This is a genomic window from uncultured Novosphingobium sp. (assembly GCF_964277725.1).
GTDB classification, from domain to species: Bacteria; Pseudomonadota; Alphaproteobacteria; order Sphingomonadales; family Sphingomonadaceae; genus Novosphingobium; species Novosphingobium fluoreni.
In genome coordinates this window covers 1-52,067 of sequence record NZ_CAXYKL010000007.1, presented here as the reverse complement: position 1 = coordinate 52,067, position 52,067 = coordinate 1, and the positions used below count along the sequence as shown (strand labels likewise).

Annotated in this window: 51 protein-coding genes and 1 pseudogene; 31 read left to right on the top strand and 21 right to left on the bottom strand. The window is 61.4% G+C overall.

Annotation, left to right across the window (positions count from 1 at the left end):
• Positions 1 to 33: 33 nt before the first annotated feature.
• Both tnpC and ACHWRX_RS00710 read left to right on the top strand, forming a co-directional pair.
• Positions 34 to 1,642: pseudogene (gene tnpC / locus ACHWRX_RS00715) on the top strand (IS66 family transposase).
• Between the two features lie 70 nt (positions 1,643 to 1,712).
• Positions 1,713 to 2,129 (top strand): DUF4279 domain-containing protein, encoded by a 417-nt coding sequence (locus ACHWRX_RS00710; RefSeq protein WP_394657724.1) that lies wholly within the window; start codon positions 1,713 to 1,715, stop codon positions 2,127 to 2,129.
• A gap of 284 nt (positions 2,130 to 2,413) precedes the next feature.
• On the opposite strand, the gene ACHWRX_RS00705 is transcribed toward ACHWRX_RS00710, so the two are convergent.
• The 3 genes from ACHWRX_RS00705 to ACHWRX_RS00695 are packed head-to-tail and all read right to left on the bottom strand — an operon-like array spanning position 2,414 to position 5,527.
• On the bottom strand, positions 2,414 to 3,166 hold the full coding sequence (locus ACHWRX_RS00705) for an enoyl-CoA hydratase/isomerase family protein (RefSeq protein ID WP_394657723.1): 753 nt from the start codon (positions 3,164 to 3,166) through the stop codon (positions 2,414 to 2,416).
• Between the two features lie 4 nt (positions 3,167 to 3,170).
• Positions 3,171 to 4,295 carry an acyl-CoA dehydrogenase family protein gene (locus ACHWRX_RS00700; RefSeq protein ID WP_394657722.1) on the bottom strand — a complete coding sequence of 375 codons (1,125 nt, stop codon included), beginning with the start codon at positions 4,293 to 4,295 and terminating at the stop codon, positions 3,171 to 3,173.
• A 17-nt stretch (positions 4,296 to 4,312) separates the two neighbouring features.
• Complete coding sequence (locus ACHWRX_RS00695) at positions 4,313 to 5,527, bottom strand: acyl-CoA dehydrogenase family protein (protein ID WP_394657721.1); 1,215 nt, start codon at positions 5,525 to 5,527, stop codon at positions 4,313 to 4,315.
• 280 nt (positions 5,528 to 5,807) lie between these two features.
• On the opposite strand from ACHWRX_RS00695, the gene ACHWRX_RS00690 reads away from it, so the two are divergent.
• The 10 genes from ACHWRX_RS00690 (at position 5,808) to ACHWRX_RS00645 (ending at position 14,197) form a co-directional block, all read left to right on the top strand.
• Positions 5,808 to 6,872, top strand: a complete 1,065-nt coding sequence (locus ACHWRX_RS00690; protein ID WP_394657720.1) for a glycerol dehydrogenase — start codon at positions 5,808 to 5,810, stop codon at positions 6,870 to 6,872.
• A 57-nt stretch (positions 6,873 to 6,929) separates the two neighbouring features.
• A complete protein-coding gene (locus ACHWRX_RS00685; protein ID WP_394657719.1) occupies positions 6,930 to 7,694 on the top strand; it encodes an SDR family NAD(P)-dependent oxidoreductase in 765 nt (254 codons plus the stop codon).
• Positions 7,695 to 7,806: 112 nt separating this feature from the next.
• Entirely contained in the window at positions 7,807 to 8,673 is an 867-nt protein-coding gene (locus ACHWRX_RS00680; protein ID WP_394657718.1) for a MaoC/PaaZ C-terminal domain-containing protein, read from the top strand.
• Between the two features lie 28 nt (positions 8,674 to 8,701).
• The gene (locus tag ACHWRX_RS00675) at positions 8,702 to 9,079 is read left to right on the top strand and encodes a Zn-ribbon domain-containing OB-fold protein (protein ID WP_394657717.1); all 378 of its coding nucleotides are present in this window, start codon (positions 8,702 to 8,704) and stop codon (positions 9,077 to 9,079) included.
• Positions 9,076 to 10,230 carry a thiolase gene (locus ACHWRX_RS00670; protein WP_394657716.1) on the top strand — a complete coding sequence of 385 codons (1,155 nt, stop codon included), beginning with the start codon at positions 9,076 to 9,078 and terminating at the stop codon, positions 10,228 to 10,230. Before ACHWRX_RS00675 ends, ACHWRX_RS00670 begins: the two co-directional genes overlap by 4 nt.
• A gap of 15 nt (positions 10,231 to 10,245) precedes the next feature.
• Positions 10,246 to 11,016 carry an enoyl-CoA hydratase/isomerase family protein gene (locus ACHWRX_RS00665; RefSeq protein WP_394657715.1) on the top strand — a complete coding sequence of 257 codons (771 nt, stop codon included), beginning with the start codon at positions 10,246 to 10,248 and terminating at the stop codon, positions 11,014 to 11,016.
• A complete protein-coding gene (locus tag ACHWRX_RS00660; protein ID WP_394657714.1) occupies positions 11,016 to 11,390 on the top strand; it encodes a Zn-ribbon domain-containing OB-fold protein in 375 nt (124 codons plus the stop codon). The genes ACHWRX_RS00665 and ACHWRX_RS00660 overlap by 1 nt, the downstream gene beginning before the upstream one ends.
• Complete coding sequence (locus ACHWRX_RS00655; protein ID WP_394657713.1) at positions 11,387 to 12,544, top strand: thiolase; 1,158 nt, start codon at positions 11,387 to 11,389, stop codon at positions 12,542 to 12,544. Before ACHWRX_RS00660 ends, ACHWRX_RS00655 begins: the two co-directional genes overlap by 4 nt.
• Before the next feature lie 57 nt (positions 12,545 to 12,601).
• Positions 12,602 to 13,429, top strand: a complete 828-nt coding sequence (locus ACHWRX_RS00650) for an enoyl-CoA hydratase/isomerase family protein (RefSeq protein WP_394657712.1) — start codon at positions 12,602 to 12,604, stop codon at positions 13,427 to 13,429.
• A 6-nt stretch (positions 13,430 to 13,435) separates the two neighbouring features.
• Positions 13,436 to 14,197, top strand: a complete 762-nt coding sequence (locus ACHWRX_RS00645) for an SDR family NAD(P)-dependent oxidoreductase (RefSeq protein ID WP_394657711.1) — start codon at positions 13,436 to 13,438, stop codon at positions 14,195 to 14,197.
• 148 nt (positions 14,198 to 14,345) lie between these two features.
• Here ACHWRX_RS00645 and ACHWRX_RS00640 read toward each other — a convergent pair whose 3' ends face one another.
• On the bottom strand, positions 14,346 to 15,191 hold the full coding sequence (locus ACHWRX_RS00640) for a metal-dependent hydrolase (RefSeq protein ID WP_394657710.1): 846 nt from the start codon (positions 15,189 to 15,191) through the stop codon (positions 14,346 to 14,348).
• 199 nt (positions 15,192 to 15,390) lie between these two features.
• On the opposite strand from ACHWRX_RS00640, the gene ACHWRX_RS00635 reads away from it, so the two are divergent.
• Positions 15,391 to 16,545, top strand: a complete 1,155-nt coding sequence (locus ACHWRX_RS00635) for an epoxide hydrolase family protein (RefSeq protein WP_394657709.1) — start codon at positions 15,391 to 15,393, stop codon at positions 16,543 to 16,545.
• A 181-nt stretch (positions 16,546 to 16,726) separates the two neighbouring features.
• Positions 16,727 to 17,818, top strand: a complete 1,092-nt coding sequence (locus tag ACHWRX_RS00630) for a sulfotransferase family protein (RefSeq protein ID WP_394657708.1) — start codon at positions 16,727 to 16,729, stop codon at positions 17,816 to 17,818.
• Between the two features lie 494 nt (positions 17,819 to 18,312).
• On the opposite strand, the gene ACHWRX_RS00625 is transcribed toward ACHWRX_RS00630, so the two are convergent.
• Genes ACHWRX_RS00625 through ACHWRX_RS00615 form a run of 3 tightly spaced genes read right to left on the bottom strand, consistent with a single transcriptional unit; the run spans position 18,313 to position 21,353 of the window.
• Positions 18,313 to 19,470 (bottom strand): acyl-CoA dehydrogenase family protein, encoded by a 1,158-nt coding sequence (locus ACHWRX_RS00625; RefSeq protein ID WP_394657707.1) that lies wholly within the window; start codon positions 19,468 to 19,470, stop codon positions 18,313 to 18,315.
• Entirely contained in the window at positions 19,463 to 20,572 is a 1,110-nt protein-coding gene (locus ACHWRX_RS00620; RefSeq protein WP_394657706.1) for an acyl-CoA dehydrogenase family protein, read from the bottom strand. The genes ACHWRX_RS00625 and ACHWRX_RS00620 overlap by 8 nt, the downstream gene beginning before the upstream one ends.
• A 16-nt stretch (positions 20,573 to 20,588) precedes the next feature.
• Entirely contained in the window at positions 20,589 to 21,353 is a 765-nt protein-coding gene (locus tag ACHWRX_RS00615) for an SDR family NAD(P)-dependent oxidoreductase (protein WP_394657726.1), read from the bottom strand.
• A gap of 256 nt (positions 21,354 to 21,609) precedes the next feature.
• Here ACHWRX_RS00615 and ACHWRX_RS00610 point away from each other — a divergent pair, with 256 nt between their 5' ends.
• Together ACHWRX_RS00610 and ACHWRX_RS00605 are read left to right on the top strand one after the other, a co-directional pair.
• Entirely contained in the window at positions 21,610 to 21,831 is a 222-nt protein-coding gene (locus ACHWRX_RS00610; RefSeq protein ID WP_394657705.1) for a hypothetical protein, read from the top strand.
• Between the two features lie 262 nt (positions 21,832 to 22,093).
• Positions 22,094 to 22,546 (top strand): PaaI family thioesterase, encoded by a 453-nt coding sequence (locus ACHWRX_RS00605; RefSeq protein ID WP_394657704.1) that lies wholly within the window; start codon positions 22,094 to 22,096, stop codon positions 22,544 to 22,546.
• Between the two features lie 164 nt (positions 22,547 to 22,710).
• Here ACHWRX_RS00605 and ACHWRX_RS00600 read toward each other — a convergent pair whose 3' ends face one another.
• The 5 genes from ACHWRX_RS00600 to ACHWRX_RS00580 are packed head-to-tail and all read right to left on the bottom strand — an operon-like array spanning position 22,711 to position 27,814.
• On the bottom strand, positions 22,711 to 23,589 hold the full coding sequence (locus ACHWRX_RS00600) for an LLM class F420-dependent oxidoreductase (RefSeq protein WP_394657703.1): 879 nt from the start codon (positions 23,587 to 23,589) through the stop codon (positions 22,711 to 22,713).
• Between the two features lie 37 nt (positions 23,590 to 23,626).
• Complete coding sequence (locus ACHWRX_RS00595; protein ID WP_394657702.1) at positions 23,627 to 24,874, bottom strand: hypothetical protein; 1,248 nt, start codon at positions 24,872 to 24,874, stop codon at positions 23,627 to 23,629.
• Positions 24,875 to 24,927: 53 nt separating this feature from the next.
• The gene (locus ACHWRX_RS00590) at positions 24,928 to 25,641 is read right to left on the bottom strand and encodes a glutathione S-transferase N-terminal domain-containing protein (protein ID WP_394657701.1); all 714 of its coding nucleotides are present in this window, start codon (positions 25,639 to 25,641) and stop codon (positions 24,928 to 24,930) included.
• Positions 25,642 to 25,670: 29 nt separating this feature from the next.
• Entirely contained in the window at positions 25,671 to 26,861 is a 1,191-nt protein-coding gene (locus ACHWRX_RS00585) for a sulfotransferase family protein (protein ID WP_394657700.1), read from the bottom strand.
• The gene (locus tag ACHWRX_RS00580; RefSeq protein WP_394657699.1) at positions 26,858 to 27,814 is read right to left on the bottom strand and encodes an alpha/beta fold hydrolase; all 957 of its coding nucleotides are present in this window, start codon (positions 27,812 to 27,814) and stop codon (positions 26,858 to 26,860) included. Before ACHWRX_RS00580 ends, ACHWRX_RS00585 begins: the two co-directional genes overlap by 4 nt.
• Positions 27,815 to 28,128: 314 nt before the next feature.
• Between ACHWRX_RS00580 and ACHWRX_RS00575 the strand changes: the two genes are divergently transcribed.
• The 8 genes from ACHWRX_RS00575 to ACHWRX_RS00540 all read left to right on the top strand — a co-directional run bounded on the left by ACHWRX_RS00575 (position 28,129) and on the right by ACHWRX_RS00540 (position 36,833).
• Positions 28,129 to 28,329, top strand: a complete 201-nt coding sequence (locus tag ACHWRX_RS00575) for an LLM class flavin-dependent oxidoreductase (RefSeq protein ID WP_394657698.1) — start codon at positions 28,129 to 28,131, stop codon at positions 28,327 to 28,329.
• A 17-nt stretch (positions 28,330 to 28,346) separates the two neighbouring features.
• Entirely contained in the window at positions 28,347 to 29,135 is a 789-nt protein-coding gene (locus ACHWRX_RS00570) for an enoyl-CoA hydratase/isomerase family protein (RefSeq protein WP_394657697.1), read from the top strand.
• 60 nt (positions 29,136 to 29,195) lie between these two features.
• Positions 29,196 to 30,329 (top strand): phosphotransferase, encoded by a 1,134-nt coding sequence (locus tag ACHWRX_RS00565; protein WP_394657696.1) that lies wholly within the window; start codon positions 29,196 to 29,198, stop codon positions 30,327 to 30,329.
• A 158-nt stretch (positions 30,330 to 30,487) separates the two neighbouring features.
• Entirely contained in the window at positions 30,488 to 32,569 is a 2,082-nt protein-coding gene (locus ACHWRX_RS00560; protein WP_394657695.1) for an acetate--CoA ligase family protein, read from the top strand.
• A 122-nt stretch (positions 32,570 to 32,691) separates the two neighbouring features.
• A complete protein-coding gene (locus tag ACHWRX_RS00555; RefSeq protein ID WP_394657694.1) occupies positions 32,692 to 33,525 on the top strand; it encodes an oxidoreductase in 834 nt (277 codons plus the stop codon).
• The gene (locus ACHWRX_RS00550) at positions 33,522 to 35,099 is read left to right on the top strand and encodes an AMP-binding protein (RefSeq protein ID WP_394657693.1); all 1,578 of its coding nucleotides are present in this window, start codon (positions 33,522 to 33,524) and stop codon (positions 35,097 to 35,099) included. Before ACHWRX_RS00555 ends, ACHWRX_RS00550 begins: the two co-directional genes overlap by 4 nt.
• Positions 35,096 to 35,878, top strand: coding sequence for an enoyl-CoA hydratase/isomerase family protein (locus ACHWRX_RS00545; protein ID WP_394657692.1), 783 nt, complete (start codon positions 35,096 to 35,098; stop codon positions 35,876 to 35,878). Before ACHWRX_RS00550 ends, ACHWRX_RS00545 begins: the two co-directional genes overlap by 4 nt.
• Positions 35,879 to 36,035: 157 nt before the next feature.
• Positions 36,036 to 36,833: an IclR family transcriptional regulator gene (locus ACHWRX_RS00540; RefSeq protein WP_394657691.1), complete on the top strand. Its 798-nt coding sequence runs from the start codon at positions 36,036 to 36,038 to the stop codon at positions 36,831 to 36,833.
• A 106-nt stretch (positions 36,834 to 36,939) separates the two neighbouring features.
• Here the strand turns inward: ACHWRX_RS00540 and ACHWRX_RS00535 are convergent, their stop codons facing one another.
• From ACHWRX_RS00535 to ACHWRX_RS00520, 4 genes are all read right to left on the bottom strand, one after another.
• Complete coding sequence (locus tag ACHWRX_RS00535; RefSeq protein ID WP_394657690.1) at positions 36,940 to 37,323, bottom strand: carboxymuconolactone decarboxylase family protein; 384 nt, start codon at positions 37,321 to 37,323, stop codon at positions 36,940 to 36,942.
• On the bottom strand, positions 37,320 to 38,243 hold the full coding sequence (locus tag ACHWRX_RS00530) for an NAD(P)-dependent oxidoreductase (RefSeq protein ID WP_394657725.1): 924 nt from the start codon (positions 38,241 to 38,243) through the stop codon (positions 37,320 to 37,322). The genes ACHWRX_RS00535 and ACHWRX_RS00530 overlap by 4 nt, the downstream gene beginning before the upstream one ends.
• Before the next feature lie 196 nt (positions 38,244 to 38,439).
• Positions 38,440 to 38,760 carry a 2Fe-2S iron-sulfur cluster-binding protein gene (locus tag ACHWRX_RS00525; protein WP_394657689.1) on the bottom strand — a complete coding sequence of 107 codons (321 nt, stop codon included), beginning with the start codon at positions 38,758 to 38,760 and terminating at the stop codon, positions 38,440 to 38,442.
• A 128-nt stretch (positions 38,761 to 38,888) separates the two neighbouring features.
• Positions 38,889 to 40,061, bottom strand: a complete 1,173-nt coding sequence (locus tag ACHWRX_RS00520) for a 12-oxophytodienoate reductase (RefSeq protein WP_394657688.1) — start codon at positions 40,059 to 40,061, stop codon at positions 38,889 to 38,891.
• 365 nt (positions 40,062 to 40,426) lie between these two features.
• On the opposite strand from ACHWRX_RS00520, the gene ACHWRX_RS00515 reads away from it, so the two are divergent.
• Positions 40,427 to 41,167, top strand: a complete 741-nt coding sequence (locus ACHWRX_RS00515; protein ID WP_394657687.1) for an alpha/beta fold hydrolase — start codon at positions 40,427 to 40,429, stop codon at positions 41,165 to 41,167.
• 18 nt (positions 41,168 to 41,185) lie between these two features.
• Here the strand turns inward: ACHWRX_RS00515 and ACHWRX_RS00510 are convergent, their stop codons facing one another.
• A complete protein-coding gene (locus tag ACHWRX_RS00510; protein ID WP_394657686.1) occupies positions 41,186 to 42,412 on the bottom strand; it encodes a CaiB/BaiF CoA transferase family protein in 1,227 nt (408 codons plus the stop codon).
• Between the two features lie 362 nt (positions 42,413 to 42,774).
• Between ACHWRX_RS00510 and ACHWRX_RS00505 the strand changes: the two genes are divergently transcribed.
• The 6 genes from ACHWRX_RS00505 to ACHWRX_RS00480 all read left to right on the top strand — a co-directional run bounded on the left by ACHWRX_RS00505 (position 42,775) and on the right by ACHWRX_RS00480 (position 48,123).
• Positions 42,775 to 43,863 (top strand): acyl-CoA dehydrogenase family protein, encoded by a 1,089-nt coding sequence (locus ACHWRX_RS00505; protein WP_394657685.1) that lies wholly within the window; start codon positions 42,775 to 42,777, stop codon positions 43,861 to 43,863.
• Positions 43,860 to 44,828: an acyl-CoA dehydrogenase family protein gene (locus tag ACHWRX_RS00500; RefSeq protein WP_394657684.1), complete on the top strand. Its 969-nt coding sequence runs from the start codon at positions 43,860 to 43,862 to the stop codon at positions 44,826 to 44,828. The genes ACHWRX_RS00505 and ACHWRX_RS00500 overlap by 4 nt, the downstream gene beginning before the upstream one ends.
• 21 nt (positions 44,829 to 44,849) lie before the next feature.
• The gene (locus tag ACHWRX_RS00495) at positions 44,850 to 46,028 is read left to right on the top strand and encodes an acetyl-CoA C-acyltransferase (RefSeq protein WP_394657683.1); all 1,179 of its coding nucleotides are present in this window, start codon (positions 44,850 to 44,852) and stop codon (positions 46,026 to 46,028) included.
• A 224-nt stretch (positions 46,029 to 46,252) separates the two neighbouring features.
• Complete coding sequence (locus ACHWRX_RS00490) at positions 46,253 to 46,684, top strand: acyl-CoA thioesterase (RefSeq protein ID WP_394657682.1); 432 nt, start codon at positions 46,253 to 46,255, stop codon at positions 46,682 to 46,684.
• A 15-nt stretch (positions 46,685 to 46,699) separates the two neighbouring features.
• Positions 46,700 to 47,677 (top strand): SDR family NAD(P)-dependent oxidoreductase, encoded by a 978-nt coding sequence (locus ACHWRX_RS00485; protein WP_394657681.1) that lies wholly within the window; start codon positions 46,700 to 46,702, stop codon positions 47,675 to 47,677.
• Positions 47,677 to 48,123 carry a nuclear transport factor 2 family protein gene (locus ACHWRX_RS00480; protein ID WP_183617033.1) on the top strand — a complete coding sequence of 149 codons (447 nt, stop codon included), beginning with the start codon at positions 47,677 to 47,679 and terminating at the stop codon, positions 48,121 to 48,123. The genes ACHWRX_RS00485 and ACHWRX_RS00480 overlap by 1 nt, the downstream gene beginning before the upstream one ends.
• A gap of 20 nt (positions 48,124 to 48,143) precedes the next feature.
• Here the strand turns inward: ACHWRX_RS00480 and ACHWRX_RS00475 are convergent, their stop codons facing one another.
• The 4 genes from ACHWRX_RS00475 to ACHWRX_RS00460 all read right to left on the bottom strand — a co-directional run.
• Positions 48,144 to 48,947, bottom strand: a complete 804-nt coding sequence (locus tag ACHWRX_RS00475; RefSeq protein ID WP_394657680.1) for a crotonase/enoyl-CoA hydratase family protein — start codon at positions 48,945 to 48,947, stop codon at positions 48,144 to 48,146.
• A 135-nt stretch (positions 48,948 to 49,082) separates the two neighbouring features.
• Positions 49,083 to 50,135 (bottom strand): NAD(P)-dependent alcohol dehydrogenase, encoded by a 1,053-nt coding sequence (locus ACHWRX_RS00470; protein WP_288414781.1) that lies wholly within the window; start codon positions 50,133 to 50,135, stop codon positions 49,083 to 49,085.
• 130 nt (positions 50,136 to 50,265) lie between these two features.
• Positions 50,266 to 50,469 carry a hypothetical protein gene (locus ACHWRX_RS00465; protein ID WP_394657679.1) on the bottom strand — a complete coding sequence of 68 codons (204 nt, stop codon included), beginning with the start codon at positions 50,467 to 50,469 and terminating at the stop codon, positions 50,266 to 50,268.
• Positions 50,470 to 50,545: 76 nt separating this feature from the next.
• Positions 50,546 to 52,067 (bottom strand): AMP-binding protein (locus ACHWRX_RS00460; RefSeq protein ID WP_394657678.1); only part of this gene is annotated, 1,522 nt, incomplete at its 5' end.

Below are 52,067 nucleotides of genomic sequence, written 5' to 3'. Positions count from 1 at the left end.
TGGTCGGCACAGGCCATTTTGCTATGGGGAACCGTGTCCGCCGACGAGATAAATCTCCCTGCCGATCCCGATGCATTGCGCGCGCTTTTCGCCGATATGCAGGCGCGTATTGCGGCCTCGGAACAGGCGCTTGAAGCCGAGCGGGCGGCTCATGAGGCGACCCGCAACGCGGTCAAGCTGACCACGCTCCAGATCGAGAAGCTCAAGGTTCAGTTGTCCCGCTTGCGGCGGATGAAGTTCGGCCAGTCGTCCGAGCGGATCACCGAGATGGCGGATCAGCTGGAACTGACGCTGGAGGATCTCGAAGCCGAACAGGCCCATACCACTTGTGCCATCGGCGAACCGGCACCTGCCGAAGAACGTCCATCGACGGCTCGCAAGCCCAAGCGTCTGCCATTGCCCGATCATCTGCCGCGCGACGAGACGGTGCATGCCGCTCCCGATGCCGATGGCTGCTCCGCATGCGGCGGCACCATGGGCAAGCTGGGCGAGGATGTGACCGAGGTGCTGGAGTATGTGCCGGGCCGTTTCCGCGTCGTACGCCACGTCCGCCCCAAGCTGGCCTGTGGTCGCTGCGACGCGATCAGCCAGGCACCGTCGCCATCCTTGCCCATCCCGCGTGGTCGGGCCGGTCCCAACCTGCTGGCGCATGTCGTTGTGTCGAAGTTCGCCGACCATCTTCCACTATATCGACAGTCTCGTATCTATGCCCGCGAGGGCGTCGATCTCAGCCGCTCGACCTTGGCGGACTGGATGGGACAGGTCAGCTGGCTGTTGCAGCCGCTGGTCGACCGCATCGCCGATCATGTTATGGCCAGTACTAAGCTCCATGCCGATGATACACCTGTGCCGGTTCTGGCGCCGGGCACCGGCAAGACCGCGACGGGCAGATTATGGGTCTATCTGCGCGATAACCGACGATGGCGACCGAGCGACAGACCAGCGGCGCTGTTTCGCTACAGCTCCGATCGCAAGGGCGAGCGTCCGCGCGAACATCTCAGGACATTTGCGGGATTCCTGCAGGCCGATGCCTATGCCGGGTTTGAGCGCCTCTATGCGCCCGACCGTCAGCCGGGGCTGATAACGCCTGTCGCGTGCTGGGCGCATGCACGGCGCAAGCTGCATGACGTCTACAAGGCCGACCCGCATTCCGTCGCGGCCGAAGGGCTGAAGCTCATTTGCGAGCTTTACCATGTCGAGCGCGGCATCGCCTGCGATCCTGCCGATGACCGTCGCAAGGCGCGCAAGCTTTCCAGGCTGCGGGCGCTGGATTTCTTCGCATGGGCAGACGGAGTGCTGGCGCAGATTTCCGCGCGGTCGTCGCTGGCCGAAGCGCTGCGTTATGCCGTGAAGCTCAAGCCCCAACTGCTCGCCTATACCGAGGATGGTCGGCTTGAGATCGACAACAACCTCGCGGGAGAACGCCCTGCGCGGCATCGCCGTGGGCCGGAAGAACTGGCTTTTCGCGGGTGCTGATTGTGGCGGAGAGCGCGCCGCTGCGATCTACTCCCTGCTGGAGACCGCCAAGCTGAACGATGTGAACCCGCAGGCTTGGTTGGCCGACGTTCTCGACCGGATCGGCAAGGGACATCCCGTCAACCGGATCGACGAGCTACTACCGTGGAACTGGTCAGCTTCATGATGGCTGAAAGGGGTGTTGAGCTGAACTTAGCCCGCTTCCCTCTGCAAGCGATGCGAAGTACACCGGGGCTATGGACAATCTGAAGCGTGCCACCGTATCCGTATTGATTGACGGCGACGACCTTGTTCCTGCGGAAATCACGACGCTCCTTGGCGCAAATCCGCGCTTGGGCGTACGTAAGGACGAGGTGTTCCTCGGAAGCCATGGCAAGCATATCAAGGCTAAAACAGGCAAATGGAAATTCGGCGATGATTGGGTAAGTCCGCCCGATTTAGACGGCCAAATAGCCGGCGTTTTGGCTCTCCTGACTAAAGACATGTCCGCGTGGCACGAGGTGACGAGTCGTTTTCACTGCTATCTAAGCGTTGGCGGTTACTTCAATGATTGGACCGGCGGAATTACACTGCAGCCAATCACCATGAAGTCTTTAGCCGACCGCAATCTCCCAATCGATTTCGATCTCTATGCACCTGCGTCATCCGATTGACCGTTTGCCCACTGTTTTGGCTCACTCGGTAGCTGCGGAACAATAGCCCCTTCCATCACGGCTCTGCTCGGACGCTTACGAACGCTCCAGGTCTTTCTGGGACGCATCGCACTGTGAAAACCGACTCTTCGAGCTAAGTCCCGTTAGGTGTGGGCTCGTGCCTGCCCTTTCTCCGACCGGCAATCCAAATCCACTGGGGGACGATTATCGGGTGGCAGCGTATGCTATCTGGTCACATTCGCATCCGCTGCCCGCAAAGCGGGGCGGACGCAACCCAGGACAGATCAGCGCGCGCGCTGCGTGAATGCCGCGATCCGGTCGAGATAATCGGGAGCGCGGCCAGGATAGTGGGCAAGCTCGTAATTCAGCCCAGCTTCGAGCGACAAGCCATCGGTGGCGAAAAGCATCCGCTTCATCTCCCGATTTGTGTGCGCGCTGTTGCCGGCAATCGTATTAGCGAGATCAGCAACGCCGGCGTCCAGCGTGTCATCCTCGAACAAGAGATCTGCAAGCCCGATCCGATGCGCCTCGTTGGCATCGATCCGACGGGCTGTTGCCGTCATCAGCTTGGCCTGGGAGAGGCCGATCCGCCGCGGCAACCGCTGACTCATCCCCCACAACGCGACCAGGCCAAACCGCCCATGTGTGTCGGCGAAGGACGCCTTTTTGCCGGCAGCGATGATGTCCGCCGCCAAGGCCAGTTCGAGCCCCCCGGTAACACATAACCCCTGCACTTGCGCCACGACGATCTGTGGCAGCGCTGCGAGACGATTGACGATACGGGGTCGTGATGCCGTATCGACCGCTGCAACCTGCTCAATTTCTTCGAGGTCCGCGCCGGCACAAAACGACCGCCCATCAGCACGTAGCACAACGCAACCCACGTGATCCGCGGCTTCTTCCAACATCGCGCATGCGGCGTCTATTTCCGCGAACAGAGCGCTGTTCAGCGCATTGTGGCGGGCCGGTCGATTCAACGTTAATGTGACGACACCGCCGCTTTGCGCGCGGAGGAGAACGGGGGCGTCGTCACTCATAGGATCAGGCGGCCCAATTCAGGTCGCCGTAACGGACGACGTGCGTGTCGGTATTGCCGAACAGGCCCGCGATCACGAACAATCGGCGATAATAATGACCAATCGCGTATTCCTCGGTCATGCCGATACCGCCGTGAAGCTGGATCGATTGGCGGCCAACAAAAAGGCCGGCTTCACTCACCATCGCCTTGGTGGCGGAGACGCCGCGACGGCGCTCATCGCCATCGTCGCTGGCCAGAGCGGCGAGGCCTTGGAACACCATGGACCGCGCCAGTTCCAACTCGATCAGCATGTCCGCCATTCGGTGCTGGAGAGCCTGGAAGTCACCGATCGGCTGCCCGAATTGCTGGCGGGTCTTCAAATAATCGCGGGTCATGAACAGCGCCGTATCCATCGCGCCCACGGCCTCGGCACAGATGGCCACCGTGGCATGATCGATGCCTGTCTCGATCGCGGGAAGCGCCCCGCCTTCGGGACCGATTAGCGTCCCGGCAACGCCCTCGAGATGAAGGTCCGACACGCGGCTGTTATCGAGAAGTCGATAGACGTTCGCGGACAAGCCGGCAGCAGCCGGATCGACCAGGAACAACGAGATATCGCTCTCACCCGCACCGGTCCGGGCAGACACGATCAGCTTGTCAGCCGAAGGTGCACCCAGCACCAGAGACTTCGTCCCGCTCAGTCGCCAACCTTGACCATCGCGCTGGGCCGTGGTGGCGATGATGCGAGGATTGCCTCTGCCATCCGCTTCCCCATGCGCGAGAACCGCCTTGTGGGTGCCGGCTACAATGCCCTCGACCAGGGTATCGCTATCCTCGAACGAGCCGAGCGCGGCCAGCGTCTGGAGCGTCAGCACCGCGTTGGCGATGAACGGCTCGACGACCAGGCCCCTGCCCAGCCCCTCGGCAATCAAGGCGTTTTCTACAGCGCCGCCGCCAAAGCCGCCGCCGTCCTCGGAAAGGCCGGCGCCGAACCAGCCCAGTTCGGCCATCGCGTTCCAGATATCGGCGCTGATGCCATCGGCGCTATCCATGATCGCGCGGCGGCTATCGAAGATATATTCCCGCTCGACGAAGCGGCGGACGCTATCGGACAGGGCTTCCTGTTCGGTGGTGAGATTGAAGTCCATCTGGCTTGCCTGCCCCTTCAGAGTCCGAGGATCGCCTTGGCGATGATATTGCGCTGGATCTCGTTGCTGCCGCCGTAGATCGTGGTCGTGCGCCGATACATGCACTTGTGAGTGATGCCGTACCCGTCCTCGATGATATCCGGCGCCAATCCGTCATTCTTGACATGATCGTGATTGTCCGGATCGTGCACGACGGCCAAACCGTGATCGCCCAGTGCTTCCGCGGCAAGCTCGGCCGTGCGTTGGCGCAGTTCCGCCCCGCGGATCTTTAGTACCGAAGCAACTGCATCCAACCGAGTGTCGCCATGCTTGGCGTAAAGAACACGCATCACCGCCCACTTCAGCGCGGTGAGATCGATAGAAAGCCGTGCCAGCTTTGCACGGAAAAGCGGGTCCTCGATCACTGGCCGGCCGTTCTTGGTCGTCTGCCGCGCAATGCGCTCCAACTGGATCATGTCACGCTCGGAATGCGGCACTTCAGCCGACATCGTCCGCTCGTTGGTCAGCAGGAACTTGGCGTAAGTCCAACCCCTGCCCGGTTCTCCGATCAGATTGTTCGCGGGTACCCGCACATCATCGAAGAAGAACTGATTGACGGTAAGCCCCTCATCGATCGTGTAGATCGGTCGACGCTCAACACCCGGTGCTTTCAGATCAATCATCAGGAAGGAAATGCCGCGCTGCGGCTTGGCCTCCTGATCGGTGCGCACCAGCGTGAACATCATGTCGGCATGCTGAGCATCCGACGTCCAGATCTTGGTTCCGTTGACGACATATTCATCGGTGGCAGCGTCATAATCGGCGCGGGTCTTAAGCGAAACGAGGTCGGAACCCGAACCGGGCTCGGAGAAGCCCTGCCCCCACCAGACGTCTCCCGAAAGAATATCCGGGAGGAAGCGCGCCTTCTGCTCTTCATCGCCAAAGGTGTAGATGACCGGGCCGACAAGCTCCAACGCCCCCCGATCCAGCACGGGAGCACCCGCCGCCCGCAGTTCCTCATGGAAGATGAAGTTCTGCACCTGGCTCCAACCCGGGCCGCCGTACTCCTTCGGCCAATGAGGCGCAGACCAACCCTTTGCGTGAAGGACCTTCATCCATTCACGGATGCCTTCCCGATCAACGTGATAATCCCGCCAGGCCCGTTTCCGGATATGTTCGGGCAAATTCTCGCGAATCCAAGTGCGCACTTCTTCACGAAACTGCTGCAATTCCGGATCGGGTTGAAAATCCATTCGGCACTTTCCTCGGGTGGGATCTCGCATGCGCATCTATCGGCCAAAGCGGTATCTTGCCAGTCCGGCGATCTGAAATCATATGCGGAATTAGTCTCGTATCTCTCAAGGCGCGGCTGGTACTCCTTCCGCGATGCGCCGTATGAACCCGTCCCAAAGAGCTGGTGCCCGCGCTGCTCGCAATTGCGTTGGCGCGGATGATTTGACCGGACGATTATCGCGTCATGTCGCCCCAGCTATATAGTGGCCGCGCTCAGGCGCTTTGGGATTGCAGACGATAATGCGGATATTCGCTTCCACGCCGTTCTATCTCCAGGGGCCGGGTGCCATGGCGAAAGTCGGCGAGGTCGCCGGACGCACCGGCACCAAATCCTTGATCGTGATAGACGCTCTGGTGCGACCACTCGTCGGCGCCGCTTTGGAAGCGAGCTTCGCCGGCCCCGTCTCGATCGTCGAATTCGCTGGCGAGGTTACAGACGCCAACGTGGCCAATGTCGTATCGCAAACGCCGGATGCCGATGTTATCGTGGCGGTGGGCGGTGGCAAGGCCCTGGACGCGGGCAAGGCAGTGGCACTCAAGCTGGGCGTCCCGGTCATCTCGGTTCCCACCATCGCTTCCACTGATGGTCCAGCAAGCCGGGGCATCGCGATGTACGATGACGCACACCGGCTGACCCGGGTCGACCAGATGCTGGCCAATCCCGCGGCGGTGATCGTAGATACGGCCGTGATCGCCGGCGCGCCCGTGCGGTTCCTGCGGGCTGGCGTAGGCGATGCGATAGCAAAGAAGTTCGAGGGGGAGGGATGCTGGGCAGGCGGAGGCCACACCAAGCACGGCACAAGGCCAACCCACTCCGCGCGCGCCATCGCCGATGCCGCTTACAGAATGCTGCGGGCTCATGCCGTCGAGGGTGTGGCTGCGGCGGCGCGACACGAGGTGACGGAAGACTTGGAAGCGACGATCGAAGCCTCGGTCTTGCTCAGCGCCATGGGCTTTGAAAACGGGGGCCTCTCCATCGCTCATTCCACGACGCGCGGGCTGATGACGCTGCGGGCGGCGAAGGATCGGTTGCATGGCGAGCATGTCGCCTACGGGACCCTCGTCCAGCTGGCGGTTGATAGACGCCCGCGTACCGAAATCATCGATCTCGCCGAATTTCTCCGCGCGGTAGGACTGCCGGCCACGCTGCGCGATCTGGGCGTGGACGATCTGAACGACAACGATTTGGACGGGATCGCGGCGGCGATCATGGCAAGCCCGCATATCGGCAATGTCGCAAATGCCCTGACCCACGCAGACGTAGTCGCGGCATTGCGTACCGTCGAGACGCTGACCCCGGCTTGAACGAAAGACCATTAGCTTCGCACGCAAGTGCGACGGCACACGAGAAGGAAGTCGAATATGGACCTTGGCCTGACCGGAAAGATCGCAGTCGTCACCGGAGCCAGCAATGGCATCGGCCGGGCAACCGCCCGTCTGCTGGCGCAAGAAGGCGCGCATGTCGTGATGATGGCGCGCCGTCCTGATGTGCTGGAGCAGGCCCGAGCCGACGTTGCAACGACTGGATCTGTCGAGACGATGGCCGTCGATGTGTGTGACAGCGCAGCCTACACTGCTGCTTTGGAAGATATCGCCACGCGACACGGCAGGATCGATATCCTCGTCAACAACGCGGGTGCCGGGCAATTTGGCCCTATCGAGGCTTTGGGCGATGACGCCTTCGCCGAGGCATTCCGGCTGAACGTGTTTGCGCCTTTCGCATCGATGCGGACGGTTTTCCCGATCATGGAACGTCAAGGCGGCGGCGCGATCGTCAACGTTACGTCCATCATGGGTGCGCGGGCGCAGGCATTGTCGAGCAGCTATGCCTCGTCCAAGGCCGCGCTCAATCATCTCAACGCGGTCGCTGCCGTCGAGGGCGCTCCCAAGGGTATCCGCGTCAACACGCTTCAGGTCGGATCGATCGCGACAGAGGGCACTCAGGCCTATCGCGAACAGTATCCCGAGCTGGCGGCCAAGGTCACCGGTGCGATCCCGATGGGCCGCTGGGGTAAACCCGAGGAAATCGCGGCCGGCATCGCCTTTCTCGTATCCGCTCCGGCCAGCTTCGTCGCAGGTGCCGTTCTTGCCGTCGATGGTGCTTTGGGAGTGCAATTTCCCTACTAGGGCGCTCGCCCTAGATCCGGCGCATATATGTGATTTGAAAGCGGCCTGCTTGCACAAGTCCCGCTGCGTCCTAGAGCGGCGGGGAGGACTGGCCGGGGGCGGGAGAGGTGTTTTGGCGATCGACTACGACCGGCTGATGGCCCGTGCGTTTCCCGAAATCACGTGCAGTTACGGGTGGCGGGATAGCGCGCTTTATGCGCTGGGCCTCGGTATCGGCAGCGACCCGTTGGCGGCTGACGAACTGCGCTTTGTTTACGAGAAAGAAATTCAGGCCATGCCCAGCATGGCGGTCGTGCTCGGCCATCCTGGCTTCTGGGTCAGCGATCCGGATGCAGGTATCGATTATCGCAAAGTCGTGCATGGCGAGCAGTCTTTAGTGATCCATGCCCCCCTCGCCCCGGAGGCAAAGCTGATCGCCCGGAACTCGATCGACGAAATCATCGACAAGGGCGAGGGACGCGGTGCCATTCTGCGCGTGCGCCGCGATCTTCATGATGCCGAGACTGGCACGTTGCAGTCGAGCCAAGTCATGTCGATGTTCTGTCGCGGCGATGGCGGCTTTGGTGGCCCTTCGACCGGCCGTCCAGTTCCGGCCGTGACGATACCGGACCGCGCACCCGATCGCACGATGATCAGGTCGACTTTGCCACAGGCGGCATTGATCTACAGGCTCAGCGCCGATTTGAACCCCCTGCATGCAGATCCGGAAGTCGCCCGTGGGGCAGGTTTCGATCGGCCGATTTTCCATGGCCTGGGTACGTATGGCGTCGCCTGCCACTCTCTGATCGTCGCTTGTGCGGATGGTCAGGCTGCGGGTCTCACGTCGATGGATTGCCGCTTTACCGCACCATTCTTCCCTGGCGAAACGCTGCGCACCGACATTTGGCAGGAGGATGGCGCTGCCCTTTTCCGGTGTACCGCGGTCGAGCGCGACAAAGTCGTCCTAGATCGAGGTCGCGCAGAATTCACGCAGGCATGACCCTTCAATTTTCAGCAGGAGACGGGGCTTGACCCAGGCACCACCGACCGCAACGTACTTCAATCACCTGGCAGAGGGGCGCTTCATGATCCAGCGCTCGCCCAGCACTGGCGAATGGGTGTTCTATCCTCGCATGGTAGCCCCGGTAAGCGGCGCGACTGACCTGGAATGGGCGGAACCGAGCGGCCTTGGCACGGTCTATGCCGCCACCGTGAAACGGGTGAAGCCGCCGGCGCCCAACATCAGCATCGCCATCGTCGAACTGGATGAAGGCCCACGCCTGATGACCCATGTCCAAGGTATAGAGGCCGATCAGGTCAAGATCGGCATGCGGGTGCGCGCCAAGATCGTTGACGGCCTCGATGGCAACAAAATTGTCGTATTCGAACCGGAGATCGCCGCATGAGCGCCGCCCAACTGCGCGGTAAAGCCGCTTTCATCGGCGCGGCCACTTTCGGTTGTGGCGAGGCTCCAGGCTATACCGCGATGGAACTGGCCGCGGAGGCTGGCCGGCTCGCTGTCGAGGATGCAGCTCTCAAGCTTTCGGACATCGACGGGCTGTTCATCTGCCTGCCCAACGATTTTCTTTCAGGCCTGACGATCGCCGAGTATTACGGCATCCACCCGAAGATGACGAATAACAGCCGCACGGGCGGCTCGGCTTTTCTCACTCATGCAGAATGGGCGATGCTGGCGCTGGACGCCGGGCTGATCGACTATGCGCTGATCTGCTATGGCTCAAATCAGCGCACCGGCGCCGGCAAGCTGGTGAGCGCACAGGCGCCATCGCCGTTCGAGTTTCCCTATCGGCCTAACAATCCGGTCGCCTCTTATGCTCTTGCAGCCTCACGGCACATGCATGAATACGGCACCACGTCCGAGGACCTTGCCTCCGTCGCGGTGGCAGCGCGGCAATGGGCCAACCTCAATCCCGAAGCGTTCAAGCAGGGGCCGCTGTCGGTTGAGGATGTCCTTGCCACCCGGCTTGTCGCCGACCCGCTTCATGTCGCCGATTGCTGCTTGGTCACCGACGGTGCCGCGGCAGTTGTGCTCACGCGAGCTGATCGCGCAAAAGACGCCAAAAAGACCCCGATATCGCTCTTGGGCGCAGCGTCGGCGACATGGCATACCGAGATTGCGCAGCTGGCTGATCTCAGTGTGTCGGCGGCAAAGGAATCCGGCGAGCGCGCGTTCGCGCAGGCGGGGCTGACCCCGTCGGATATCGATGTCGTGAACCTCTATGATGCGTTCACGATCAATACGATCCTCTTCCTTGAAGATCTGGGCTTCTGTCCCAAGGGTGAAGGCGGTCGCTTCGTCGCCAGTGGCGCGATTTCGCCGGGGGGTAGCCTGCCGGTCAATCCGAACGGCGGCGGTCTTTCGTTCTGCCATCCGGGGATGTACGGCCTGTTCACCCTGGTGGAATCGATCCGTCAATTGCGTGGTGAAGCCGGGGAGCGGCAAATCGCCGGCGCGAAGCTGGCGCTCGCCCACGGGAACGGCGGCACCCTCTCCAACCAGGCCACCTGCATTCTCGGCCTGCCCGAGACGGTCTGAACGAAGGAAAAGACTGTGCCGATCACGCTGCATATCAACGAAAACGTCGCCACGGTCACGCTTGACCGTCCCGAGAAGAAAAACGCCCTCGATAAGGCCATGCGCGTCGAACTGCCCCGCGTTTTCGAGCGTATCCAGGACGACGTATCTATCCGTGCGGTCGTTCTGGCCGGGGGTGGCATGGACTTCTGCGCCGGGGCCGACGTCGGTGAGATGGGCGGCGGCGGCATTGCCGATGGCATGGCGCGTGTGGAAATCCTCCACCGCATGATGCGCGGGATCATCCATACCGACATCCCGATCATCGCGGCGGTGCGCGGCGTGTGCGTGGGCGTGGGGTGGTCGATGGCGCTGGCTTGCGACTATGTCATCGCTGCGCCGGACGCTCGCTTTCAATTCGCATTTCGCCACATCGGTCTTGCCCCTGACGGCGGGGCGATCCATCTTCTTTCGCGCAATTTGGGGCCGATTAGGGCGAAGGCGCTGGTTTATTCAGGCCGGTTCGTTTCAGGCCAAGAGGCAGCAGCCTTGGGCCTGGCAAGCGAGGTTGTACCTGCCGCTGAGGTGGTGACGCGGGCGCAGTCCCTGGCTGCTGAATGGTCACGTGCAGCCACACTGTCCCTGAAGATGTCGAAGCGCCAATTCGCAGCGGCGGAAACACAGACTTACGAGGAGGCATTGGCCGCAGAAATGGTGATGCAGCCTCTGATGGTCCGTTCCGAGGACTTTCGCGAGGGAACGACGGCGTTCAAGGAAAAGCGCAAGGCGCAATTCAGGGGGCAATGATGGCAGAGGTTCAACCCGACGTCGAATATCAGGCGCACTTGGCCGAAGGCCGCTTCATGATCCAACGCGGCATTCAGAGCGGCTTGTATCACTTTTACCCCCGGGCGATCGAGCCGGCTACGGGCGGGGAGCTGGAATGGGTGGCCGCGTCCGGCACAGGCACCGTTCATTCGGTGACGGTCGTCAACCGCAAGCCGCCCTTGGACCCGTATAACGTCGTGCTCGTCGACCTCGCCGAAGGGCCGCGCATGATGAGCCGAGTAGAGGGTATAGACCCCGCCGACATCAAAATCGGCATGTCAGTGGTGGCCCGCATCGTCGAAGCGGACGATCGCCATTTCGTGGTCTTCGTTCCGGCCGAGGAGGCACAATGAGCACTTCACCCTTCCCGCGCGGCAAGGTCGCAGTTGTTGGCGCCGCCACATTCGGTCAGGGTCGCGCGCCCGGCTTCCAGTCCTCCGATCTTGCGGCCATCGCGGCGCGTGACGCTCTGTCGCAGGCGGGCTTGACGCCTGCCGATGTGGACGGCCTGTTCTTCTGCCACCCGACGGACACGTTCGGTGGCCTAAGCTTTGCGCAATATCTCGGCATCCACCCGAAGATCACTGATAACAACCGGGTCGGCGGGTCGGCGTTTCAAGCTTATATCGAGCAGGCCGCATTCCTGCTGGATGCCGGGATGATTGACGTTGCCCTGATCGCATTCGGAAATAACCAGGCCACCGCCACCGGCAAGCTTTCCAGCACGATCCTCCCGATGACCTACGAAGCGCCGTACAAGCCGATCAATCCGGTAAGCTCATACGCCTTGGCGGCCGCGCGCCACATGCACCAGTATGGCACCACGCAGGAGCAACTGGGCGCTGTTGCGTTGGCGGCACGCGGATGGGCTCAACTCAACCCGGAGGCATTCAAGCGCGACCCGCTGGATATGGACGCCTACATGGCGTCGCGAACCGTCAGTTCGCCGCTAAAGGTATTGGATTGCTGTCTCGTCACCGACGGCGCAGCCGCGATTGTACTCACCCGTGCGGATAAAGCGCGCGACCTGACGGCCAATCCGATTGCCGTACTGGGCGCTGCATCCGCCACAACGCATCGCGAAATCGCGTGGATGAGCGACCTCACCGTCACCGCCGCGAAAGACAGCGGCGCGCGTGCTTATGCCGCGGCTGGGGTTACCGCCAAGGATATCGACGTCGTCCAAGTCTATGACGCCTTTACGATCAACACGATCCTGTTTCTCGAGGACTTGGGCTTCTGCCCCAAGGGGGAGGGTGGCCGTTTCGTGGAGGATGGTCGGATCGCGCCGGGCGGTGATCTGCCTGTCAACACCAACGGTGGCGGTCTTTCTTGCTGCCATCCGGGCATGTATGGAATGTTCACGCTGGTCGAGGCTATCCGTCAGCTTCGTGGCGAGTGCGGGGAACGCCAGGCAAAAGATCCCCATCTGGCGATCGCGCACGGAAATGGCGGGGTGCTTTCCAGCCAGGCCACTGTCATTCTGGGCACGCCGGACACGATCTGAATTCCCGAACGAAAGGGGGCGGGACGCCCCGGCAACAAGCGCTGAAAGGTACGATTTATGAGCAACTCCTACGATCACCAGGGCCGCCCCATCGACTTCTCGAAATATCCCGAGTCACTCAAGCTTGATCTGACCAACAATGTTCTGACGATCACGCTCAATAACCCAGACTTCCGCAACGCCATCCGCCCGGACATGGACGAGGCGCTGACGCGTATTTTCTGGGATGCTGATGCCGATCCCGAAGTCCGGGTGGTCGTCCTGACGGGCGCGGGCGTGTCCTTCTGCGCCGGTGGCGATATCGCCGCCATGCAGCAGGGCGTTGATAACATTAACAATTTCGTTGTCGGCATCAAGAACGGCAAGCGTTTCATGCAGGCCATGATCGATTGCGACAAGCCGATCATCTCGCGCGTTCACGGTGATGCGGTTGGTCTGGGGGCCACTCTCGCGCTCTTTGCCGACATCTGCGTCGCTTCGGAAAACGCCCGCTTTGGCGATCCTCATGTCAAGGTTGGCCTCGTCGCGGGCGACGGCGGCGCGATCATCTGGCCCAAAAATGCCGGCTACGCTGCAGCCAAGTACTTCCTGCTGACGGGTGATCTAGTCGGTGCGCGCGAAGCTCAGGCCATGGGCCTGATCGCCAAGGTGACGACCGAGGCGGACCTCGATACGGAAGTCAATCGCATCGTGGACAAGCTGAACAACGGCGCCCTGGCGTCAATCACCTATACCAAGCACGTCCTGAACATCGGCCTGCGTCAGTTGTTCGCATCGTCCGTGGATGCGGGCTTTGCCTTGGAAACAGTAAGCAGCCGTCTGCCCGACCATCGCGAAGCCACGACGGCATTTGTTGAAAAGCGCAAGCCGAACTTCCGGGGCTGATCGCAGATGGCCACTAGTGAAGGCGGCACTCGCGTCGCGCTCGTCTCGGGCGCGGCGCAGGGTATCGGTCGGGCTATCGTCTTGCGCTTGGCGCAAGACGGCTGCGATGTGGCGCTTCTCGACATCGACGGCGACGGCATCGACGCCGTCTCCGCCGAGGTCGAGGCGCTCGGTCGACGCGCAACGGCGTTGAAAACGGACATGCTTGACCGCTCGGCGATCAAGTCATCCTTTGTCCGCGCCGCTCAGACGCTGGGGCCCATCGACATATTGGTAAACAACGTCGGCCAAAGCGCGCGTGAAAATGCCGCGCCATTCTGGGAAGCAGGCCCCGATCTTGCCGACTTTCTTGTCAACATCTGCTTGCGTACGGCGATGGATGCAGCGCGCGAAGCTGTGCCTGGCATGCGAGACCGCCGTTACGGCCGTATCGTTAACATCGCGTCGGATTCTGCCTACATCGGCAGCAAGTCTGCCGCGTCATACGCAGCTGCAAAGGCTGGAGTAATCGGTTTCACCCGTTCGTTGTCGCGCGAGTTGGCAGAGTATGGTGTGACCGTGAACGCGATTGCCCCCGGCTATATCCGCACGCGGGCTACCGATCTTTTGCCCGCCGCGTTCGTCGAAAAGGCGATCAGCGAAACACCAGTTGGTTTTCTGGGTAAGCCCGAGGACATCGCCCACGCCGTGTCGTTCTTCGCCAGCGAAGGTGCTAGCTACATCACCGGGCAAAGCCTGATCGTGAATGGTGGCCGCTGGATGAACTGAGGGCGAAGCGTTGCCCTCCTGAAGCGCGGACGGACGATATAAGGCTACACTGCCGCTGCACTATCAGATCGATGAACCGCAACAACCCGGAGTGCCTTCAGCGCCAGAACTCACTGGGCTGAACGGCACTCCAGGGTATCTAGAATACTCAGGCCGGAACTGGCACTGCCTTCACGGCAACACGTTCGAAGCTCTCGCCCAGATAAGCCTCTACACCACGGGGTGGGCGGCGCTTGGCCGGGTTGTAGAACGGCGACAGAATTTCCAGCAGATGCTTAAGGGCTGGACGCGCCAACGCCTTCTTTGAACGCTTCTCGTTTGCGAACGACTGCGCTCGCTGCTCGGGTGTCATGGTGGAGCGATCCTTATCGAGCAATACTTTCGTCATCCGCGCGGAGAAGCCACCCATGTGGACCATGGCATAGAACAGCCCGTAAATGCGCCAGAAATAGCCGCTGACGGGGTTCTTGTAATACAATTGGTGGAATACGTCATACATCACGGTGCGATGCTCGTATTCCTCGGCTAGATGCCATTTCCAGAGATCGACGACGTTCTGATCCGCCTTTGCGAAGAATTCATCCGACTCTTCGAAGATCGCGGTTACGGAAATTGCGCTCATCGCCTCGAAGCCTTCGCAGTACGCGAGGCGGAAACGCAACGACTTCGTCTTCATCCAGTCATCGTAATCCTTGGCGAACGCCGCTTCCATCGGCCGAAGTTCATCGTAGCCAAACGACCAGAAACGCCTGTTGAATTTCACATGGTTCTTGCAGTGTTCCATCTCCTGCTTGATGAAGATGTCCACCTCATTCGCGAGCTTCTTATTGCTGGCATCCAGCAGTGGCTTAGCCTCGTGCAGGACCTTCACAAGGAAAGGCTCAATGTATGCCGGGATGAAAGAGCCAGCATTCCAACGCTGCGCAAACTCATGATTTTCCGACCAGTAAAGCGGAACTTCACTGTAATCGATGACCGGCTTGCGAACCTTCATATGTACCTCAAAAGTTAGCGCCCACGCATGATAAACACTAAACCAGTATAGCGTTTTCAGCAAGGATTTCCAGGCAAGCCGGCCTTGCCATCCAGTCGGCCCCTACGATTTCATGCCTGTAATTTCGCGCGAAGCACCGCGCATATGTTTGCGGCCCGTCTTATCACAGCGCTTCAGCCATCAGCGGAGAAGCCGTTCCATGCCAGCCACTCCTTTCCAGATCGCGCTGCCTTCGGCGCGCCTGCAGGCTATCCGTGAGAAGGTGAGCGCCTTTGACTGGGACGCCTTTCCCGACGCCGGAGGCTGGACGGCGGGGATCGCGAAGTCGGAGATGCGTCGTATCGCCGACTACTGGGTGAAGGACTACGATTGGAGCGCGCAGGAAGCGCGGCTCAATGCGCAACCTCATTTCCAAGCCGAAGTAGATGGATTGCGCATTCACTTTCTGCATATGCAGGGATCGGCACCGGGCCGTCGCCCGCCCGTACTGCTCATTCATGGCTGGCCAGGGTCTTTCCTGGAATTCCAGGACGCTGCTCTTCGTCTCGCTCATCCGGAGCAATTTGGCGGCCGCGCCGAGGACGGCCTGGATCTCGTAATTCCCTCGTTGCCTGGATATGGGTTCTCAGGACGCCCTGGAGAGCCGATGGGCCCGCGCGCGATCGCGCGGTTGTTCAATCTTTTGATGACCGATGTCCTGAGGTACCCGCGCTATATCGCGCAAGGCGGTGACTGGGGCAGCATCGTCGCGGGCTGGCTTGCCCATGACCATTCCGATGCCTGCGTAGCGCTGCACCTTAATATGTGCCTGCTGCAGACAGCGACGGCCAAGCCGGAAACGGAGGAGGAAAAGGCCTACCTCGCGAACGTCAACTACATGCGGATGGTCGAGGGCGGATACGCCCATCAGCAAGGTACGCGTCCGCAGACGCTGGGCTTCGCGCTTTCGGATAGTCCGGTGGGCGCGGCCGCCTGGATTTTGGAAAAGTTCGCCGCCTGGTCGGACATAGATCGCACGGACGCCACGCCAAAGCTGGAATCGGTGTACTCACTCGACCAGTTGTTGACCAACGTCATGCTCTACGTCGCCACCGGCAGCATCGTCACCTCAACCTGGATCTACAAGGCCGTCACCGACGAAGGCGGACAGGCATTGGAACATCGCGTCACGGTACCCACAGGAGTCGCGGCCTTTCCGGATCCGATCTTTCCACCGCCCCCGCGAGGATACGGCGCGCAAAGCTTCGCCATCACACGCTGGACACCAATGGCGAAAGGCGGGCATTTCGCTGCCATGGAACAGCCAGACACTTTTGCCGACGAAGTGCGGGCTTTTGTCCTTTCACTAGGTTGAGCCGTATCCTACTCATCAAGCCATCGAAAAGTTGCCGGAGTGCCGTGCGACATGCAGCGATCGGTTCGGCCGGGTTTTGGCGCCCGAAGACGCGTTATGAAAAAGGTTGAACGTGATGACACCGCCTGCATTTTCGGTATCCAAAGATGCCCTGCTGAGAGAAGCCTCTGATCGCTGCGGATTGAGCGATTTCGGGAGCGATGATTTTCGCGAGGGCTACGATCGGCTGCTGGACGACCTCGGCCATGCGGGCCTGAGCGCCGAGGGCGCCGATATGCTGCGCGAGGTGATCATCGCCAATCTGACCGCGCGGTTAAAAGCCGCCGAAGGCTTCAAACGGCGGGCAGACGCGATAGGGGGCTCGATCCACCGGCCATTGGTGATCACCGGCATCGTCCGGTCAGGCACGACCGCATTGCACAAGCTGTTATCGATGGACCCGCAATTCCAGGGCCCGGAACATTGGCTATGCGCGGCGCCGCAGCCCCGTCCTGCGCGCGCGCAATGGTCCCAGAATGCCGATTTCCAGACTGCCAAGGCCGCGCTCGATGCCATGATAGCAGTCGCGCCCGAAGTTCTGGACGATCACGGCATGGCGGTCGACAGTGTCGAGGAATCCCTCAACGTCCTGTCGGCCAGTTTCTGCTCAAACATGTGGCCGTCTTCTCTGGTCGTGCCAGCCTACGACGATTGGTACCGGGCGACCGATGACACGTTTGCCTATCGCTTCTTTGCCAATGTTTTGAAGCTGATCGGCGCAGACAGCCCCGATCTCACCTGGCTTTTGAAGAATCCGACTGACACTTATTCAATGCGGGAAATGCTCAACGTTTTTCCCGATGCGATGATCGTCCAGACCCACCGCGATCCGCTTCAATCGATCCCCTCGCTCTGCAATCTGCTTGCTGGAGCGCACCGCGCCTACCGAGGCGACGGCGCTAAAATCGATAAGGTCTATGCTCGCGAGGAAGAGTTCTGGGCGCTGGCCATGGAACGGGCGGAAGCGGTGAAGCAAACCATTCCCGGGCAATATATCGACATCGAATTTCGCGACTTCGTTAAAGACCAGATGGGCGTGGTCCGCGCCATATACGCTTACTTTGGCCTTCGCTTGTCGGAGCAGGCGGACAACGCAATGAGCGGTTGGTTGGAAGCCAACCCCCGCCGCTCCACGACGATGCACCGTTTCAGGCCCGAGGATTTTGGCGGCAGTACCGAGCAGTTGCTGAAGCGCTACGCCCCTTATCGCGCCGAACGTGGCTATGGAGACTGAGCGAAACCGGTACCGGCAAATGGACAAGGCGCCGTATCTTTTCTACTCGCCCCGCCACGCTAATTCCTGGATCATCAACAACGCCGATCTGCTCAAGGCCCCTTCCGAATTAAGGCACGTTCTTCGCCGCCCAGGGCATCGACATTCTCCCTCCCCTGCCGATACTCCTACGTTGCTCCCAAAAGATTGGGGACGTTGCCATGGTCAAGATAGGCTTCGCTCAATCCGTCCGAACGAGAAATGACAAGGCGGCAGGTGAGACGCTGATGCGCGCGACATGACGGCGCCGTATCCGATAGCCCCATTCCCAAACGTAATGGCATCACATCAACGGCCCCGGCGAAGGAGGACAGCGCTTCTAGGGACTTCCATCAATCAGGCCCGTCGTTCTGGCTAAGCGTTCCTCATCCATCGTTCGTGCTGATTGATCAGAAACAATAAAAGGGGCCGGATACGATGATCCAGCCCCTTCACATATATTGCCGCAGGTCCGCTTACTTTGCCACGGGTCCCAGCAGCATGTTCGAGACGATATTGCGCTGGACCTCGTTAGCGCCGGCATAGATCGTCGATGGACGAGCGACCATGAAGAGTTTGCGCAAGTCCATATCGACGCCGCCGATACCGACCGGCTCGACAAGGCCGGCATTTTCGCCGCTTACGCGCAGCATCTCGTCCGTCATGCGCTGGAAGAGCTCGGTCGCAAGAACCTTCATCAGGCTCAAGACCGCATTATCCACCTCACCCCTGATCGCCGCATCAGCGACCTGACGATGCAGCGCAGCAAGGTCGTGCAGATCGCACAGCAGGACCGAGACGCGATCGCTGACGCCAACGTCGCCACCCTGATCCAGGCCCTCGATCAGTTGCTCCAGCATTTCGAAGGATTGGCGCGGCAGGGTGGGAGCGCCATTGGTGATGCGTTCATCGCCCAGCAACGCCTTGGCGACGGTCCATCCTTGATCGACCGCACCGACGAGATTTTCGGCTGGTACGCGAACATTGTCGAAGAAAACTTCGCAAAGCTCGTCTTCGCCAGCCAAGTTCATGATCGGGCGCACGGTCAGGCCAGGCAAGTTCATGTCGGCCAGGATGAAGCTGATGCCCGCCTGCTTCTTCACATCCTTGTTGGTGCGAACGAGGACGAAAATGCGATCGGCGACGGCTGCGAGGGTTGTCCAGATCTTCTGGCCGTTGATCACGAATTCGTCGCCATCGGGAACCGCGGTAGTGCGCAAACTGGCCAGGTCCGATCCGGAATTCGGTTCCGAGTACCCCTGGCACCACAGATCATCGCCATTGAGAATCGCCGGCAGGTAACGCGCCTTCTGAGCGTCTGTACCATATTTCATCATCACCGGTGCGAGCAATGCGCCTCCGCTATCAAGCACGCGGGCGCAGCGATGGGCCTCCATTTCCTCATTGATGATCAGCTGCTTTTCCAAGCTGAGACCGAGACCGCCATATTCCTTGGGCCAGCCGGGCGCACGCCAGCCCGCCGCATATGTCATGCGATGCCAGCGGCGCTCGTCTTCGCCAGCGAGCCGATGGATGATGGGGATGCGCCATTCTTCGGGGAAGTTGGCATGCAACCATTCGCGCCAGCGTGCACGAAATGCGTCGTTCGATAGCAGGTTCAAATCTTCAGCCATGACGAACATTCCCACTGCGATGCGCCATCAGCGCGGCGCGGCGATGCGCCGCCGGATTGCCGAGCCAGGTGGACCAAGTCAGCGCGGCATGAACAAACAGGCCAACGTCAGCCTCATCGGTGTAACCAAAGGCGCCATGATACTGGATCGCCCACCGGCTCATGTCCTGAGCAGCCTGGGAACAACGCGCCTTGGCCGCGTGGATGGCGACCGCCGCCCCCTCCCCTGCGTCCAAAGCGGTGGCTGCGGCGCGCCAACTGGCGGCGGCCAGTTCGATCTGCGCATAGAGATCGACCATCTGGTGTCGCAAGGCCTGGAAATCGGACAGTCGGCTACCGAACTGCGATCGATCTTTCATGTAGTCGGCTGTCATGCGCCATAGCGCGCCGGCGAGGCCTTCCAACTGAGCGGCCAGCGCCACAGTCCCACGAGCCAGGGCTTGGTCGATAGCTGCAGCAGCCGCCTCGCCCGAAAGCAGCACGGCGTCGTCCCCGAGCACAACCTTTTCGAACGCGATGTCCGCCGCAAAGCTACCGTCCGTGAGCCGCTGCGCCGTGACCGACACACCAGCAGCCGCCGGATCGACGACAAGCACGACCGGCCCGTCATCGGAGCCGGCAGCGACGAGAAGCGCCACGCCGGGATGCCAGCCTGGCACATGCACCTTTGCGCCGGTCAGCGTCCCGTTGGCGAAGTAGGTGTCGAATGCGGGTGCGCCCAGCACACCCCGGCTCTCTTGCCACGCGAAAGTAACGCTTCGCTGCCCCTCGGCCAACGCCGACGCCAGTTCAGTTGCTGCGCTGGCCGTCGAGGCCGCCAAAAGCGTAGCCGCGATTACCGCCGACGCCACGAAAGGCTCCGGCGCGATCGTGCGGCCCATTTCTTCCGCCAACGTCAGCGCGGGCTCCAGACCCAGCTCCGAGCCACCCAGACTTTCAGGCAGCAGGACACCGGTCCAACCCAGCTCGCCAAAGCTGGCCCAGGCCGCCGCATCGAACCCGGCCTGGTCGTCGCGCACCTTCCGCGCATGCGCCGCACCGCCGGCTCCGCCCAAATAACCTTGCGCACTGTCCCGCAGCATCTGCTGCAGCTCGTTGTCCACACGCCAGCCCATGCCGTCAGACCGCGATCTGCATGCCGCCATTCACCGACAGGCGTTGGCCCGTGATGAAGGAGGCTGCTTCGGACAACAGGAAGCACACCGGGCGTGCCACTTCCTGGGCGGTACTGAATCGACCGAGGGGGATCTTTGCCATGTAGGTATCCCGGAACTTCTCGTTTGTTCGGATCGTCTCGGTCATGGGGGTTTCCACGACGCCAAACGCCACGCAATTGGCGCGGATGCCGTATTTCGCCCATTCGCGTGCCGTGCTCATGGTCGTGCCCAGGATGCCGGCTTTGGCCGTGGCGTAATTGATCTGGCCTATCGTTCCCTGGATGCCAGCGTCCGAAGAGATGTTGACGATCGCCCCTGGATTGCTGTCCCCGGCCTTGGCCCTTGCGATCATGTGACGCCCGACCGCCTGGGTGCAGAGAAAGGCGCCGGTAAGGTGTACACCGATAACCTGATTCCACTGCTCGATCGTCATCTTGTCGATCATAGCGGTCCGCGTGATTCCGGCGTTGTTGACCAGACCATGCACCGAACCAAAAGCTTCGACCGCTTTGGCGACCAAGTTCTGCACATCGGCCTCTTCGGCGATGTTCGCTTCCACGCCCAAGAAACGACCCTCGGGGAAATCAGCCTTCGCTGCTTCGAGCGTTTCCGGATTCATATCGGCGACGACAGCGTTGCCGCCCAATTCGACGATCAGTTCCGCCACAGCGCGGCCGATGCCTTGGCCAGCCCCCGTGACGATGATCGTCCGGTCGACCAGCGACATCGGATTGACCGAAACCTTATTGTCCATGATTGCCGTAAATCCTCGGGTTCTGGCGACGATGCCACGCGTATAAGAGTGCCTATGGGGGGCCGCAACGCACGCGATTCACGAAATCATCATTATGTTTTCGATCATACCCGCAGCGTAATTTGCGCAGGTATTCGGCTGATCGATACACCGCTGGCGTGCAAAGCCCCAGCCGCGACGGAACTCTACTCCCTGCGTCAAGTTCATCTTGAGGAATAGGAGACATGTGATGGTCGACCAGGGATCCAAAGACGAAGCGGAAGCACGTAGCGCCGTGATCCTTTCTACTGCTCAAGACATCCGCCCGTTGGATGACGATGTTGAACCTGCCGCAGGCCATATCGCTGAGAATGATCCGCTCGCTAACGCTGTTGGAAAGGACGATCTCGACGAGGAGCAAAGCCGCCTGATCGCTACGTTGGCGCAGGATGTCCGCCCGCTCGAGAATTGACCGGCGCAAGGTCAGGCTTCTATCCCGCCTGATACACACGGCCATGCATTGCTTAGTCGCAAGAGGATTACTCTAGCGGGCGTCAGTGGTAACTGGTTGCTGGAGATCGATTCGACAAGCAGTTTTCAACGCCTGATAAAATCGTCAGGCCGTGCCGGTGACCGCGTGAGGCTCGCTCTGCCCCACTAGATGGCAGGTGCGAAAGATGCATAGCGCTGCGTCTGCAGCTGGTTTGCGCTGTGGAACGAGGATAGCAACGGGAATGGACGATCACGCGGCAAGCAGCGGCTTTTCTGAAGACGTGCCACCTTTCCTTCGCGCGCCATTGTCTTCACCTTGCGTCGCCGGCCTGTTTGGCGTTCACCTTGTGGCTTGGGGTGAAGGGACGGTCACGCTCGCGATCGATAATCGGCCGGAGTTGGGCCATATGCCGGGATGGTTTCAAGGCGCGATCACAAGTGCCATCGCCGAATATGCCGCGGCGCTGAGCGGGATGACCATCGCGCCCGAAAGGCCTGGCGCGACATTGCAGCAGAATATCCACTTCACCGGTCCGGCACGAGGGAGCCGACTTATAGCTACCGGTCGAGTTCTGTCTGCCGGACACACGATCAGCACGACCGCAGCTGAGGTTAGCGTGGAACGTGATGGCGCGCTTTATCATTGCGCTACGATGACCATGACCTTGGCCCACCGATCACCCAAGACTGAGTAAATTCTACGCCGCGCGAAAAAGGTAGGCGATCAAAGAAGGACACGCTCGGTCCAGAGTAATGCCCAAAACTGAAGTGACCTCCTCGACGAACTTCCCCTCGCCGCGAGCCCTTGTTCGGCATGACGTGGGCGCGCCCGGGCGTAACCCCGAGCGCGTCAAAAACATCAATCGGCCAGCAAACCAGCCTTATGGAAGTCGTCTGTGCTGCGGCGCATGAAGTCCAGATGTGCCTCCAGAGTAGTGAATCCGCGCCGCTGCGGTTCAATCGACACATGGGTGCCGCCCGCATCCATCCAGCGCCGCGCGCGATCGACTGCTTCCTGTCCATCCGGCACTTTGACCATGAGCAAATGCTTGCCGAACTTGCTGCGATCGCGTCCCTCTTCGTCCAGATATCGATCTATCGTGGCTAGGCACTCAAAGACGTCGCCATACCCATCCGCGAAGATGAACCCATCGCCCAGCTTGGCCCCGCGACGGAATGCAGCATCGGCAAAGCCGCCGATAAATACCGGTATCTGCCGTTTCGGCGCGGGATTCAAAGCCGCCCGATCGACGCGGTGGAATTGCCCTTCGAAGTCGACCACCTTGCCAGACCACAATTCGCGAAGGAGCACGACCTGCTCGTTCAAACGCTTGCCGCGCGTGTGGAAATCCGTGCCCAGCGCCTGATATTCCACGTAGTTCCAGCCGGGGCCCACTCCCAAAGTCAGCCGGCCGCCAGACAGCAGATCCAGATCCGCTGCTTGCCGCGCCACCAACGCGGTCTGACGCTGCGGCAACACGAGTATCCCTGAGGAAAACTCCAGCCGCTTCGTCACCGCCGCAAGATAGCCGAACATCATGAAGGGATCGTGGAAGGGGTCGTCCTGAGTATAAGGCCCGGTCAGCTTGGGATCGCGATTGGCGTGTTCCGCCCCCAAGGGGTGATCATAGGCCACCAGTTGGCGCAAGCCCAGCTTCTCCGCCTCTATCGCATAAGCAACGAGCGAGGCGGGATCCCCCTGCAATTCGATCTGCGGATATACTATTCCGACCTTCATATGGCGTGCTCCTCAGCTTGTCTCATGCCGCGCGTGATCACTCTCCCAGGAGCGCGCGCTCACGCCGGCGATAACTATCAACCCTCTTGCGGATTTGTTCGGCTCGATCCGCAGCGTCCACCCAGGTCGTTTCGGCGGGGAGCACGCTGCGCAAGTCAGCGATCTTGCCGTGCCACACTTCGAAGGCGCCGGAAAAATCGCGGTCAATGTCTTTCATGCCCTGGAAGCGGATGGTGGTTCCGCCCATGTCCATTCCGCCCGCATCCAACCAGTTGTGGGCACCGGGATCGCTGCGGGATATGACGTAACTGATGCGTCCATCCGCATCCGCCACCACCTGGCGATTGTTCAAGCTGCCCAACCGATCCACATAATCGGCAGACACCATCCAGGCGTCAGCGAGTTGAAAGCCGACATAGTCCGCGTCGAAAGGATCGACCCGCACGACATAAGCCTCGTCCTCTTCCAACGTGAAACTGCCGTGAGATGAAAATTGGGTGAGCAGACCGCCCAGCCGCTTGGCGGACGACATGATCGGCTGCGGCTGATTGGGCGCGATCTTCTCATAGCTTTCGTGGTGGAATTTCAACGCCCAGAAAGGCGCGCCCTCGCGGATATAGCTGGCGGCACGAACCGCCATATCTTCCACGGAATGCGCGGGCGGCGTGGCCTTGCCGTCGGTGCGGCTGATGCTCAACTTGGCGGGCAGCTCGATCGTCCAGTCCGCAAGGGTCTCGCGCAGATTCAGCATCACCGTGTCTGGGGTCGACTGAATATGATTGGGTCGGCCATCGGCCGGCGACGCATCGATCGTGATGGTGAAACGCCCATCGGCATCAACGACCAAATCGTTTTTGCCCAGCAGGCCTTGGGTCTTGATATGACTGGTGCGGACATAATCGCCATCGAGCAGCGAGTATGTGAAGATGCATGGTGGATGGTCCGCCAGTTGCCCATCAATCCGATAGGAATACTCCCCGGACATTCCGATGAACATGTATGCGTTATCGGGATTATCCGTGCCGAACCGACCCGAAGGCACGTTCAACCCGGCATGTCGACGCGCGTATGCGTTGCGCCAGTTCAGCATCGGCCGCGCCGGATCGCTTGCGGCACTTTGCGCCGCCGCAAAGGCATATTCGCCAACGGCAGCGGAGATACGCTGGCGCGTTAGCGGCCATTGGGCGCTTTTATCCGCTGCGTAGAGTTCTTCCAGATCGCGCCGCGCAGCATCCACTTGCGGAGTGTTGAGAACGGCTAGTGCCAGCTGATCAATGTCCTGCATACTTTTCTCCTAACGCCTGGCTGACCCCAGGGCCGCCAAGATGACGCGAACATTCACGGGCGAGCGTGACGGCCACGGCCAAACAGCTTGTCGACATTATCGGGGTCGGCCTGTACGCGCCGTTCCAGTCCAAAGGCTTGCAACGCCGGCCAATCGAGACGCGCGCGCGCCGTGGCCGGCCGCGCATCCACCGCTGCCACCCAGCGTTTCACACCCGGCAGCGTATCAAGGTCCACGCCATTCTGATCGGCATAGAAAGCGGCCCACGGCCAGGTGGCCATGTCTGCAATCGAGTAGCTCTCGCCTCCAAGCCATTCGGCGTTGGACAGTCGCACTTCGAGAACGTCGTAAAGGCGTCTCACTTCCGTGACATAGCGGCTCACCGCATAATCGTGGCCTGGCGGGGCGGAGAGGCGGAAATGATTGGATTGGCCAAACATCGGCCCGACCGATCCCATTTGAAACATCAGCCATTGCATCGTGGCTGTGCGCCCTGGCCCCTCTTTCTCCAGGAACCGCCCGAACTTTTCCGCGAGGTAGAACAGGATCGCGCCAGACTCGGTGACAGTGATGGATCGTCCGCCCGGACCGTCGGGATCGACGATAACTGGCACCTTGCAGTTCGGGTTGAGGGCGCGAAACTCTGGCGTGAACTGGTCAGCGCCAAAGATATCGATGCGGTGCAGCCGATAGGCCAGCTCCAACTCTTCCAAGAGCAACAGGACTTTCAGCACGTTGGGGCTGCCGATGGCATAAAGATCAATCATCGTCTTTCCTTGCTACAGGCACCGATCCGTCAAGCCGGACGCTCTCGCTCGATACCATAATGGTCGATGTATCCAGCGAAGGCGCTCTCGATCCCGGCCTCGTCCAGGTCGAAATCGGCGAGCTTGAACTTGCGCTTGGCCTGATGTTCGTCGGCGCTCTTCAGCCAATTCTCCATCGCGTCGATCGCTTCATCGCTCAAAGGCAGGCCGAAATGGCCGTAGATCGCCCGTGCCGTCTCAATTGGCGCGCGGATCAGTTGGCGAAAATGAACGTCATGAAACCGCTGGTCGATTTCGGGGCGCGTCGCGCGAAGCTCCATTACCTTCGCCAAGCCGGTCGCGTAGGCGCGATTGTTCCCCCGTGCGATGCTCTTCTCGTCCGTTGAAAGGTCACTGTTGTAGGACCGCATCGTGGCGATGGTGGCGGTGACTGAGGGCATGACTTTGGCAGGATCACGATGCGTCTGCACCAGCAAAGCATCGGGGTAAGTCGCCAGCAAGGTCTCCACATGGAAGATGTGCCCCGGGTTCTTCAGCAGCATGCGACGATCCGGCATGGTCGATTGGATGGCTTGCAGCAGGAAACGGTGGGTTTCATACGCGATGCGCGGATCCATCCCGGCACGCAGCCGATTATAGCTGCTGAGCTTCCACACTCCGGACAGATTGTCTGACCAGGCCACACCTTCCATCAGAAAATTGCACTCTTCCGGAAGATCGGCACCGCCGGCGTGAAAGTCCACCATGTCAGGCGCGGCATTGCCGTTTCCTTCGAGCAGTCTTTGAGCGCGGGCGATCCGGGGATCATTCTGTTCGGCGGCCGGCGGCGGCGACGGAAAAAGCATTTCCCAGCTGAGCGGGGCGCGATTGGCCGGGTCCTGTGCCAGAAGGTTATGCAGGAAAGTCGATCCCGCTCGTGGCAAACCCAAAATGATGATCGGCGAGACGATGCGCTGACGTGCGATCTCCGGGCGTTGCCGACGATCATGAACGATGCGCAGCCGGGTCTCAGCCATGTCGCGAAGCCGCATTTCGGCGCCCTCCAATCCTCGCGCAGTCAAATGAGCATCCGCAACTATCGAATCTCTCATCGCTGTGAAAAGGGACCGGAATTCGGGCTCAAACAAATCGCGCTCGCCCCAGTCTGAAAGCCCGGTGGCGCTTTCGGCATCGGCCAGCATCGTGTCAGCGGACGGAAGAGTGGGGGAAATCTCGCTCATGACGATGTTGCTTTCGAGCCAGCAAGTTGAGCATGCTGCCCTCGCGTGGCCAGCAAACGCGTTGCAAGGCGTGCTATGGCGTTTCGCGTCGCCAAGGGTTGATCCAGCATGAGATGATGGGCGGCGTCCGTGATCTTTTCCACTTCGCCCAGAGCGGGGGCATGCGCGCGCAGACCGGCTATATCATTCTCGCGCACCGCGACCGACCGCTCGCCGTAAATCATCGCGAGAGGACACCGTGACAAGGCCACCGCCTTCCACTTATCAATCCGCTCCAACCGTTCCCAAAGCTGCGGGTCGAAGCTCCAGACGACCCCTCCGTCTTCGGCACGAAGCGCGTTCCGTGCGACCCAGTCGACATAGTAGTCATTCCGGCAGGTCTGCGCCGGGGCCAGTCGGAAACGGGACAACGCATCCTGCATCGACGGATAGACGCGGTGGCTTGCCTGTTGGCCGATGTCGGGTATCGCAGCGTCGGGTTCGATCAGCGTGTCGATGATGATACCGCCTGCCAACCGGTCTCCGTAATCGGACAGGCCGGCGAGCAGCGGCCCGCAGCCGAAGCTGTGGGCTGCGAATACCGGAGGACCCTCGGCGAACAAGTCCGCCGCTTCTGCCGCTGCCAGCGCGTCTTGCGCGAAATCCACCTCACGATAGATCTGCCGCCAGCCGGATCCTCCCATCCCCGGCCAGGACGGGGCGGCGACGCGGAACCGGTCCGACAATTGCGCGGCGATGGGCGTCCACCATTGCGCATGGGCGCGATTGCCGTGCAGCAGCAACAGCCCGGGGAGGCCACGCCTGCCCCACGCCAGCACTTCGATTTCGCAACCGCCGTGGAAGACGCTCAACCGCTCAGGCGGTGTCGCGACCGCGTCATTAAACCAGTCCGGAGCAGGTGGCACGGCACCGGCATAGCGCTGCAAGGGACGCTCCGGCGCGGATCCGCTCATGATGCCCACATACGGACAGCCGCCTGGCGAACTGACATCCTGCGAACCTCTCCTATCGACTGCCTTGGTGGTCTGTTCGTCAAAAGCTACGAGATGCTATCGGCAAAGCGCAATCAATTCCCCCGGTGCGCTGCCGTAATCACAAGCCGGATCAGGCAAGGCGACACGTGCACATATATGATCATTGGGTCGTATGCTGTCCCTGCGTCGAACACGATCTTAGGGTAGGACAACAGATCGGACGCGGCCGACGTTTTGGAGGGGCCCGGCATGAGGACCGGCATCAGTATCAGCCATTCTGGCGTTCGCATCGCGTGCAGCTGGATCTGCCCCTTCACGCTGAGAAGCGCGGCTTCACGTCCATTCGGATCGCCGAAGGCTGTGGTTCGGATGCGATCACTCCGGTTGCTTTCATCGGCGCGCGAACGAACCGCATAAGACCCGCCACCAGCATCACCCAGTTGGCGGCGCGCGCGCCGGCAAACCTGGCGATGGCCACTCAGACGATCGCATAAATCAAGGAGAGAGCACGATGGCGGATGATATCCTGGTGGAGAAGAGGGGCTATGTCGCTCTGCTCACGCTCAATCGGCCTGAACGGCTTAATGCGGTGACACTGCCGATGCTGGCGGACATGACGCGTGCTCTGGAAGCGACGACCGACGATCCCGATGTCCGCGCCATCGTCATCACCGGGGCGGGGCGCGGCTTTTGCGCGGGCTTGGACATCCGTGAGAACGACGTGTCGAAAGGCACTTGGCGTTCCGCGTATCGCATGCTCGACTTCAACGACCACGAGATTGGCCGCATCAGGCGTTATGCCAAGCCGATCATCGCCGCGGTGAATGGCGTGGCAGTGGGCGCGGGGCTTGGCATCGCATTGGCATCAGATATCCGCATCGGCAGCCACTCAGCCCGGTTCTGCGCCGCCTTCGCCAAGCACGGCATGCCCCCGCAGGACGCCGTCGCAGCCTATCTTCCCGACGCTGTCGGGGTCAGCAAGGCGCTCGAGATGATCCTCACCGCCAAGATGGTGGAGAGTGAAGAGGCGTTGGCGTGTGGCCTGCTGGCCGAACGGGTGGCGGACGAAGAGTTGCTCGACCGGGCGATGACGCTGGCGGAGACGATCGCCTCAGGGCCGCCCGTGGCGCTCGCCATGGCCAAGCAAGTTGTCTATCGTGGACTTGGCAAACATATCGACGATCAGATGGCGCTCCAGAACTTGGGCAGCTTCCTCAACAAGGTCTATGCGCCCGACGATATCAGGGAAGCGCACGCCGCCTTCAGCGAAAAACGCAAGCCGAACTTCGAGGGAAGTTGATCGGGCCTTTCCCGCGCGGACACACACCGATGGCGAAAAAACAATCCGGAGAGCACGGGCATGGCATTTGATCTGAGCACCATCCGGCCGCTCAATGCGCAGGAACAGCGCATGATGGACGAAACCGCGGGCATGCTCACCATGGAACTGCCGGAGAGCGTCTACGATATCGACACGGACTGGATGCGGCGGGCGATCCATGCAGGCGGCCATGACGTCACCGTCACTCGCGCCGAGCGGATAGACGTGATCCACTCCACTTGCACCAAGGCCCGCTTCGAACTTACTTACGATCGCGACATCGGCTTGCCCACACGCATGATCCTGAAAGGTGCGTTCGAGGATCACAGCGAACGCATGCAGGACATGTACCGGTGGGAAGCGCGGTTCTACAGGCAGATCGCGCCGCACGTGCCGCTCAATCTGCCCGCCACCTTTTGGGCCGGCATCGACAAACACGGTTGGCGAGCGGCTACCCTGATGGAGGATCTGGTCGCCCGAAACGTCACCTTCTGCCGCGCGCAGCAGCCGTTCGGCTACGACCATATCCGCAACCGACTGGACCAGTTGGCCGGAATGCACGCGCAGACCTGGAACAGCCCGGAACTGCTGCCCGGTGGCCGCTGGTCGTGGGTGGCAGGCCGCTTCGATGCCTCGGCGATGCCCTACACGGACTACTATCTGGAGAAGGAGCGGTGGAACCACTTCATGGAGGCGCCGCGCGGCGTGGTCGTGGCACGCGAGTTGCAGGACCGGGAATGGATGCGGCACGCGCTTCGAAGGATCGGGGAGATCGAGCGGGAAGATGCCTTCTGCCTGATCCATGGCGATACCCATCCGGGTAACCTGTTCGTCGAGGATGGCGGGAACCCCGGGTTCTTTGACCCCACCGTTTCCCGTTCATCCTGGTGGCTCGAGGTATCCTACCATCTCGTCTCCGCGATCGACATCGCCCACCGACGTGCGTGGGAGGCGCCGCTCCTCACTTATTACCTCACCGCTCTGGAACGCGCCGGCGGTCCCCGGATTGATTTCGACCACGCTTGGCTGCGTTATCGGCAGGGCCTGGTCTATGGCTTGTTCATCTTCCTGATCAACGAGACGACCTTCCAGACAGAGGCGACCAATGCCGCCTACACCGCGCGCTTTGGCATCGCAGCGATCGATCATGACACGGTTCGCATGCTGGGTTGAGAGCCGAGCGACACCTATGGGATTCAGCGGTACCGCACCGGAAGAATACCGGCCCGCACAGCACATGGATGATTCCTGCATCCGCGCACAACCCGATGGTTGAGGCACAACGCGCCGCCGCCTAGTCACCGACTCAACTTCAACAGCATCGGCCAGACATGACCAGCCTCGACATTCTTCTGCGTCCCCGCTCCATTGCAATGATCGGCGCATCCGGCGATGTTACCCGCATCGGCGGCCGTGCGATGCGTCACCTGAAGGAAGTCGGCTTCAGCGGTGACATCTTCCCCGTCAATCCGGGACGCGATGAAGTCCAGGGCGTGAAGGCCTATGCCAGCGTCGACGATATTCCCGGTCGTGTGGAATGCGCGGTGCTGGCCTTGCCGACCGGCGCGGTGCTGCCCGCCATCGAGGCGTGCGCGCGCAAGGGCGTGGGGGCGGCTGTGATCTTCAGCGCCGGTTTCGCCGAGATGGGCGACGAGGGCGTGGCGCTACAGCAGCGCATGGTCGATATCGCGCGCGGCGCGGGGATGCGGCTACTAGGTCCCAATTGCCTTGGCATGTATAATCTGCACGCCAACAGCTTTCTGTCCTTCTCGGGTATCTTCGATGACGTGAAAGGCACGCTCGGTCGTCTAGGCTTGGTCAGCCAGAGCGGTGGCTATGCCGGCGAAGTGGTGAAATCCGCGCAGGAGGTCGGCCTGGATTTCGGCGTCTGGATAACCACTGGCAACGAAGCGGACATCGGCCTGGGCGAGGCGATGCAATATATGGCGATGAGCGACGATGTCGACGTCGTCGTTGGCTATATCGAAGGCGTGCGCGATCGCCAGGCCTTCTTCGACGGTTTGGCTGCGGCTCATGCCCGGCGTAAACCCGTGGTGGTGCTGAAGGTCGGCCGCACGGAACAGGGCGCGAAAGCGGCTGCTTCGCACACAGCGTCGCTCGCGGGATCAGACGGCGTCTATGATGCCGTCTTCGAACGCTATGGCGTGTACCGCGCCCGCACGACGGAAGAAATGCTGGACGTGGCCTACGCCGCCAGCCGGGGCCGTTTCCCTACAGGCCGACGCCTCGCCATCCTGACGAACTCGGGGGGTATCGGCGTGCAAGCGGCTGATTTCGCGGCGGATGAGGCCCTGGAAGTGCCTTCCGCATCGGATGGCGTGCAGGCGAAGCTGATGGAGATCTCGCCCAACGGCGCGCCGTTCAATCCGATCGACTTGACCGGGCAGGTGGCGAACGACCCGCCGATGTACGCCCGCGCGATCGATGTTGTGCTGGCTTCAGGAGAATTCGACACCGCGTATATCAATGTCGGCCTGATCGCCGGTCTGCCCTTCATCAAGCGGCCGCTGGTGGACAGCCTCAAGACGATCGCCGAGCGCTATGCCGATGTTCCGCTTGCGGCATCCGTCACCGCCCCTGCCGAGACTTTGGCGGAGTACGTGGAGGCTGGATATCTTTGCTATCGCGAGCCCGCGCGCGCGATCAAGGCGCTGTCCGCACTGGCGACTTTTCCCGAAGCCTGGAACAAGCCCCTCCCTGGCACGGGTGATCTCGCCGGCCTGCCCACCATCGCTACGGGCACGGAATTTTCCGAAGCCGCCAGCAAGGCGCTGCTGGCCGAGATCGGCGTCCCCTCCCCGGCCGAGCATCTGGTTCAGGATCCCGCCGCAGCGGAGGCTGCAGCCACCTCGATCGGGCGCAAGGTCGCTATCAAGGTGGTTTCGCCAGACATTCTTCACAAGACCGAAATTGGCGGCGTTGCTCTTAACGTCGCGCCAGAGGATGCCGCCGCCACGCTTGAGACGATGATCGGCAAGGTAACTGCCGCCATGCCTGACGCGAGGATCGAAGGCTATCTGATCTCACCGATGATCACGGGTGGCACGGAATGCATCGTCGGTGTGCACACCGATCCGCTTCTGGGCCCCGTCATCATGTTCGGGCTTGGCGGTGTGACGGTGGAACTGATGAAGGATGTCACCACGCGCCTCGCCCCGGTCAGTGAGGATGAGGCGATGGAGATGATCCGTTCCGTCCGCAGCTACCCCTTGCTCGACGGCTTCCGCGGCCGAGCCAAGGCGGATGTGGCGGCGCTGGCGAAGGCGATCAGCGCCCTGTCGCGCTTGGCCGCCGCCAATGCCGACACCGTACGCACGATCGAGGTCAATCCGCTCTTGGTGCTAGACGAAGGAGAGGGCGTGATGGCGCTCGATGCCGTGATCGAGGCCTGATTATGGCGCATCGATAAAAGGCATCGTTTCCGGTACAGGAGCGTCGCTGGACCGGCGATCCTGTCCATCGATTAGAAAATCCAGCGACCAGAGCGCGGACCGAAAGCAAGGTTGAGGAACAGATGGCGCGATGTTGGCTGATTACCGGGGTCTCGGGCGGGTTTGGCAGATTGTTGGCCGAGGCTGCGCTTGAACGGGGCGATAGCGTTGCAGGCACTCTGCGAAACGCAGACCAGATCGCCGCTTTCGAGGCTCTGGCCCCCGGGCGTGCGCACGGTGTCCTGCTTGATGTAACCGATCGCGAGCGCGTTGGTCCGGCCGTCGATGAAGCTATCGGCAAGTTGGGCAAGCTCGACGTGTTGGTCAACAATGCCGGATACGGTATTGCCGGCGCATTGGAAGAACTGGCCGATGACGAGATCGACCGCGCGATAGCCACTAATCTGCACGGCACTATCTATACCACGCGCGCAGCCATCCCTGCACTTCGTGCAAGCCACGGCCATATCGTCAACCTGTCATCCATGGCCGGGCTGGTCGGCATCCCCGGCATGAGCATCTATTGCGCGGCAAAGCATGCGGTGGAGGGCTTGTCGGAATCCCTGGCGCAGGAACTGGGCGCATTCGGGATCAAGGTCACCCTGATCGAGCCGGGAGCCTTCCGGACCAATTTCGCAAGCGGGTCGCAGCATATCGCACGCGCCCCTCTGGCCGTTTACGAGGATACGCCGGCGGGAATGGCCCGCCAGGGGATGAGCAGTTATGGCGGCAGCGAACCGGGAGACCCGGCCAAGGCGACAGAAGCGATCCTGACTGTAATAGACAGTCCCGAGCCGCCGCTGCGCCTGCTTTTGGGAAATGATGCGTGGGCCTGGGTCCATCGTAAGTTTGACAGCGTGAACAAAGACATCGCGGCCTGGGAAAAGGCGACGCGCAGCACGGATTTTACCGCATGAGCAACGTAACCGACGTTCCGGCTTTGACTTATCGCAACTACGGCATGGACACTCTGGGGCATATTCTGCGGCGCAACGCCGTTTGGTGGCCCAATCGCGATGCATTCGTCATGGCGGATCGACGCTTGTCGTATGGCGCCCTTTATGACCGTGGATCGCGTCTGGCCGCCTCGCTGGAAAAGCTGGGCGCAATCAAGCAAGACCGGATCGGCATGTTGTCGATGAATAGCATCGAATATTTTGAGTTTTTTGCGGCTGCGGAAATCGCCGGTTTCATCGCGACGCCGATCAGCTTCCGGGCCGCGGCGCCCGAGATTGCGCACCTGGTCAATGATTCCGGCACCTCGGTACTCTTCTTCGAGAAAGAGTATACCCCGATGGTAGATGGCCTCCGCGCCAGCCTCGATGGCGTGCGGCTCTATGTATGCGTGGGCGGCGATACCCCTGACTGGGCGCTCGACTACGAGCAGGTCATTGCCGATGGAAGCGCGGATGGCCCATCGTTCCGATCGGAACCCGACGATCTGGTCTATCTGTTTTACACGAGCGGAACGACCGGGCGGCCCAAGGGCGTACCGATGAATCACCGCGGGCAGGTTCTAAGTGCCCGCTCCACTGCGAACCACCCCGCTCTTTCCCTGCTCCAGATTTCGCCAGCCTTCCATGTCGGAGGGCGTGGCCCGTCGCTGGGCGCCTACTGGGTCGGCGGAAAGACCGTTTTACTCAAGTCTTTCGATCCCACCGCGTTTCTGGAAACCGTTCAGCAAGAGGGGATCAACGCCAGTTTCATGGTCCCCGCGATGCTGATCGCGCTGCTCGACCATCCCAATATCGACGAGTACGATCTTTCCACGCTGGAATTGATCATGCTGGCGTCGACCACTATCCCGACCGAGTTGTTGCGGCGCGGACTGGAACGGTTTGGTCCGGTATTCTATCTGGCCTATGGGTCCACGGAAGCAGGCGGGGTAGCGCGTCTGCCCCGTCACGAAGTGCGGCTTGACGGTCCGGAAGTAGTGACGCGGCGCTTGGCCTCCGTTGGCCATTTCGAGGCCGAGGTCGACGGCGCGATCCTGGACGATGACGGCAATCCTTGTCCCGTGGGTGTGGTAGGGGAGATCTGCATCTACAATCCCCACATCTTCCTAGGTTACTGGAACAACGATAACGCTACACTCGCAGCCATGCACGGCGGGGCATTCCGCACTGGCGATCTCGGCTACGCGGACGATCAGGGCTATATCTTCCTGGTCGATCGCAAGAAGGACATGCTGATCACCGGCGGCGAAAACGTCTACTCGCGAGAAGTCGAGGAAGCACTGGATCGTCACCCGGCAGTCCGCGAATCCGCTGTGATTGGCAAGCCGGACCCCAAATGGGGTGAGTCGGTATGCGCGGTGATCATTCTGCACCCGGGTGAAACGCTGTCGGCCGAAGACCTGATCGCCTTCGCCCGTACCCAGATCGCCGGCTTCAAATGCCCCAAAACGGTATTCTTCGTTGAAGATATGCCCCGCCAAGGCACTGGCAAGACAGATAAGTTGGCGCTGCGCCGGCTCTATGGTGACGCATGACCTTTCCTGTTCTTCGTGAAACCCGAGAAGATGTGGCGATCATCACACTCGATGATCCGGCGCGTCTCAATCCCTTGTCGGATGATATGCGCGCGGGATTGCTTTTCGAGTTCGAGGCGGCGCTTGCGGACGAGGCGGTGCGCACCATCATCCTGACCGGCGCGGGGGGTAATTTCACCGCTGGCGCAGACATACGCCAACTCGGCTTGCCCGGCGGCCCTGACCCGGCGCGTTCCCGCCGTCGCCTGATGCCGCTGCACCGCCTGATGGAACTGATCGCCGGTGGTCCCAAGCCGGTGATCGCCGCTATCGAGGGTGCCGCGTTTGGTGCAGGACTTTCGATCGCAGCCGCAAGCGACTATCTGATCGGCGGCGACAGCGTGCGGTTCGGCGCGGCTTTCGGCAAGATCGGCCTTACCGCTGACTGTGGCCTGATCTGGTCGTTGCCGCAACGCATTGGTCGTTCGCTGGCCCGCGATCTGATGTTCACCGGTCGTCCGGTAAAAGCAGAGGAAGCGCTGTCGATCGGTCTGGTCGACAGGATCGTTCCTGCGGGCACAGCGCTGGACGCAGCGCTGGCCAAAGCGGCGGAGTATCGCTCCGTCGCGCCCCTTTCCATCACGGCCATGAAGGCTGCCTTCGTCGAGAATGGCGGCACTCTTGCCGATGCGCTGGCTCTTGAGCGACAACAACAACCCATGCTCAGCATGACCGCTGATCATGCCGAAGGTATCGCCGCGTTCCGGGAAAAGCGTGCACCTGTGTTCAAAGGGCGATAGGGAACGCTGTCGACCTACCTTCCAGCCCAATTGGATTTATCGCCAGCTGATCGAGCGGGTGATGGGGGCGTGCCGGCTTGTAAAAGAAACTGCCTCCGCATGGACTTGCTTATTTACCAGGTGAATATATAATTCACCTGGTAATATGGAGTAGGCAGTGTCACGACCGGCTGGAGACGAAACAAGAAAAACCAGCGTCGTCGCGCTGGTTAGGGGCCTGCGCGTTCTGCAGTGCTTCGACCGGCCTGGCGCCGAACTGACAGTTTCAGAAATCGCTCGCCGGACCGGCCTGTCTCAGCCTACCGCCTGGCGGCTTTGTGGCACGTTGATCGATTGCGGCTTTCTGGTCAAAGCTCCCACAGGGTCCGCCTTGCGTGTAGGCGCTCCGGCGCTGACACTTGGCTATGCCGCTATTCAAGGGCAGGATCTGCCTGCGATCGCTCGCCCCTACATGGCGCAAGTCGCGGCGCGGCTGGGGGCGACAATTACACTGGGCTTGAGCACCGGGCTTGAAATCGTATCGGTCGATCAGGTCGATGGAGATTTCGTCGTCGCCAATCGGCCGGTCGGATGGCGGGCGCCGATGACATCCATCCCCTCTGGCCTTGCCATCCTGGCCGTAATGCCAGAATTCGAGCGAGAAAAGGTTTTGGCGTCGATCGCCGCTCAGGACCCGGAAGCCTGGCCACGACGCCGTGATCGTATCGAAACCGCCCGCGCTCAGTTCGAGGCGGACGGCTATGTCTCACTGGTCATGATGCGCGGCCAATATGCCGCCGTTTCCGTGCCCTTGATCGAGGGTGATACGTCGAGGGGACGATATTGGACGCTCAGCTGTGGTGGTTTGCGATCGCAATGGCCGCCTGAAGCGCTGACCGACGCGGCGCGTCAATTGAAGGATATACGTGCGTTGATTCAGCCTGCAGCTGCGATATTGGGAGCAACCGCCGCCTGAAATTCTGCTGATGGCGAACTGAATGCTCAGGCTAAACAGGCCGGTCGGCATCGTCTTCGCAAGCAATCTAGGCAGCAAAACGCCGCGCGGTGATCGCGTGTATCCCTTATTTGTAATCCAGGCCGCGCGCCGTGAAGACCTCCTCGGCGATGCGGATGCTTTCCAGGCCTGCGGGTAGGCCGCAATAGATAATCTGCTGGAGGAGGACCTCCTTGATCTCCTCCACCGTACAGCCATTGTTGAGCGCGCCGTTCACGTGGGCGCGCAACTCGGTGCCACGATTGAGCGCGGTCAGAGTGGCTAGGCACAGCATGGAGCGCGTTTTGCGCGGCAGGCCAAGCCGATCCCAGATGGTGCCGAAACAATACTCTTCCGACAGGCGACGCGCGTCGGCATTGAAGCTGTTGGTGCTGGCCTCACGCTTGTCGAAGTAATCCTGGCCAATCACCTCGGCCATGATCTCGCGTCCCCGCTCTTTCAAATTCGTCATTGTGTCATCTCCTTCGTGTCGACTCGCACCGCCACGCCGTTAAGCTGCTCGAAAATCTCAATAAGCGCGGCATAATCCCGCTCGCCAAAGCCCTCCTCGACCGCTTTTCCTAGAAAAGCCTGGCTGGCGTGGAACAGTTGCAGGTGCGCGCCTGCGGCATCCGCTTCCCTGACACCTAGCGCCACGTCCTTGTGCAGCAATCCGGTGGCGAAACGCACCTGATCGTCCCGATGCAAGACATTGGGCCCGATCCGCGTCTCGGTGATGAAGCTTCGTCCCGATGAGGCATTGATGACATCAAGCAACCGTTGCGGATCGACGCCGCATCGTACTCCCATAGCCATTCCTTCCAAGGCGGCGATCAGATGCGCGCTGAACAGCATATTGTTGATCAGCTTGACGGTCTGCGCCTGGCCCGGCTCGTCCCCGACGGGGATGATCATCCGGCCCAGCACGTTCAGCAGCGGCATCGCGCGTTCTACAGACCCTGCCGGGCCGGACAGCATGATTGCCAATGTTCCAGCCGCGGCCCCCGTGGTACCGCCGCTGACCGGCGCATCGACCAGGGAGATCCCTCGATCTTTGAGCGCGACCGCATTTCGGCCTGCCAGTTGCGGACCGATGGTGGAAAGGTCGATCACGGTCTCGACCACGCTGCCCTCGATAATCCCGTCTTTCCCGACTAACACCTCCTGCACCACGGCGGGCGTCGGCAAGCTGGTCAGCACCACATCGGCTGCATCGGCGACAGCGCGGGGCGACGGCGCGACAACCATGTTCAGCGCACGCGCTTCCTCACAAGCTGACGGATTGATATCGAAAACGATCAGACGTCGACCACTCTCCACCAACCGCCGCGCCATATGGCGTCCCATGTTGCCCAGGCCGATAAAGCCGACATCAGAGCCTGCCGATTCCACTTCGGACAATCGCTTTCATCTCGCTCTTAGAGTTCAGAGCGCGTGGATCGATCGGTCAAGCTTTGGCCGCGATCGCTGGCGCCTGGTCCTCGGGTGGGCAAGGACGGCCATTATGGCGATCCCCAAATGGATAGGTCGGCCTGCTGCCTGGCGTTTGCTATTCCCGGAAATAAGGCCGAGCACCGAACGTCCCGGCTCAGCCCTGCCACGCGGGCAACGTGACCTCCAGCCCATCCATCGCGCCCTGAACCACTACCTGGCACGACAAGCGGCTATTGGGCCGAGACTCAAGCACCTCATCCAGTAGCAACCGCTCTTCTTCGGTGGGTGGTGGGAGGCTATCGTAGCGCGCAGGGTCGATGTAACAATGACAGGTCAGACATGTCATCGCACCACCGCACTCCGCGATAATGCCTTCGATCCCCGCCTGGGTAGCCGACCGCATCAGGGATTCGCCCTCACGCGCCTCTACCATGCGCCGTTCACCGCCCGGTTCGATAAAGACGATAGTAGCCATTCTTAGACCTGTCGTTTGCCGCCTAGCCAGGACTAAGCATAGGAAGGCACTGCACTTTTAGTGTGGGGAAGGCAATCGGCGACGAGCCGGGACACCCTTCGCGCGCCGATAGTTGAAGCGCCCATCGATCACGTCAGCCGCGTCAGCGATTCCGGATCGAACGCCGGCAAATTCTCACCCCGCCGCGCCTTGCGGATCCAGTGAGGATCATGCAGCAACGCACGACCTATCGATACCAGATCGAATTCGCCTGCTGCAAAGCGCTGAAGCAGTATCGGCATGTTGTTGGCCCCGCCACTGCTGGACGACATGGTATCGTACATACCCTTGCTGAAACCGATTCCACCAACCGCGCCGCTCAACTTGCCTGTCAGCTTCTTGGCCCAACCGGCCAGGGAGAGATTGGATACATCGGGAAAGGCGGGCGTGTTGAAATAGCGCACGCTGGCATCGAAAAGGTCCACGCCGGCATCCGAAAGTGGGCCCAGGATCGCTTCGAGCGCGTGGGGCGTATCGGCTAGGCGGGCACGGAAATCCTGTTGCTTCCATTGCGAGAAACGGAACAGCAGCGGCTTGTCCTCGCCGATCGCACGGCGGCAGGCCTTGACCACTTCTACCGCGAAGGTGGTGCGGGCAACCGCATCGCCGCCCCAGCGATCGGCGCGCCGGTTCGTTTCTCTCCACAGGAAACTGTCGATCAGGTAACCGTGCGCGCCATGGAGAGCGAGACCATCGAACCCGGCGGCCATCGCTTGCGCCGCGGCCCGGCCAAAGCCATCGACGACATCAGCGATCTCTTCGTCGGTAGGCAGCGGCATATCGGCCGCAGCCATGATCTTGGCTTTCTCTACATAATAGTCGGCGGCCTTTTCGGGATCGCCATACAAGCCCGAAGGCGAAAAAGCGGGTGCATCCGCATTGGGCATGCGCATCGGTCCCTGATGCCAAAGCTGCGGGATGATCTTCGCGCCAGTGGGGTGCACCGCCTTCACCACGCGCGCCCAGGCGTCGATCGTGTCTTGGCCACGAAACAACGGCAGATTAGCTTCGCCAAGCCCGGTGTCACCCACCGCAGCGGGATGATCGGTTCCAATCGCCTCGGTCACGACGAGGCCGGTTTCACCCTCCGCCCGGCGTTGATAATAGCCAACGACATCATCGCCGGGCAGATTATCGGGACAGAAACTGCGCGTCATCGGCGCCATGGCCAGGCGATTGGGAACCGTCACGCCCCTGATGGTCAGTGGCTCGAACAGCGGGGAGAGATCAGGCTCGCTTCGGGTTCGCTCGGCGATGGTCATCGTGATCCCCTCCAGATTGGCTATGACGAGAGGCGTTGCCTGCGCAGATATCCGTTGGCAACCCGCACAGCGGATATCACATCGCTACTTTTGCACTCAACGTTAGAGCGGCTAGGAAACCGTGAAAGCAACGCGTTCGACACGCGAAGTGAATACCTGGCGGGCGCTCCTTGCTATAGGTGACGAGCCTGTCGCGGCCCGCAAACGCGCCTGCGGGAATAGATTGAGGACAGACAACCATAATGCCAAGCCAGTCCGTTATTTCGCACCCACCTGCCCCATCCGACATCGCTCATGCCGAAGCCAACTTGGCCGCGATGGCTGCCACGGCGCGGACATTCCGGACGCCATGCGGGGATGGTGAGATGGTCTGGCGCGTCTGGGGATCAGGCCCGCCGCTTTTGCTGATCCACGGCGCCCAAGGCTCCTGGGCGCACTGGTTCCGCAACATCGAGGCACTGGGCGCAAGTCACACCCTATGGGTCCCCGATGTGCCGGGCGCGGGTGATTCCGCTCTTCCAGCAGGCGACGATCACGCCGCTTTTGTCGACCCGATCGCCGACGGCATCGAACGCCTTATCGGGAACTTGCCGATCGACATCATCGGCTTTTCCTTCGGCGGCATCCTTGCCGCCCACTTGGCAAGCCGCCACCCGGCGCGGGCACGACGCATCATCCTCGTCGATCCGGGCGGGCTGAATACGCCGCTGGGAAATATCAATCTGCAAAGATTGCGAGACCTGGAAGGCGCGGCCTGGGACCAGGCCGTTCGTGCCAATATGCTCACCATCATGCTGCACGACCCCGCCAGGGCAGATGAACTGGCCACCGCGATCTATCGGCAGGGAATGCTCTCAACACGTTCAAATCCACGCCCGCTCGTTTTGCCGGATCACCTGATACGCGCGCTGGTGAACGTCAATGCGCCGGTGGACGCCATCTGGGGCGCCTTGGACAATGCCCATCCCGACCCAGCCAAACAAGAAGCCGCGCTGCGGGTATTATGCCCGGATATGCAGTTCAGGATCGTGCCAGATGCTGGGCACTGGTGCATGTTCGAGAATGCCGAAGCCTTCAATCGCATAGCCCTGGACCTGCTCGGGTAAGGCCACCAAGGCGTCCAGTCAGCCTACGATCCCCCGGCTACGAAGATCGTTGATCGCCACCTCATCCATTCCCAAGACACGGTTCAAAACGGCATCGCTGTCAACACCCAGCGCTGGCGGCGCCTTGTAATTCTCGATCGGCGTCTTCGAGAGGCGGAGCGGGTTGGCGATAATCGGCAGAGTGCCCGCTTCGGGATGGGGGACGTGGCGCAGCATTTGGCGCGCCACGATCTGGGGTTCTGCCAAAGCCTGACGGATATCGTTCACATAGCTGACGGGTACGCCTACGGCGTCGATCGCCGCCACCCAATGCGCGGCCGGCTTGGTGAGGAACACTGCGTCCAGCAGCGGCAGGATTTCCTTGCGGTTCTGGATGCGCAAGGGCCCGGTGCAGAAGCGCGGATCGGTGAACAGGTCCGGTCGCTCTATCGCCTCGCAAAATCGCTCGTATTGGGCGTTGTTGCCCACCACGACGAAGATCGGGCGATCCGAGCACTGGAATGCCTGGCTGGGGATGCCACCATAGCCACCGTTACCGCGCCGCTCGGGCATTTCCTCGGTGATCAGGTAGTTCTGGGCAAAGTGCGACAGCGCGGCGAACCCACAATCCAGCAGCGACATGTCGATCGCTTGCCCGCCACCGCCGGCATCGCGATGACGCAAAGCGGCCAGGATGGCGATGACGGAATTGTAGGCAGTAATGATGTCGACCATCGAGATACCGACTTTCATCGGCCCGCCACCAGGCACGTCGTCGGGGTGGCCCGAAACGCTCATCATCCCGCTCATCGCCTGGAAAATGCCGTCATAGCCCGGCTTCTTGGCAATTGGCCCAGTCTGGCCAAAGCCCGTGATCGAACAATAGACAAGGTTCGGGTTGAGCGCGGTCAGCGTTTCGGCATCCAGCCCGTAGCGCTCCAGCGTGCCCACCTTGAAGTTCTCAACCAGAACGTCGCAATGCATCACCAGCTCGCGGATAAGATCCTGCCCGGCGGGCTGGCCGATATCGATCGCCACGGATTCCTTGTTGCGATTGCAAGACAAGAAAAAGCCCGCAACGTTCGTGGGGTTTCCCTGCAGATCCCTCAGGAACGGCGGCCCCATCTCGCGTGCATCGTCACCTTTTACAGGCCGTTCGACCTTGATGACTTCGGCCCCCAGGTCGCCCAGCATCTGGCCCACCAGGGGCCCCGCCAGAATTCGGCTGAGATCCAGAACCCGCAGTCCGTCCAGTGCGCCCGGCATTATTGTCCCCGCTTATGTGCCACTATGGCGATCAACTATGGACGGTAATCGCGGGGGAGCGCCGCTGCCAGCCTTCGGCGTCGCTTATCGTCAGGTCGATATATCCCCTCGCGCAACCACACTCCCCATATGACCCGCGACGCGTCAGCTTTGGCATCACCGGCGGGACGACGGTGTCCGAGCCGGCACGAACTCTGCGCGCAACCGGCGGTTATTGGCCGCATCACACCTGCGATAAAACCGCACGGCCTTGGAAGCGCCGGAAGTTTGCCCCAGATAAGCGCCACTGTTTTCACGCCCAGGGGGCTCCACTGCAAACCTTTGTCGCCGAACCGCTGCGATGGCCCGAAACCGCACCCGCCTTGCGAGAGCAGGTGCGTGCGCTCATCGCTGAACATGTCGATGGCTCCGATCCGCGTGCTTTGGCCAACAGCTGGGCCGTACCGAACGTCGCCTTCAGCCATGCCCTGGGTGCCGCCGGTCTAATCGGCATGACATGGCCCAAGGAATACGGCGGGCATGATCGTTCTCCGCTGGAACGCTATGTCGTGCTGGAGGAACTGCTGGCGGCAGGCGCTCCCGTCGGTGCGCACTGGATTTCCGATCGTCAAACCGGCGCGCTGCTGCTGCGCTATGGGCACGAGGAAGAGAAGCGGCGCTGGGTGCCCGGCATGGCCGAGGGCAAGATCTACGCCTGCATCGGCTTGTCAGAGCCCAATGCCGGATCAGACCTGGCCTCTGTGCGCACGACCGCGCGGCGTGATGGCGATGACTGGATCATTGAAGGCCAGAAGGTCTGGACCACAAATGCCCATCACGCCCACGTGATGATCGCCCTGGTGCGATCGGAGCCGGGTTCGGAGCGCAACGCCGGGCTCAGCCAGTTCCTAATCCCCATGGACGCTCCCGGTGTCACGATCCGGCCGATCATAGATCTGACCGGCGGACATGACTTCAACGAAGTCTTCTTTGAATCCGTGCGCCTGCCCGGGACCGCGCTGATCGGCGTAGAGGGTGACGGATGGCGCCAGGTCACCGCAGAATTATCGCTAGAGCGGTCCGGGCCGGAGCGGTATTTGTCCTCCACCGCGCTGTTTCTGCAATTGATCGATTATGCCCGTACGCACCCGTCTGATACCTTGACCGCACTGGTCGCGCGCCTGGCGGCGGAAACGTGGACACTGCGTCTGATGTCTGCCTCCGTGGCCAACAAGATCGCGCGGGGAGAAGATCCGGCGCTGGAAGCCACCATGGTGAAGGACTTGGGCAACACGTTCGAGCAGGCGATGCCCGAACTCGTCCAGGCCGCAGTGGAAGTGGACCCTGCGGGGCCAGAACCTTTGGGCCTGGTGCTGGGGCATCTGCTGCAACTCTCGCCTTCTTTCTCGCTGCGTGGCGGCACGCGCGAGATCTTGAAAGGCATCATTGCGCGGGGGCTCGGACTGCGATGAACGAACAACAGCAAATGCTGGAAGACCTGGCAAACGGCCTCTTTGCCGAGCTGGGCTCTGCCGCCACCATGGAAAGCAGCTGGAGCGCGATCGCTGAGGTCTCCCTCGAAGGACTTCTGCTGTCCGAAGACCAGGGCGGCTTCGGCGGAACCTGGGAAGATGCCCTCACCGTCTTCCGCCTGGCAGGCTACCATGCCCTCGCCCTTCCCGTAGCCGAGGCCGCCGTGGCCGCAGCGATCGCGGGCAAGGCCGGAAAGCGCGGAACCGTCGCCGCCGCGACGGAAGGACGCATCACCGGTGACCGCTTTAGCGGTACCCTGCGCGGCGTGCCGTGGGGCCATGAAGCAGCCTATATCGTCGCGCCCGCCCCGGATGGCGGCGCCATGATCATTGATGCGGCCGATGGACAGATCACCGCTGGCACTAATATCGCGGGCGAACCGCGTGACAGTGTGGTGTTTCAGGATGCTAAGGTTCAGCGATCACCTGCCGATCCCTTCGCGCTGATGGCTCTGGCGCGCCTGGCGCAAATCGCCGGCGCGTTGGATTCGGCGTTGGCGCTGTCGGTCGGCTACGTTAACGAGCGTAAGCAGTTTGGCCGCCCCCTCGCCAAGTTCCAGGCGGTGCAGCAGGCACTCGCGACGTTCGCCTGTGAGGCGGCCGCCACCAACTGCGCCGCCATGGGCGCGGCTCAGGCGATGGCACGCGGCCATGCTCCATTCGAGATCGCGGCGGCGAAACTGCGCGCCAATCGCGCTGTCGGCACGGGTACCGCGCTGGCACATCAGGTGCATGGCGCGATCGGCTTCACCGAGGAATACCAGTTGCACCCGCTTACCCGCCGCCTCTGGGCCTGGCGCTCCGAATTTGGTGGAGATCGCTTCTGGTCGCAGCAGCTTGGCGCCCCCATCATCGAGGCCGGCGCCGCGCGGTTCTGGCCTGATCTCACCGCCCTCACCGGCTAACCCTTCCAGAAGGTTTTCTGCATGTCTGATGCCGTTATCGTCGCCACTGCCCGCACCGCCATCGGCAAGGCAGGGCGAGGTGCATTCAACAATCTGGATGGTGCCGAACTCGGTTCGCTCGTCATCCGTGAGGCCGCTCGCCGCGCCGGGCTGGAGGGCGCCGAAGTCGACGACGTATTGCTGGGTGCCGCCCGCCTGGAAGGCCCGCAGGGCGGCAACATCGGCCGCATGGCGGCATTGCGGGCCGGGCTCCCCGTGTCCGTCGCGGGCGTCTCGCTGGACCGCAAGTGTGCCTCGGGCCTCAATACCATTGCGATCGCCGCCAACAGCGTGCGGCTTGGCGAGGGCGACATCTACATCGCCGGTGGTCTGGATAGCTGCTCGCTGGCTCTGCCCAACACCCGTGCGGATCGCCTGGAAAATCCGTGGCTCGTCGATCATGTCGCGGGCACTTACGACTCCATGATCCAGACCGCCGAAACCGTGGCGAAGCGCTATGGGATCGGCCGCGAGGCACAGGACGAGTACTCTCTGCTCAGCCAGCAGCGCACCGCCGCCGCGCAGGATGCCGGTCGTTTCGACGCGGAGATCGCGTCCTTTACCGTGACCAAGCTGGCCAAGGACAAGGCCGGCGCGGTAACCGGCGAGGAAGAAGTCACGATCGCAAAGGACGAGGGCAATCGTCCCTCCACCACGCTGGAAGGCTTGTCCTCGCTCAAGCCGGTGATGGAAGGCGGCACGGTCACCGCCGGCAATGCCAGCCAGCTGTCCGATGGTGCCAGCGTGTGCGTCGTGATGAGCGATGGGGAGGCATCCCGTCGCGGGCTTGCTCCGCTCGGTATCTTTCGCGGCTTCGCCGTAGCAGGATGCGGACCTGACGAGATGGGCATCGGACCGGTCTTCGCGGTTCCCAAGCTGCTGCAGCGCGCCGGCCTGACGGTCGATGACATCGGACTTTGGGAGATGAATGAGGCGTTCGCCGTGCAGGTCATCTACTGCCGTGACGAGTTGGGGGTCGATCCGGCTCGGCTGAACGTGGATGGCGGCGCGATTTCGATCGGGCACCCGTTCGGCATGTCCGGGTCACGCATGGTTGGCCATGCGTTGATCGAAGCGAAGCGCCGCGGTGAGAAATACGCCGTCGTTACCATGTGCGCCGCTGGCGGCATGGGCGCGGCCGGACTTTTCGAAGTTCTCTGATAAGGCAGGGGGCGTCGCTCCATCGGGGGCGGCGCCCATCGTGCTGACGATATGCCTTCCGCACCCTTGCTCCCGATGCCCGGTTGGCCAATGTTCGGTCACAACGGGAGAGATCGCTTGGATATCGGTGTGGGATGGGCGCGAAGGGCATTGTCTGCCTGGTCGCATCGTCTGCCTGAGCGCCTGGTGCGAAGCGCTCCACCACAACGAACCCGGGAGGCCGCGTGACCGATCGACCCACTCGCGAAGACTACCGCTGGCAGTTGGACATCCCAACGCGGTGGATGGACTGTGATGCATATGGCCATGTTAACAACGCCATCTACTATGCGATGATGGATCAGGTGGTGACGGTCTACATCCTGCAGGCTGGCGTCATCGCGATGGGAACGTCCCCATCCATCGGCCTTTGCGTTTCCAGCGCCTGCGAGTTTCACCGCAGTATCGATTTCCCCCAGATCGTGGACGCGCGCCTGCGCGCCGGACGGGTTGGCGGCAAGAGCGTGCGGTACGAGATCGGGCTGTTCACGCCGGACGAGGATGCCCCGGCGGCCACCGGCCATTTTGTCCACGTCTATGTCGATCGCCAGACCCGCCGCCCGGTGGAACTGACCGCCGAGCAGCGTGCTGCCCTCTCTTCCGTCGCGATCTCCTAACAAGGAACCACAAGCATGACCGAAATTCGCTTCGACAACCGCGTCGCGATTGTCACCGGCGCGGGCAATGGCCTTGGCCGGACATACGCCATCGAATTGGCGCGTCGCGGTGCCAAGGTGGTCGTCAACGATCTGGGTGGCTCCAGCACTGGCGTGGGCGAGTCCGCCACGGCTGCCGATGCGGTCGTGGACGAGATCCGCTCCGCCGGCGGCGAAGCGGTAGCAAGCCATGACAGTGTGGCGATCCGCGACGGTGGCGCCGCGATCGTGCAGAAAGCGATCGATGCGTTTGGCCAGGTGGACATCCTGATCAGCAACGCAGGTTTCCTGCGCAACTCGCGCTTTGAGGACCTGACCGACCAACAAATCGACCCGATCCTGGACGTTCACCTGAAAGCCGCGTTCTACGTTGGCCAACCCGCTTACAAGGCGATGCGATCGCGCAATTACGGGCGGATGCTGTTCACCGGATCGGCTTCAGCCATGTTCGGCCATGCCTGGCAGGCCAATTATGCGGCCGGCAAAGGCGGGCTCATGGGCCTGAGCCATGTCGTCGCGCTGGAAGGCTCGGCATACGGCATCCAGTCAAATCTGCTGCTGCCCACCGCCGTCTCACGGCTCGCTGACGAGATGGATATGGGCTACATGGAAATTCCGGCTTTCGCCGCATCCCTACGGCGCTGCGAATTCGAAGTCGTCGGGCCGCGCACCGTACCAGAATTCAACACGCCGCTGGCGCTCTATCTGGTCAGCGAGGATTGCAAGGCCAGCCACGGGATCTACTCTTCGAATGGGGGCCGCTATGCCCGCGTGCGGATCTGCGCCGGTGAAGGCTGGCACACACCGCGTGGCAACACGCCGGCGACGGTAGAAGATGTGGCGGCAAACTTCGCGCAGATCGAATCCCCCACCGGCTTTACCGAACCGCACACCGTCTATGACGAAATCTTCGACGTTACCGAGGGTGGCCGCAAGGCAGACGTATTTGATTGATGTCAGGGCGCGGCCTCAACGCCGCGGAGCGATTGCTCCGGCGGATGTTCCACTGGGGTGATGCCGATGCTGACGGGCAGGATCTGTTCCTGGCCGCCGACGACGATGCTGCCAGCTTCTTCCACCCGGACTGCGTTCATCACCTTTTCGGTCCTACCGGAACGAAAGAGATGCTGGTGGGCAGACAAGCCATGCTGGATTTCAGCGCGCGGTGCGCGGCCACTCTGTCTGCCCGCAGCGACCAGATCCTGACGATCAGCGGCATCGATGAGCAATGCGGCTTCGTTCATGCCCGTGCCTTTCGGGAAAGCAAGGCGACGGGCGAACGATTGAGCTATGAATGGTCAATGCTGTACCGGGTCGAGGATGACCTGATCACCTACGGGGCGGATATGCTGGACGCCGATGCCCAGGCCTTTTGGGGCCGCATCGGTGGAGCGGCGTGATCAGCCGCCCCATCGTCTGACTACTTGCCGGTGAAGACGGGCGAGCGCTTTTCCAGAAATGCGTCAACCGCTTCGGCGTGATCCGCTGTCTCATGCGCGATCGCCTGCATCGCGGCCGACATTTCGAGGATCGTATCGAGATCGCTCGTCTGCGCGGTCAGCATCAGGCGCTTGGCCATGCGCAGCGACCGTGCCGGGTTGACAACGATGCGGCCGGCCAGGGCAAGAGCTTCATCCAGCAAAGTCTCGGCGGGAACCACGCGTGATACCAGGCCGATAGCCAGCGCTTCGGCAGCGGTGATCGCATCCCCCGTCAACAGCATTTCCGCGGCGCGCGAATAGCCGATCACTCGCTGCAGCAGCCAGGCGCCACCGTCACCGGGAACCAGGCCCATCTTGATGAAGCTTGCGGCGAATTTCGCATTTTCAGCCGCGATGCGGATGTCGCACAGGCATGCGATATCGCAGCCCACTCCGATAGCGTGGCCGTTGATGGCGGCGATGATAGGGACCTCTAGCGAGCGGAACGCGCGCGGTATGGCCTGAACGCCGTTGCGATAGTTCGTACGCGTGGAGGCGGGATGCTCCAGCGGGCCGATGCCGTTGCGATCCTTCATGCCCCGTAAGTTGCCACCGGCGCTGAACGCCCGCCCCTCTCCGGTCAAAATCGCGGCGCTGATATCGCGATCATCACTGATGGCGCGAACGGCTTCGATCAAGTCGGCGCAATCTTGCGGTTCGCCGATCGCGTTCAACTTGTCCGGCCGGTTCAGCGTCAGAATGGCGATATTGTCGCGCTTCTCCAGACGAACGTAATCACCCATGCTCAACCTCCTGCATTGCAAGAAAGAGGCCTAGTCTCCCCAATCGGCCACCGCCACCGCATGACGTGGAAAATCACGACAGCGATGGGGCGGCAGCCGTTCGGTGGAAGCCAAAAAGACGCTGGCCGGCCTATGTCAATCCTTGCCCAGCGTGCTCATGTCGATGACGAAGCGATACTTCACATCGGACCGGTCCATCCGTTCATACGCATGATTGATCTCTGCCATCGAGATCGTCTCGCAGTCAGGCAGGATGTTATGCTCGGCACAGAAGTCTAGCAGCTCCTGCGTTTCAGGGATGCCGCCGATCATCGAGGCGGACAAGGCGCGCCGCCCCATCAGCAGAACGCCGGAATGGAAGGTGGGCACCATGTCGATCACACCGACGATGACCACTGAACCGTCCCGCTTGGCTAGTGACAGATAGGGCGCGATGTCATGTGGAACCGGGATGGTATCGAGGATGAAATCGAAGCGGCTACCCGCCGCCTTCATGGCGTCCTCATCCTTAGAGATCAGCACATCGATCGCACCCAGCGCGCGGGCATCTTCGCTCTTGCCAGGCGACGTGGTGATCACCGTGACTTCCGCACCCAGTCCGACGGCCAGCTTTACACCCATGTGCCCCAGGCCACCCAGACCAATCACCGCCACTTTCGTGCCTGGACCGACTTTCCAGTGGCGCAACGGGGACCAGGTGGTGATGCCTGCGCACAGCAGCGGCGCGGCACGCTCCGGATCGAGACCTTCCGGTACACGCAGGACGAAGCGCTCACTCGTCACCAGTTGGCCTGAATAGCCACCGAACGTCATGCTGCCGTCGTGGCGATCCTGGCCGTTGTAAGTTGGCGTCGGATACTTCTCGCAGAACTGTTCCAAGCCCTCTTCGCAAGGCTCGCAAACCCGGCAGCTATCTACCAGGCACCCCACCGCGACTGTATCACCGACCTGATGCTTGGTGACGCCAGCCCCGACAGCGGTAACCCGCCCGACGATTTCGTGCCCCGGCACGACCGGATAAACGGAGTTGTGCCAGTCGTTTCGAATCTGATGAAGATCAGAGTGACAGACACCGCAATACAGCACATCCATCGCGATATCGTCGTCGCGCAATTCACGCCGTTCGATTTTAAAGGGTTCGACGGTGGAACCTTGAGAAAGTGCGGCGTAGGCCAAGGTCGATGTCATAGCGAAACTCCCAATCTCGTATTTCGGTGGGACCATCATCGCCGGAACTTGGCTTGTCAATCGCGGCTGACGAAGCGAAAGACCATGTCGCGCGCCCTCTTCATGCCGAGCCGGCGCAACAATCGCATTGTCAATAAAACAGTCCGATGAATCGTTGGCGAATGAACCCCGCCAATCTCTGCTTGAGCGGCGGCGTATGGTTTTGACCGGCAGAATGTTTCACGAAATGGTGGAACCGGTCGCGGCTCGCGCTGCCGCCCCGCGCAGCTTTGAAGAGGCCGCGCATGCGCAAGAGGTAGTCGAAGCCGTGATTGTATCCGTTCGCACCGGACAATGGCTCAGCATTCCGGAACGTTGAGACCGCGCCGTCCCCGGCGACGCCGCTTTTGGCGGCGACGCACGGGGGCAAATCAATGGTTCGAAATCTGCGCCAAGGCCTGCTCCCGCAGTTCGAACTTGCGCACTTTGCCCAAGGGCGTACGCGGCATGTCATCCACGACGAACAGGTGCCGCGGTACCTTGTAGTTCGCCATGCGCTCACGACACCAGGCAGTCAGATCGGCCTGCTCGATCGTCGCGCCGGAACGCGGGATCACGAAAGCAGCAGTCACCTCGCCCATGCGCTCATCAGGCAGACCGACAATTGCCGCTTCCACAATGTCGGGATGTGAGCCCAGCATTATCTCAATTTCGACGGGGTAAGCGTTGAAACCGCCAACGATCACCACATCCTTCAAGCGATCAAGAATGCGCAACCGCCCATCCTCGTCGATGCGAGCGACATCGCCGGTGTAGAGCCAGCCATCTACGACCGTCTTCGCGGTCTGCTCCGGATCGTCGAAATAGCCCTGCATCACGTTCGGACCGCGCACCAGCAGTTCGCCCTGCTCGCCTTGCGGCATCTCTTCCCCTTCGGGCGAGACGATCTTCACCTCGGTATGGGGGATAGGGCGACCCACTGTATAGAGGATTGCATCGATCGGGTCACCGGGATGATTGGTAGAGATCATCGCAGTCGATTCCGTCTGACCATAGCTGGTCAGGAAGATATCGAAACCCAGCTTGTCATAGCCCGCGCGGATGATCTCCGGCGGCGTCTTGGCGCCTCCTGTATGACCGCTGCGTAGCGAAGAAATGTCGCGCTTTGCGAAATCCGGGTGCTGCATGAGCGAGTAGAACACCGTCGGAGCACCCGAAAGCTGGGTGATCTTTTCTCGCTCGATCAGTTCCAGCAAGGCGCCTGGATCAAAAGTGGAAACCGGCCACATCGTCATGCCGCCCATCAGCGCGGAGACCCAGCCCGAGCGATAGCCGAAGGAATGGAAAAAAGGATTGACGATGGCGGTACGATCGTCCGGTCCCAGGTCGTTGGATGTGCTGAACAGGCTGGTCATCCACAGCGCCTGGCCATGCCCGTGCATCGCCCCCTTGGGCCGGCCGGTGGTGCCGCTGGTAAACATCAGGTCGGCCGTGGTATCCGGCGTGACGGCCGCCGCCGCAATCTCGAAACGAGCGCGCGCCTGATCGTCCACCTGGTCTGGCGCAAAGCCGGGTTCGTCCAGACGGATTAGCGTGGTCAGACCCGGCAAATCACGGATCGGCCTCCCATCAGTGCCGGGGCCGCCGCCGGCTTCGATGGTCATCCCGGCATAGTCTGTTCCCAGAAACTCTCCGACCGTGAACAGCACGACGACACCCGCCCGCGCCAGCGCATACTGAATTTCAGGGCCTTTGAATCGGGTATTGATCGGAACCATCATCGCGCCGATCGACTCAATCGCGCTCGCCGCTACGACCCACTCAGAGGAATTGGGCGCCAGGATTGCCACGCGATCGCCCATGCGGACGCCAAGGTCCAGCAAGCGAGCCCCCAGACCGGCCACGCGGCGTTCGAATGCAGCGAAGCTGGTAACTCTGCCGCTCTCATCTACG

Excerpts from the sequence above, each read along its gene's own strand:
- ACHWRX_RS00710 (WP_394657724.1), top strand. The coding sequence starts at position 1,713 with ATGGACAATCTGAAGCGTGCCACCGTATCCGTATTGATTGACGGCGAC.
- ACHWRX_RS00705 (WP_394657723.1), bottom strand. The coding sequence starts at position 3,166 with ATGAGTGACGACGCCCCCGTTCTCCTCCGCGCGCAAAGCGGCGGTGTC.
- ACHWRX_RS00700 (WP_394657722.1), bottom strand. The coding sequence starts at position 4,295 with ATGGACTTCAATCTCACCACCGAACAGGAAGCCCTGTCCGATAGCGTC.
- ACHWRX_RS00695 (WP_394657721.1), bottom strand. The coding sequence starts at position 5,527 with ATGGATTTTCAACCCGATCCGGAATTGCAGCAGTTTCGTGAAGAAGTG.
- ACHWRX_RS00690 (WP_394657720.1), top strand. The coding sequence starts at position 5,808 with ATGCGGATATTCGCTTCCACGCCGTTCTATCTCCAGGGGCCGGGTGCC.
- ACHWRX_RS00685 (WP_394657719.1), top strand. The coding sequence starts at position 6,930 with ATGGACCTTGGCCTGACCGGAAAGATCGCAGTCGTCACCGGAGCCAGC.
- ACHWRX_RS00670 (WP_394657716.1), top strand. The coding sequence starts at position 9,076 with ATGAGCGCCGCCCAACTGCGCGGTAAAGCCGCTTTCATCGGCGCGGCC.
- ACHWRX_RS00660 (WP_394657714.1), top strand. The coding sequence starts at position 11,016 with ATGGCAGAGGTTCAACCCGACGTCGAATATCAGGCGCACTTGGCCGAA.
- ACHWRX_RS00655 (WP_394657713.1), top strand. The coding sequence starts at position 11,387 with ATGAGCACTTCACCCTTCCCGCGCGGCAAGGTCGCAGTTGTTGGCGCC.
- ACHWRX_RS00650 (WP_394657712.1), top strand. The coding sequence starts at position 12,602 with ATGAGCAACTCCTACGATCACCAGGGCCGCCCCATCGACTTCTCGAAA.
- ACHWRX_RS00645 (WP_394657711.1), top strand. The coding sequence starts at position 13,436 with ATGGCCACTAGTGAAGGCGGCACTCGCGTCGCGCTCGTCTCGGGCGCG.
- ACHWRX_RS00640 (WP_394657710.1), bottom strand. The coding sequence starts at position 15,191 with ATGAAGGTTCGCAAGCCGGTCATCGATTACAGTGAAGTTCCGCTTTAC.
- ACHWRX_RS00635 (WP_394657709.1), top strand. The coding sequence starts at position 15,391 with ATGCCAGCCACTCCTTTCCAGATCGCGCTGCCTTCGGCGCGCCTGCAG.
- ACHWRX_RS00625 (WP_394657707.1), bottom strand. The coding sequence starts at position 19,470 with ATGGCTGAAGATTTGAACCTGCTATCGAACGACGCATTTCGTGCACGC.
- ACHWRX_RS00615 (WP_394657726.1), bottom strand. The coding sequence starts at position 21,353 with ATGTCGCTGGTCGACCGGACGATCATCGTCACGGGGGCTGGCCAAGGC.
- ACHWRX_RS00610 (WP_394657705.1), top strand. The coding sequence starts at position 21,610 with ATGGTCGACCAGGGATCCAAAGACGAAGCGGAAGCACGTAGCGCCGTG.
- ACHWRX_RS00605 (WP_394657704.1), top strand. The coding sequence starts at position 22,094 with ATGGACGATCACGCGGCAAGCAGCGGCTTTTCTGAAGACGTGCCACCT.
- ACHWRX_RS00600 (WP_394657703.1), bottom strand. The coding sequence starts at position 23,589 with ATGAAGGTCGGAATAGTATATCCGCAGATCGAATTGCAGGGGGATCCC.
- ACHWRX_RS00595 (WP_394657702.1), bottom strand. The coding sequence starts at position 24,874 with ATGCAGGACATTGATCAGCTGGCACTAGCCGTTCTCAACACTCCGCAA.
- ACHWRX_RS00590 (WP_394657701.1), bottom strand. The coding sequence starts at position 25,641 with ATGATTGATCTTTATGCCATCGGCAGCCCCAACGTGCTGAAAGTCCTG.
- ACHWRX_RS00585 (WP_394657700.1), bottom strand. The coding sequence starts at position 26,861 with ATGAGCGAGATTTCCCCCACTCTTCCGTCCGCTGACACGATGCTGGCC.
- ACHWRX_RS00580 (WP_394657699.1), bottom strand. The coding sequence starts at position 27,814 with ATGAGCGGATCCGCGCCGGAGCGTCCCTTGCAGCGCTATGCCGGTGCC.
- ACHWRX_RS00570 (WP_394657697.1), top strand. The coding sequence starts at position 28,347 with ATGGCGGATGATATCCTGGTGGAGAAGAGGGGCTATGTCGCTCTGCTC.
- ACHWRX_RS00565 (WP_394657696.1), top strand. The coding sequence starts at position 29,196 with ATGGCATTTGATCTGAGCACCATCCGGCCGCTCAATGCGCAGGAACAG.
- ACHWRX_RS00560 (WP_394657695.1), top strand. The coding sequence starts at position 30,488 with ATGACCAGCCTCGACATTCTTCTGCGTCCCCGCTCCATTGCAATGATC.
- ACHWRX_RS00555 (WP_394657694.1), top strand. The coding sequence starts at position 32,692 with ATGGCGCGATGTTGGCTGATTACCGGGGTCTCGGGCGGGTTTGGCAGA.
- ACHWRX_RS00550 (WP_394657693.1), top strand. The coding sequence starts at position 33,522 with ATGAGCAACGTAACCGACGTTCCGGCTTTGACTTATCGCAACTACGGC.
- ACHWRX_RS00545 (WP_394657692.1), top strand. The coding sequence starts at position 35,096 with ATGACCTTTCCTGTTCTTCGTGAAACCCGAGAAGATGTGGCGATCATC.
- ACHWRX_RS00535 (WP_394657690.1), bottom strand. The coding sequence starts at position 37,323 with ATGACGAATTTGAAAGAGCGGGGACGCGAGATCATGGCCGAGGTGATT.
- ACHWRX_RS00525 (WP_394657689.1), bottom strand. The coding sequence starts at position 38,760 with ATGGCTACTATCGTCTTTATCGAACCGGGCGGTGAACGGCGCATGGTA.
- ACHWRX_RS00520 (WP_394657688.1), bottom strand. The coding sequence starts at position 40,061 with ATGACCATCGCCGAGCGAACCCGAAGCGAGCCTGATCTCTCCCCGCTG.
- ACHWRX_RS00515 (WP_394657687.1), top strand. The coding sequence starts at position 40,427 with ATGGTCTGGCGCGTCTGGGGATCAGGCCCGCCGCTTTTGCTGATCCAC.
- ACHWRX_RS00510 (WP_394657686.1), bottom strand. The coding sequence starts at position 42,412 with ATGCCGGGCGCACTGGACGGACTGCGGGTTCTGGATCTCAGCCGAATT.
- ACHWRX_RS00500 (WP_394657684.1), top strand. The coding sequence starts at position 43,860 with ATGAACGAACAACAGCAAATGCTGGAAGACCTGGCAAACGGCCTCTTT.
- ACHWRX_RS00495 (WP_394657683.1), top strand. The coding sequence starts at position 44,850 with ATGTCTGATGCCGTTATCGTCGCCACTGCCCGCACCGCCATCGGCAAG.
- ACHWRX_RS00485 (WP_394657681.1), top strand. The coding sequence starts at position 46,700 with ATGACCGAAATTCGCTTCGACAACCGCGTCGCGATTGTCACCGGCGCG.
- ACHWRX_RS00480 (WP_183617033.1), top strand. The coding sequence starts at position 47,677 with ATGTCAGGGCGCGGCCTCAACGCCGCGGAGCGATTGCTCCGGCGGATG.
- ACHWRX_RS00475 (WP_394657680.1), bottom strand. The coding sequence starts at position 48,947 with ATGGGTGATTACGTTCGTCTGGAGAAGCGCGACAATATCGCCATTCTG.
- ACHWRX_RS00470 (WP_288414781.1), bottom strand. The coding sequence starts at position 50,135 with ATGACATCGACCTTGGCCTACGCCGCACTTTCTCAAGGTTCCACCGTC.